The 53598-nt window shown below is 68.8% G+C and carries 53 protein-coding genes (1 of these 53 only partly in view); 13 read left to right on the top strand and 40 right to left on the bottom strand.

Features of this window, described 5'->3' with window-relative positions; genetic code table 11:
- Positions 1 to 45: 45 nt before the first annotated feature.
- On the bottom strand, positions 46 to 1341 hold the full coding sequence (gene tyrS / locus ELQ92_RS15640) for a tyrosine--tRNA ligase (protein ID WP_128500242.1): 1296 nt from the start codon (positions 1339 to 1341) through the stop codon (positions 46 to 48).
- A 97-nt stretch (positions 1342 to 1438) separates the two neighbouring features.
- On the opposite strand from tyrS, the gene ELQ92_RS15635 reads away from it, so the two are divergent.
- Both ELQ92_RS15635 and ELQ92_RS15630 read left to right on the top strand, forming a co-directional pair.
- Positions 1439 to 2080, top strand: a complete 642-nt coding sequence (locus tag ELQ92_RS15635; protein WP_128495804.1) for a DNA-binding protein — start codon at positions 1439 to 1441, stop codon at positions 2078 to 2080.
- Positions 2081 to 2083: 3 nt separating this feature from the next.
- Positions 2084 to 2668 (top strand): hypothetical protein, encoded by a 585-nt coding sequence (locus ELQ92_RS15630; protein WP_128495805.1) that lies wholly within the window; start codon positions 2084 to 2086, stop codon positions 2666 to 2668.
- A gap of 14 nt (positions 2669 to 2682) precedes the next feature.
- Here ELQ92_RS15630 and ELQ92_RS15625 read toward each other — a convergent pair whose 3' ends face one another.
- The 7 genes from ELQ92_RS15625 to argC are packed head-to-tail and all read right to left on the bottom strand — an operon-like array spanning position 2683 to position 10086.
- Complete coding sequence (locus ELQ92_RS15625) at positions 2683 to 3363, bottom strand: DNA-3-methyladenine glycosylase (protein ID WP_128500241.1); 681 nt, start codon at positions 3361 to 3363, stop codon at positions 2683 to 2685.
- Entirely contained in the window at positions 3360 to 4796 is a 1437-nt protein-coding gene (argH, locus tag ELQ92_RS15620) for an argininosuccinate lyase (RefSeq protein ID WP_128500240.1), read from the bottom strand. Before argH ends, ELQ92_RS15625 begins: the two co-directional genes overlap by 4 nt.
- A 59-nt stretch (positions 4797 to 4855) precedes the next feature.
- Complete coding sequence (gene argF / locus ELQ92_RS15615) at positions 4856 to 5779, bottom strand: ornithine carbamoyltransferase (protein WP_128500239.1); 924 nt, start codon at positions 5777 to 5779, stop codon at positions 4856 to 4858.
- Positions 5780 to 5799: 20 nt separating this feature from the next.
- The gene (locus ELQ92_RS15610) at positions 5800 to 6984 is read right to left on the bottom strand and encodes an acetylornithine transaminase (protein WP_128495809.1); all 1185 of its coding nucleotides are present in this window, start codon (positions 6982 to 6984) and stop codon (positions 5800 to 5802) included.
- A complete protein-coding gene (argB, locus tag ELQ92_RS15605; RefSeq protein WP_128495810.1) occupies positions 6981 to 7892 on the bottom strand; it encodes an acetylglutamate kinase in 912 nt (303 codons plus the stop codon). The genes ELQ92_RS15610 and argB overlap by 4 nt, the downstream gene beginning before the upstream one ends.
- Positions 7892 to 9043 (bottom strand): bifunctional glutamate N-acetyltransferase/amino-acid acetyltransferase ArgJ, encoded by a 1152-nt coding sequence (gene argJ, locus ELQ92_RS15600; protein WP_128495811.1) that lies wholly within the window; start codon positions 9041 to 9043, stop codon positions 7892 to 7894. Before argJ ends, argB begins: the two co-directional genes overlap by 1 nt.
- Complete coding sequence (gene argC / locus ELQ92_RS15595) at positions 9040 to 10086, bottom strand: N-acetyl-gamma-glutamyl-phosphate reductase (protein WP_128500238.1); 1047 nt, start codon at positions 10084 to 10086, stop codon at positions 9040 to 9042. The genes argJ and argC overlap by 4 nt, the downstream gene beginning before the upstream one ends.
- A 383-nt stretch (positions 10087 to 10469) precedes the next feature.
- On the opposite strand from argC, the gene ELQ92_RS15590 reads away from it, so the two are divergent.
- The 8 genes from ELQ92_RS15590 (at position 10470) to ELQ92_RS15555 (ending at position 21024) form a co-directional block, all read left to right on the top strand.
- On the top strand, positions 10470 to 11813 hold the full coding sequence (locus ELQ92_RS15590; protein ID WP_128495813.1) for a purine-cytosine permease family protein: 1344 nt from the start codon (positions 10470 to 10472) through the stop codon (positions 11811 to 11813).
- Positions 11814 to 11856: 43 nt separating this feature from the next.
- Positions 11857 to 13410 carry a hydantoinase/oxoprolinase N-terminal domain-containing protein gene (locus ELQ92_RS15585; protein ID WP_128495814.1) on the top strand — a complete coding sequence of 518 codons (1554 nt, stop codon included), beginning with the start codon at positions 11857 to 11859 and terminating at the stop codon, positions 13408 to 13410.
- Complete coding sequence (locus ELQ92_RS15580; protein WP_128500237.1) at positions 13407 to 14486, top strand: DUF917 domain-containing protein; 1080 nt, start codon at positions 13407 to 13409, stop codon at positions 14484 to 14486. Before ELQ92_RS15585 ends, ELQ92_RS15580 begins: the two co-directional genes overlap by 4 nt.
- The gene (locus ELQ92_RS15575; protein ID WP_128495816.1) at positions 14483 to 15586 is read left to right on the top strand and encodes a DUF917 domain-containing protein; all 1104 of its coding nucleotides are present in this window, start codon (positions 14483 to 14485) and stop codon (positions 15584 to 15586) included. The genes ELQ92_RS15580 and ELQ92_RS15575 overlap by 4 nt, the downstream gene beginning before the upstream one ends.
- 3 nt (positions 15587 to 15589) lie before the next feature.
- Entirely contained in the window at positions 15590 to 16666 is a 1077-nt protein-coding gene (locus ELQ92_RS15570) for a DUF917 domain-containing protein (protein ID WP_243695074.1), read from the top strand.
- Positions 16663 to 18216 (top strand): PucR family transcriptional regulator, encoded by a 1554-nt coding sequence (locus ELQ92_RS15565; RefSeq protein WP_128500236.1) that lies wholly within the window; start codon positions 16663 to 16665, stop codon positions 18214 to 18216. Before ELQ92_RS15570 ends, ELQ92_RS15565 begins: the two co-directional genes overlap by 4 nt.
- Positions 18217 to 18277: 61 nt before the next feature.
- Positions 18278 to 19312 carry a zinc-dependent alcohol dehydrogenase family protein gene (locus ELQ92_RS15560; RefSeq protein ID WP_128495818.1) on the top strand — a complete coding sequence of 345 codons (1035 nt, stop codon included), beginning with the start codon at positions 18278 to 18280 and terminating at the stop codon, positions 19310 to 19312.
- A gap of 158 nt (positions 19313 to 19470) precedes the next feature.
- Entirely contained in the window at positions 19471 to 21024 is a 1554-nt protein-coding gene (locus ELQ92_RS15555; RefSeq protein ID WP_128500235.1) for a helix-turn-helix domain-containing protein, read from the top strand.
- Positions 21025 to 21187: 163 nt separating this feature from the next.
- On the opposite strand, the gene pheT is transcribed toward ELQ92_RS15555, so the two are convergent.
- From pheT to infC, 10 genes are all read right to left on the bottom strand, one after another.
- Positions 21188 to 23716, bottom strand: a complete 2529-nt coding sequence (gene pheT / locus ELQ92_RS15550; protein WP_128500234.1) for a phenylalanine--tRNA ligase subunit beta — start codon at positions 23714 to 23716, stop codon at positions 21188 to 21190.
- Positions 23717 to 23718: 2 nt separating this feature from the next.
- Positions 23719 to 24759 carry a phenylalanine--tRNA ligase subunit alpha gene (gene pheS / locus ELQ92_RS15545; protein WP_128495821.1) on the bottom strand — a complete coding sequence of 347 codons (1041 nt, stop codon included), beginning with the start codon at positions 24757 to 24759 and terminating at the stop codon, positions 23719 to 23721.
- A 39-nt stretch (positions 24760 to 24798) separates the two neighbouring features.
- On the bottom strand, positions 24799 to 25719 hold the full coding sequence (locus ELQ92_RS15540; RefSeq protein ID WP_128500233.1) for an amino acid ABC transporter permease: 921 nt from the start codon (positions 25717 to 25719) through the stop codon (positions 24799 to 24801).
- The gene (locus ELQ92_RS15535; protein WP_128495823.1) at positions 25716 to 26363 is read right to left on the bottom strand and encodes an amino acid ABC transporter permease; all 648 of its coding nucleotides are present in this window, start codon (positions 26361 to 26363) and stop codon (positions 25716 to 25718) included. Before ELQ92_RS15535 ends, ELQ92_RS15540 begins: the two co-directional genes overlap by 4 nt.
- Before the next feature lie 81 nt (positions 26364 to 26444).
- Positions 26445 to 27317 (bottom strand): glutamate ABC transporter substrate-binding protein, encoded by an 873-nt coding sequence (locus ELQ92_RS15530; RefSeq protein ID WP_128495824.1) that lies wholly within the window; start codon positions 27315 to 27317, stop codon positions 26445 to 26447.
- Between the two features lie 98 nt (positions 27318 to 27415).
- Complete coding sequence (locus ELQ92_RS15525) at positions 27416 to 28189, bottom strand: amino acid ABC transporter ATP-binding protein (RefSeq protein WP_128495987.1); 774 nt, start codon at positions 28187 to 28189, stop codon at positions 27416 to 27418.
- 106 nt (positions 28190 to 28295) lie between these two features.
- Positions 28296 to 29096: a TrmH family RNA methyltransferase gene (locus ELQ92_RS15520; protein ID WP_128500232.1), complete on the bottom strand. Its 801-nt coding sequence runs from the start codon at positions 29094 to 29096 to the stop codon at positions 28296 to 28298.
- A gap of 98 nt (positions 29097 to 29194) precedes the next feature.
- Positions 29195 to 29587 carry a 50S ribosomal protein L20 gene (rplT, locus tag ELQ92_RS15515; protein ID WP_128500231.1) on the bottom strand — a complete coding sequence of 131 codons (393 nt, stop codon included), beginning with the start codon at positions 29585 to 29587 and terminating at the stop codon, positions 29195 to 29197.
- Positions 29588 to 29621: 34 nt separating this feature from the next.
- Positions 29622 to 29816, bottom strand: coding sequence for a 50S ribosomal protein L35 (gene rpmI, locus ELQ92_RS15510; RefSeq protein ID WP_128495827.1), 195 nt, complete (start codon positions 29814 to 29816; stop codon positions 29622 to 29624).
- Positions 29809 to 30393: a translation initiation factor IF-3 gene (infC, locus tag ELQ92_RS15505; RefSeq protein WP_128495988.1), complete on the bottom strand. Its 585-nt coding sequence runs from the start codon at positions 30391 to 30393 to the stop codon at positions 29809 to 29811. Before infC ends, rpmI begins: the two co-directional genes overlap by 8 nt.
- Positions 30394 to 30735: 342 nt before the next feature.
- On the opposite strand from infC, the gene ELQ92_RS15500 reads away from it, so the two are divergent.
- The gene (locus ELQ92_RS15500) at positions 30736 to 31092 is read left to right on the top strand and encodes a DUF1844 domain-containing protein (protein WP_128500249.1); all 357 of its coding nucleotides are present in this window, start codon (positions 30736 to 30738) and stop codon (positions 31090 to 31092) included.
- Between the two features lie 18 nt (positions 31093 to 31110).
- Here the strand turns inward: ELQ92_RS15500 and ELQ92_RS15495 are convergent, their stop codons facing one another.
- The 6 genes from ELQ92_RS15495 to ELQ92_RS15470 all read right to left on the bottom strand — a co-directional run bounded on the left by ELQ92_RS15495 (position 31111) and on the right by ELQ92_RS15470 (position 35492).
- Entirely contained in the window at positions 31111 to 31884 is a 774-nt protein-coding gene (locus tag ELQ92_RS15495) for an SseB family protein (protein WP_128500230.1), read from the bottom strand.
- A complete protein-coding gene (priA, locus tag ELQ92_RS15490) occupies positions 31868 to 32614 on the bottom strand; it encodes a bifunctional 1-(5-phosphoribosyl)-5-((5-phosphoribosylamino)methylideneamino)imidazole-4-carboxamide isomerase/phosphoribosylanthranilate isomerase PriA (RefSeq protein ID WP_128500229.1) in 747 nt (248 codons plus the stop codon). The genes ELQ92_RS15495 and priA overlap by 17 nt, the downstream gene beginning before the upstream one ends.
- Before the next feature lie 50 nt (positions 32615 to 32664).
- Complete coding sequence (gene hisH / locus ELQ92_RS15485) at positions 32665 to 33312, bottom strand: imidazole glycerol phosphate synthase subunit HisH (RefSeq protein ID WP_128500228.1); 648 nt, start codon at positions 33310 to 33312, stop codon at positions 32665 to 32667.
- Positions 33309 to 33917, bottom strand: coding sequence for an imidazoleglycerol-phosphate dehydratase HisB (gene hisB, locus ELQ92_RS15480; protein ID WP_128500227.1), 609 nt, complete (start codon positions 33915 to 33917; stop codon positions 33309 to 33311). The genes hisH and hisB overlap by 4 nt, the downstream gene beginning before the upstream one ends.
- Positions 33914 to 35014: a histidinol-phosphate transaminase gene (locus tag ELQ92_RS15475; protein WP_128500226.1), complete on the bottom strand. Its 1101-nt coding sequence runs from the start codon at positions 35012 to 35014 to the stop codon at positions 33914 to 33916. The genes hisB and ELQ92_RS15475 overlap by 4 nt, the downstream gene beginning before the upstream one ends.
- Before the next feature lie 70 nt (positions 35015 to 35084).
- Positions 35085 to 35492: a LysM peptidoglycan-binding domain-containing protein gene (locus tag ELQ92_RS15470; protein ID WP_128500225.1), complete on the bottom strand. Its 408-nt coding sequence runs from the start codon at positions 35490 to 35492 to the stop codon at positions 35085 to 35087.
- Positions 35493 to 35812: 320 nt separating this feature from the next.
- Between ELQ92_RS15470 and lexA the strand changes: the two genes are divergently transcribed.
- On the top strand, positions 35813 to 36541 hold the full coding sequence (lexA, locus tag ELQ92_RS15465; RefSeq protein ID WP_128500224.1) for a transcriptional repressor LexA: 729 nt from the start codon (positions 35813 to 35815) through the stop codon (positions 36539 to 36541).
- A gap of 21 nt (positions 36542 to 36562) precedes the next feature.
- On the opposite strand, the gene hflX is transcribed toward lexA, so the two are convergent.
- On the bottom strand, positions 36563 to 38119 hold the full coding sequence (hflX, locus tag ELQ92_RS15460) for a GTPase HflX (protein WP_128500223.1): 1557 nt from the start codon (positions 38117 to 38119) through the stop codon (positions 36563 to 36565).
- A 41-nt stretch (positions 38120 to 38160) separates the two neighbouring features.
- Between hflX and ELQ92_RS15455 the strand changes: the two genes are divergently transcribed.
- Positions 38161 to 38787 carry a class I SAM-dependent methyltransferase gene (locus ELQ92_RS15455; RefSeq protein WP_166426819.1) on the top strand — a complete coding sequence of 209 codons (627 nt, stop codon included), beginning with the start codon at positions 38161 to 38163 and terminating at the stop codon, positions 38785 to 38787.
- 21 nt (positions 38788 to 38808) lie between these two features.
- Here ELQ92_RS15455 and dapF read toward each other — a convergent pair whose 3' ends face one another.
- The 15 genes from dapF to ELQ92_RS15380 form a co-directional block, all read right to left on the bottom strand.
- Positions 38809 to 39690 carry a diaminopimelate epimerase gene (gene dapF, locus ELQ92_RS15450; RefSeq protein WP_128500222.1) on the bottom strand — a complete coding sequence of 294 codons (882 nt, stop codon included), beginning with the start codon at positions 39688 to 39690 and terminating at the stop codon, positions 38809 to 38811.
- Between the two features lie 10 nt (positions 39691 to 39700).
- On the bottom strand, positions 39701 to 40654 hold the full coding sequence (gene miaA / locus ELQ92_RS15445; protein ID WP_128500221.1) for a tRNA (adenosine(37)-N6)-dimethylallyltransferase MiaA: 954 nt from the start codon (positions 40652 to 40654) through the stop codon (positions 39701 to 39703).
- Positions 40651 to 42294: a tRNA (N6-isopentenyl adenosine(37)-C2)-methylthiotransferase MiaB gene (gene miaB, locus ELQ92_RS15440; protein WP_128500220.1), complete on the bottom strand. Its 1644-nt coding sequence runs from the start codon at positions 42292 to 42294 to the stop codon at positions 40651 to 40653. Before miaB ends, miaA begins: the two co-directional genes overlap by 4 nt.
- A 71-nt stretch (positions 42295 to 42365) precedes the next feature.
- Positions 42366 to 43058 carry a regulatory protein RecX gene (locus ELQ92_RS15435; protein ID WP_166426818.1) on the bottom strand — a complete coding sequence of 231 codons (693 nt, stop codon included), beginning with the start codon at positions 43056 to 43058 and terminating at the stop codon, positions 42366 to 42368.
- Entirely contained in the window at positions 43051 to 44100 is a 1050-nt protein-coding gene (gene recA / locus ELQ92_RS15430; protein ID WP_128500218.1) for a recombinase RecA, read from the bottom strand. The genes ELQ92_RS15435 and recA overlap by 8 nt, the downstream gene beginning before the upstream one ends.
- A 265-nt stretch (positions 44101 to 44365) precedes the next feature.
- A complete protein-coding gene (locus ELQ92_RS15425; protein WP_128500217.1) occupies positions 44366 to 44590 on the bottom strand; it encodes a DUF3046 domain-containing protein in 225 nt (74 codons plus the stop codon).
- A gap of 170 nt (positions 44591 to 44760) precedes the next feature.
- On the bottom strand, positions 44761 to 45069 hold the full coding sequence (locus ELQ92_RS15420) for a helix-turn-helix domain-containing protein (protein ID WP_128500216.1): 309 nt from the start codon (positions 45067 to 45069) through the stop codon (positions 44761 to 44763).
- A 136-nt stretch (positions 45070 to 45205) separates the two neighbouring features.
- The gene (locus tag ELQ92_RS15415; protein ID WP_128500215.1) at positions 45206 to 45688 is read right to left on the bottom strand and encodes a CinA family protein; all 483 of its coding nucleotides are present in this window, start codon (positions 45686 to 45688) and stop codon (positions 45206 to 45208) included.
- Entirely contained in the window at positions 45685 to 46275 is a 591-nt protein-coding gene (gene pgsA / locus ELQ92_RS15410) for a CDP-diacylglycerol--glycerol-3-phosphate 3-phosphatidyltransferase (RefSeq protein ID WP_128500247.1), read from the bottom strand. Before pgsA ends, ELQ92_RS15415 begins: the two co-directional genes overlap by 4 nt.
- An 18-nt stretch (positions 46276 to 46293) precedes the next feature.
- The gene (locus ELQ92_RS15405; RefSeq protein WP_128500214.1) at positions 46294 to 49026 is read right to left on the bottom strand and encodes an FtsK/SpoIIIE family DNA translocase; all 2733 of its coding nucleotides are present in this window, start codon (positions 49024 to 49026) and stop codon (positions 46294 to 46296) included.
- 86 nt (positions 49027 to 49112) lie between these two features.
- Positions 49113 to 49604 (bottom strand): GNAT family N-acetyltransferase, encoded by a 492-nt coding sequence (locus ELQ92_RS15400; RefSeq protein WP_128500213.1) that lies wholly within the window; start codon positions 49602 to 49604, stop codon positions 49113 to 49115.
- Between the two features lie 45 nt (positions 49605 to 49649).
- The gene (locus tag ELQ92_RS15395; RefSeq protein WP_128500212.1) at positions 49650 to 50864 is read right to left on the bottom strand and encodes an ABC transporter permease; all 1215 of its coding nucleotides are present in this window, start codon (positions 50862 to 50864) and stop codon (positions 49650 to 49652) included.
- Positions 50861 to 51586: an ABC transporter ATP-binding protein gene (locus tag ELQ92_RS15390; RefSeq protein WP_128500211.1), complete on the bottom strand. Its 726-nt coding sequence runs from the start codon at positions 51584 to 51586 to the stop codon at positions 50861 to 50863. The genes ELQ92_RS15395 and ELQ92_RS15390 overlap by 4 nt, the downstream gene beginning before the upstream one ends.
- Positions 51583 to 52635, bottom strand: coding sequence for an efflux RND transporter periplasmic adaptor subunit (locus ELQ92_RS15385; RefSeq protein ID WP_128500210.1), 1053 nt, complete (start codon positions 52633 to 52635; stop codon positions 51583 to 51585). Before ELQ92_RS15385 ends, ELQ92_RS15390 begins: the two co-directional genes overlap by 4 nt.
- 96 nt (positions 52636 to 52731) lie before the next feature.
- Positions 52732 to 53598, bottom strand: partial view of a ribonuclease J gene (locus ELQ92_RS15380; RefSeq protein ID WP_128500209.1) — the 3' portion only. Its footprint extends 810 nt past the window's final position; the window shows 867 of its 1677 coding nt (coding positions 811-1677); its start codon lies beyond the right edge, outside the window — the gene reads right to left on this strand; the stop codon is at positions 52732 to 52734.

Genomic DNA, 53598 nt, shown 5'->3' with positions numbered 1-53598 from the left:
TTGCGTACGCAAATGGGCGAAGGGGGTGGCGCGGGGTGAGAGCGGTCAGGCGGTGAAGACGCCCGCGAGGGTGCGCTTTCCGCGACGCAAGACCGCGACGCCGCCCGGGAGTGTCGGCTCGAACGTCGCGTTCTCGTCGGCGATCTTCTCGTTGTCGACGTACACGCCGCCCTGCGCGAGGGCACGCCGAGCTTCGCTGAGACTCGAGACGAGTCTCGTCTCGACGAGGAGCGGCAGCAGCGGAGCGCCCGGCGCCGCCGAGACGTGCGGCAGCTCGGTGAGGGCGGCGCGGAGCGTCCCCTCGTCGAGCGCCGAGAGGTCGCCGTTGCCGAAGAGCGCGGCGGACGCGTCGATCGCGGCGCGCGCCGCCTCCTCGCCGTGCACGAGGGTCGTCACCTCGAGCGCGAGTCGCTTCTGCGCCTCACGCCGGAACGGTTCGTCCGACGCGAGCCGCTCGTAGCCCTCGATCTCCTCACGGGTGAGGAAGGTGAAGACCTTGAGGCGCGCGATCACGTCGGCGTCCTCCGTGTTGATCCAGAACTGGTAGAACGCGTACGGCGACGTCATCTCCGGGTTCAGCCAGACGGCGTTGCCCTCGCTCTTGCCGAACTTCGTGCCGTCCGAGTTCGTGATGAGCGGCGTCCCGATCGCGTGGGTGTCGGCGCGCTCCACCCGGTGGATGAGGTCGACGCCGCTCGTGAGGTTGCCCCACTGGTCGCTTCCGCCCGTCTGGAGCACACACCCGTACGAGCGGTAGAGCTCGAGGAAGTCCATCCCCTGGAGGATCTGGTAGCTGAATTCGGTGTAGCTGATACCGGCATCCGAGTTGAGCCGGGCGCTCACGGCGTCCTTCTTGAGCATCGTGCCGACGCGGAAGTGCTTGCCGATCTCGCGGAGGAAGTCGATCGCGGTGAGCGGCGCCGTCCAGTCGAGGTTGTTGACCATCGTCGCGGCGTTGTCGCCCTCGAAGCTCAAGAAGTTCTCGACCTGCGCGCGCAGGTTCGCGACCCACTCGTTCACGGTCTCGGGCGAGTTGAGCGTGCGCTCCGCGGTGGGGCGCGGGTCGCCGATGAGGCCCGTCGATCCCCCGACGAGTCCGAGCGGCCGGTGCCCGGCGAGCTGGAGTCGGCGCATGACGAGCAACTGCACGAGGTTGCCGAGGTGCAGGCTCGGAGCGGTGGGGTCGAACCCGCAGTAATACGTGATCGGATCCCCGCCGAGAAGCGCTTTGAGGGCCGAGGCATCGGTGGACACGTGCACGAGCCCACGCCAGACGAGCTCGTCCCAGACGTCCTCGAAGGAGGCGTCGTTCTGTTGGGTCGGGAGAACGGGATTGATCACCGGTTCACGATATCAGCGACGTTGCGCTGACCTGATAGTGGACACGCATCAGCCTGCAGGCTAATATCGGGCAGATATTAGCCGGGAGTGTGAAGCTATGTTCGTCATCACCGCCGACCAGGTCGACAGCCGCTCGACCGACGACGCCGCCGCCGGCGCGCTGCGCGACATCGGCGCGGAGTTCGGCGACCGGCTCCGCCTCCCCCCGGACCGCACGGCCGGCGACGAGATCCAAGCGCTCACGGGCAGCGCCGACACCGCGTACCGGCTGGTGCTCCGACTGACGCGCGACGGCCGTTGGAGCGTCGGACTCGGCGTCGGCACCATCCGCGAGCCCCTCGGCGACTCCACCCGCGCGTCGACCGGGAACGCCTTCTTCGCCGCTCGTACCGCCATCGACGCCGCGAAGAGAACACCCGCCCGGTTCGCATTGCGCGCGGAGCCGCCCACGGACGAGTCCCGCGACCGCTCGACGAACACGGCTCTCGGCGCCGACGGCATCGAGGCCCTCATCGCGCTCGTGCTCGCGCTCCGCGAGAAGCGGACCGACAAGGGCTGGGAGGTCCACGACCTCCTCGACGCCGGCTCGACGCAATCGGAGGCCGCCCGCACCCTCGGCATCACGCAGGGTGCCGTCAGCATGCGCGCGCGCACCGGCTCGAGCCGCGAGGAGTTCGCCGCGTCGGAGGCGATCGTTAGGCTGCTCGAGAACCTGCACACGACCACGACGGACGGATGAGCGATGGACCTCTTCGACAGTTCTCTCGGCACCGTCCTCTACTGGATCGCGACCGTCGGGTTCGCGGCCGCCGCCCTCGGAGCCACCGTTCTCACGACCGTGCTCCGCCGCCCGCCCCTCATCACGGTTGCGGCCGTGATGCTCGGCGTCGGGATCCTCACCGTCGCACTCCCCACGCCGGAGCCGCCCCTCATCGTCGCGCTCCTGATCGGCGTCACGGCGTTCGCCCTCGCCGTGCTCGGCGGTTCCCCGGCGGCATCCTTCGCGCTCGATCTCGCGACCCACGGCAGCGTCAGTCCCGGGGCGCACGGGGGCATCATCGTCGACCGGGGCGGCCCCAATGCGACGGCCCCGCGTGAGGTGCTCCGCGGCGGTCTCGCGATCGGTTACCTCGAGCGCGCGGCCATCGCCGGCGCCCTCATCGCGGGCTACCCCGAGGCCATCGCGATCGTGGTGGCCGTCAAGGGCGTGGGCCGGTTCACCGAGCTCGCCGAAGCCGAGACCCGGGAGCGTTTCATGATCGGCACCCTGGCGAGCATGGTGTGGGCCGCGGCCTCGGCAGCCCTCTTCGTCTTCGCCATCACCTGAAAGCCCCGAAAGCGCTACACCCGTCCGAGGGCGCCAGTTCCATCTACCGCCCTCGGCACCGAACTACCGCCGTCGTCGGCACCCATCGTCGGGTGGCGCCGGTACGGGGACACGCTCGGGTCACCCAGGACCCAGAAGCGCCAGGGGAACGCGTCTCCCCCACCCGGTCCGCTCACGCCGGTCCTCGGTCCGCTGCCGATCAGGGCACGGTCGAGCGGAGTCCCGATCCGCATCTCGAGTTCGTAGGGGTCGGCGTCGAGAGCGGCACCGTCGTCGGCGAGCGGGATTCCGAGCGCCGACGCGAGTCGAGCGGGTCCGCGCGCGAGATCCCGGTCGGCCCGCGCAGCGGGGCGTCGAGTGCGCGCGATGTCGACACCCTCGACGACCTCACCGGCCCGGAGCAGCACCGCCGACGCGGTCCCCTCCGGTGAGCACACGACGTTCGTGCACACGTGCATTCCGTAGGTGAAGTACGCGTAGAGCCGCCCGGGTGGACCGAACATCGTCGCGTTCCGCGGCGATCGCCGCCGGAACGCATGCGACCCCGGGTCCTCCCCGACACCGAGGTACGCCTCGACCTCGGTGATTCGCACCCCGACGGTGCCGTGCTCGTCGGTGCGTCGCAGCACGGCACCGAGCAGGAGCGGGGCGACCTCCACTGCGGATGCGGCGAACACCCGCTCCAGCTCCGTCATGGCGTGGGCGTGGCGCCCAACGCTGCAGCGAGAGCGGCGACGCGCTCGGTGAGCTCCGACCGCTGCTCGGCGACCCGGGTGGGCGCGGTTCCGCCGGTGCCGTTGCGCGACGCGATCGACCCGGCGACCGTGAGCACGTCGCGCACGTCGGCCGTCAGTTGCGGCGAGATCGCGGCGTACTGCTCGTCGCTCGGTTCGTCGAGGTCGAGCCCGTGCTCCTCGCAGAAGCGGACGAGCGCACCGGAGATCTCATGCGCGTCCCGGAAGGCCACTCCCTTCCGCACGAGCCACTCGGCCACGTCCGTCGCGAGCGAGAAGCCCTGCGGCGCGAGCTCGGCCATGCGCTCGGTGTCGAAGCGCAGAGTCGCGACCATTCCCGTGAACGCCGGGAGCAGCACCTCGAGCGTCTCGACGGAGTCGAAGACGGGCTCCTTGTCCTCCTGCAGATCCCGGTTGTACGCGAGCGGCAGGCCCTTGAGGGTCGCGAGCAGTCCCGTGAGGTTGCCGATGAGTCGGCCCGACTTGCCGCGAGCGAGTTCCGCGATGTCCGGGTTCTTCTTCTGCGGCATGATGCTGGACCCCGTCGAGTAGCCGTCGTCGAGGGTGACGAATCCGAACTCGCGCGTGTTCCACACGATGATCTCCTCGGCGAACCGCGAGAGGTCGACACCGATCATCGCCGTGATGAAGGCGAACTCTGCGACGATGTCGCGCGACGCCGTGGCGTCGATCGAGTTCTCCGTCGGACGCTCGAAACCGAGCTCGGTCGCGATGAGCTGGGGATCGAGGCCGAGGGAGCTTCCGGCGAGCGCCCCCGCCCCGTAGGGCGACGCGGACGCGCGGACGCGCCAGTCGCGGAGCCGCTCGAGGTCGCGGACGAGGGGCCACGCGTGTGCGAGCAGGTGGTGGGCGAGCAGCACGGGCTGGGCGTGCTGGAGGTGGGTACGGCCGGGCATGACGGCCGTCGCATGGTCTTCGGCCTGCACGGCGATCGCGTCGAGGAGGCGGACGAGATCGTGACCGATCACGCGGGCGTGGTCGAGGAGGTACAGCCGCACGAGCGTCGCGATCTGATCGTTGCGGCTGCGTCCGGCGCGGAGCTTCCCGCCGAGCGCCGTCCCCGCGATCGTCATGAGTCCGCGCTCGAGGGCCGAGTGCACGTCCTCGTCGTCCTCATCCGCCGTGAACTCCCCGGACTCGACCGCGGCCTCGAGCCTGTCCAGCGCCTCGGTCATCCGCTCGAGCTCGTCGGCCGTGAGGTAGCCGGCCGCCGCGAGCCCCTTCGCGTGCGCCCGCGAACCGGCGATGTCGTATGGCGCGAGAGCGAAATCGAACTGGGTCGACTTGCTCAGACGCGCGAGTTCCGGCGACGGCCCGCTCGCGAATCGCCCGCCCCAGAGGGCCCCCGCCTCGCTCGCCCGGTTGTCCGCCATGTGTTCTCCCTGCTTCGTCGTCGCGTGTTCGATGCGTGTTCGGTGAGCGCTCGCGCGCGTCAGGCCTGCTCGAGAAGCCAGACGAGCAGCGCCTTCTGCGCGTGCAGCCGGTTCTCCGCCTCGTCCCAGATGATGCTCTGCGGCCCGTCGATGACGTCCTCGGTGACCTCGAAACCGCGATCGGCCGGCAAGCAGTGCATGAACACCGCGTCGGGTTTGGCGAGGGCCATGAGGTCGGCGTCGACGCGATAGGCGGCGAGTGAGGTGAGGCGCCTCGCCTTCTCCTCCTCTTTGCCCATCGAGACCCACGTGTCGGTGACGACGACGTCGGACCCGGTGACGGCCTCGTTCGGGTCGGTGTAGAGGGTGACCGTTCCGGCGGTCTCCCGCGCGCGACGCACGGCGTCCTCCACGACCTGCTGGTTGGGTGCGTAGCCCTCCGGTGAAGCCACCCGGACGTGCATCCCGGCAGTGGCACCGGCGAGCAGGTAGGACTGCGCCATGTTGCTTGCACCGTCGCCGATGAAGGTGAGCGTCTGCCCGGGGAGCGAACCTCGGTGCTCGCGGATCGTCAGCAGGTCGGCGAGCAGCTGGCACGGGTGGAAATCGTCGGAGAGCGCGTTGACGACCGGCACGGTCGTCCTCGCGGCCATCTCCTCGAGACCGGCCTGCGCGTAGGTGCGCCAGACGATGGCGGCGACCTGCCGCTCGAGCACGCGAGCGGTGTCGGCGGCCGTCTCCTTGCCGCCGAGCTGGCTGCTCGCGGTCGAGATGATGAGAGGCACGCCGCCGAGGTCGGCGATGCCGACCGCGAACGACACGCGCGTGCGCGTCGACGACTTGTCGAAGATGACGGCGACGGTCTGCGGGCCCTCGAGCGGCTTGACCGAGAAGCGGTCCTTTTTCAGCTCGATCGCGAGATCGATGATGGCGCTCTGTTCGGCCTGGGAGAGGTCGTCGTCGCGGAGGAAGTGACGGGTCACGGGGCTGCTTTCGGTGGGAGTCAGGCGGCGGCGGCGAGCGCGGCGCGGAAGCGGGAGTCGAACTCGGCGAGTTCGGCCTCGCCGATGATGAGCGGAGGTGCGAGCCGGATGCTTCGGTCGTTCGGCGCGTTGATGACGAGCCCGAGCTCGAGAGCGGCTCGCACGACGGCGGGGGCGACGGGCTTCGCGAGTCCGATGCCGACGAGGAGACCGGCCCCCCGCGTTTCGAGGATCAGGGGCGAATCGATCGCGGCGATGAGCGCGCGTAGCTGCTCGCCGCGCACGCGCGCGTTCTCGACGAGTCCCGCGTCCTCGATCTCACCGAGCACGGCGTTGGCTGTAGCGGTCGCGAGCGGGTTGCCCCCGAACGTGCTGCCGTGCTGGCCGGGAGAGAACAGCTCGGAGGCGTGACCGAACGTCACGAGGGCGCCGATGGGCACGCCCCCTCCGATGCCCTTCGCGAGCGTGATCGCGTCCGGCACGATCCCCGCCCGCTGGAACCCGAACCAGGAGCCGGTGCGCCCGGCCCCCGTCTGGATCTCGTCGACGATGAGCAGGGCGCCGTGCTCGGCGGTCAGACGGCGTGCCGCCTCGAGGAATCCGTCCGGCAGGTCGACGACGCCGGCCTCCCCCTTGATGGGCTCGACGAAGAGTGCGGCGACGGAGTCGTCGATCGCGTTCTCGAGCGCCTCGATCGTCGACTCGATGTATTCGACGTTGCCCGGCAGCGGTTCGAAACCCGCGTGGAGCGCGGGCTTGCCCGTGAGCGCAAGCGAGCCCATCGTCCGGCCGTGGAAGGAGTTCTCGAGCGAGAGGATCTTGTACTTCGTGCCGTGCGGGCCCTTGTTCAGGCGCGCGAGCTTGAAAGCCGCCTCGTTCGCCTCGGTCCCGGAATTGCAGAAGTAGGCACGACCGGACTCTCCGGCACCCGTGAGGCGCTTGAGGCGTTCGGCCAGCTCGAGCTGCGGGGGCGTGGAGAAGTAGTTCGAGACATGGATGAGGGTGGCCGCTTGCCGCGAGATCGCCTCCACCATCACCGGGTGAGCGTGACCGAGCGCGTTGACCGCGATACCGCCGAGGAAGTCGAGGTAACGCTTCCCCGCGCCGTCCTCGACCCAACAGCCCTCACCGCGGACGAAGAGCGCTTGCGTCATGGCGAAGGTCCGCATCATGTCCGTCTCGACGCGTTGCTTCCACTCGTTCATGACAGGCCTTTCACGACTTCGGTTCCGATTCCCTTGTTGGTGAACACCTCGAGCAGAGTCGAGTGCGGGAGGCGCCCGTCGATGATCGCGGCGTTCTCCACTCCCCCGTCGACGGCCTCGAGGCACGCCGTCATCTTCGGGATCATGCCCGATTCGAGGCGCGGCAGCAGGGCACGGAGTTCCTCTGCGTCGATCGTCGACACGAGGGACTCGCGGTTCGGCCAATCGCTGTAGAGACCGGCGACATCGGTGAGCACGATGAGCTTGCGTGCGCCGAGGGCGACCGCGAGCGCCGAGGCCGCCGCGTCGGCGTTCACGTTGAGGAAGGCACCCGGGCGATCTTCGTCGGGGGCGATGGAGGAGATGACGGGCATCCTCCCCGAATCGAGCACGTCGACGACGCCGCGCGTGTTGACGGCGACGACGTCGCCGACGTGGCCGAGGTCGACCATCGCGCCGTCGACCATCGCGCCGCGTCGCCGTCCGCCGAAGAGCTCGCCGTCCTGCCCGTCGAGACCGACGGCGAGGTCGCCGTGCGCGTTGATGAGGTCGACGAGGTCGCGGTTGACCTCGTCGCGGAGCACGTCGCGGACGACCGTGATGGCCTCCGTGGTCGTGACCCGGTACCCGCCCTTGAACTCGCTCTCGATGCCGAGTTCCTTGAGGCGCGCCGAGATCTGGGGCCCGCCGCCATGCACGACGACGGGACGCAGCCCCGCGAGCCGCAGAAACACCATGTCCTCAGCGAAGGTGGCCTTGAGCTGGTCGGAGACCATGGCGTTCCCGCCGAACTTCACGACGACGGTCGCGCCCGAGTAGTGGGCGAGCCACGGGAGCGCGTCGATGAGGACCTCGGCCTTCGCGATCGCCTCGGCCTGGGAGATGGGGGTGTGATCGATCGTCGACATCAGCTGGAGTACGCGCTGTTCTCGTGCACGTAGTCGTGCGTGAGGTCATTGGTAAGAATGGTCGCGGACGCGTCGCCCTCCTTCAGATCGATGAGCACGTCGACCGCCCGGTCCGTGAGATCCACGAGGTCGCGCGGCTGGTCGGGGCCGCCGTTCGAGCACACCATGACGCCGTTCATCGACACGTCCACGACGTAGGGGTCGAACGCGGCCGCCGTCGTCCCGATCGCGGCGAGCACGCGACCCCAGTTGGGGTCGTTGCCGAAGACCGCGGCCTTGAAGAGGTTGTTGCGTGCGACCGAGCGGCCCACCTCGACGGCGTCGTCCTCCGTCGCCGCCCCGACGACGCGGATCGCGATGTCGTGGCTCGCTCCCTCGGCGTCGCCCTGAAGCTGCTCGGCGAGGTCGAGGCACAGCTCGGTGAGCGCGGCGACGAACGCCGACGGCGTCGGCGAGACGCCGGACGCGCCCGAGGCGAACAGCGTGACCTGATCATTGGTCGACATGCAGCCGTCGGAGTCGAGGCGGTCGAACGAGACCCGCGTCGCGCTCCTCAGGTGCGCGTCGAGTTCGTTGGAGGAGACCACCGCGTCGGTCGTGATGACGACGAGCATCGTCGCGAGGCCCGGGGCCAGCATGCCGGCACCCTTCGCCATGCCCCCGATCGTCCAGCCCTCGAGCGAGCGCACGGCGGTCTTCGGCTTCGAGTCGGTCGTCATGATCGCGCGGGCCGCGGCGTCGCCACCATCGGTGCCGAGCGCCTCGGCCGCCGCCGAGACTCCGGCGAGGAGCTTGTCACGGTCGAGCTGGTCGCCGATGAGGCCGGTCGAGCAGACGAGGACATCGCCCGCCGAGAGGGAGAGCGACTCGGCGACGGCCTCCGCCGTCGCGTGCGTCGTCTGGAAGCCCTGCGCGCCCGTGAAGCAGTTCGCGCCACCCGAGTTGAGCACGATCGCGTTCGCGACACCGTCCGCGATGACCTGCTGCGACCAGATGATGGGGTTCGCCTTGGCGCGGTTGCTCGTGAACACGGCCGCCGCGTTCTGCAACGGTCCGCGGTTCACGACGAGCGCGAGGTCCTCGGCCCCGGAGCTCTTGAGTCCGGCCGCGACTCCCGCCGCCTCGAATCCTGCTGCTGCGGTCACGCTCACGGTGCCACTCCGTTCACACTGAGTCCGGTCGACTCGTCGATGCCGAGGGCGATGTTCGCGGACTGGATCGCCGCTCCCGCCGTGCCCTTGGTCAGGTTGTCCACGGCGGCCACGACGACGACGCGCCCCGCTGCCTCGTCGACCGCGAGGCCGAGGAGGGCGACGTTCCCCCCGAGGACGTCCGCCGTGCGCGGGAATTCTCCTTCGGGGAGCAGTTCGACGAAGCGCTCTCCGGCGTAGGTGTTCTCCCACGCCGCTCGCACCTCTGCGGCGCTCGTCCCGGGCACGATCCGCGCGGTCGACGTCGCGAGGATGCCGCGCGACATCGGCACGAGGACCGGCGTGAACGAGATGCTCACGTCGGCGGCGCCCGCCGCGCGCAGACTCTGTGCGATCTCCGGGATGTGGCGGTGCGTGCCGCCGACCGCGTAGGGGTTCGCACTTCCGAGGATCTCGCTCGCGAGCAGGTTGAGCTTGAGATTCTTTCCCGCCCCGGAGGGACCGACCGCGAGGACGGACACGATGTCGGTCGACTCGATGACTCCCGCGGCGATGCCGGGTGCGAGCGACAGGGCGACCGTGGAGGCGTTGCAGCCGGGGGCGGCGATCCGCGTGGCACCGACGAGTCGATCCCGCTGCTTCCGCCCCGCTTCGATGGGGAGTTCCGGCACGCCGTAGTCCCACGCTCCGAAGTACTCGCCGCCGTAGAACGCAGCCCAGTCGTTGTCGTTCACGAGTCGGTGGTCTGCTCCGCAGTCGACGACGAGGGTCGACTCGTCGAGATCGGCCGTGACCGCTCCCGACGCTCCGTGCGGGAGCGCGAGGAACACGACGTCGTGCCCCGCGAGGGTGTCGGGCGTGGTCTCGACGAGCACGCGGTCCGCGAGGGAACGCAAGTGGGGCTGGACGGACCCGAGGCGCTGACCCGCGTTGCTGTGCGCGGTCACGGTGCGGATCTCGAATTCGGGATGGGCGTCGAGCAGTCGGAGCAGCTCGCCCCCCGCATAGCCGGAAGCACCGGCGACGGCCACGGAGTAGGACATGGTTCTACCTTATTGAGTGAGACGAACGGTCGGAGTTCCGGCGACGCGTCTCGGACCCGTTGCGGGTCTCCCGGCGTCGCCTATCGTCGCTCGGCAACAAGGCGTCGACGCAGCGCACGGGCGGAGCCCAGTGCGGGAGTGCTGCGAACGAGGAGAGCCATGAGGGACAGCGTACTACCCGCGCGGCGGCCGTCGCGAATCGTCCGGGGCCGACGGTGAGGCCCATGCAGTCGGTGGCTTTGACGCGGCCCCATCCGGCCACTGTGCGAATCGCACAGCATCACGGCGGATCAGTGCTGTTCGCACATGGCTGGTGGCGAGGTGGCACTCTAGCCTGGGTCCGCGCCACTACGTCCCCTCCCCCCGACCTCGAAGGACCTCTCATGGCCAGCATCGCCCCCGCCGACGATTTCGCGCTCTCCCGCGTCGCGCCCTCAGCCCGCAAGCCCTGGTTCGGCATCGCCGTGCAGCGCTTCGGGCAGGTCTCCGCTCTGTCCCAGTTCCTCCTCGGTGCCACCCTCGGCTACAGCATGACGTTCGGCGAGGCCTTCCTCGCCCTGCTGCTCGGCTCCGTCATCCTCGAGGTCATCATGTGCATCGTCGGAATCATCGGGCAGAAGGAAGGGCTCAACACCGCCCTCCTCGCCCGATGGACCGGATTCGGCGAGGTCGGCGCGAGCCTCGTCGGCCTCGCAATCGGCATCAGCCTCATCGGCTGGTTCGGAATCCAGTCGGCGATCTCCGCCCAGTCCCTCGACGTCCTCATGCCGGGTGTCATGCCGATGTGGGCCTGGAGCCTGCTCTTCGGCCTCGCGGTCACGGCCATCGTGAGCTTCGGCTTCATCGGCATGCAGTGGCTCGCGAACGTCACGGTGCCACTCTTCCTCGTCCTCGTCGGTTGGTCCGTCATCAGCGAGCTGACCCGTCACGACATCGGCGAGCTGCTCACCGGCCCGGCTCCCGGCCCGACGATGAGCGTCTGGGCGGGAACGGGGATCGTGGCCGGCGGCCTCATCGTCGGAGCGATCATCACCGCCGACATGACGCGGTTCAACCGCTCGAAGGCCGACGTCGTGAAGCAGACGGTCGTGGGCGTGACCCTCGGGGAGTTCGTCATCGGCCTCGCCGGTGTCCTGCTCGCGCACGCTGCGGCGACCGGCGACATCGTCGCCATCGTGACGTCGTCCATCGGGTTCATCGGGCTCATCATCGTGATCACCGGCACGCTGAAGATCAACGACTGGAACCTCTACTCGTCGACCCTCGGCCTCGTGAACTTCATCTCGACCGCGTTCGCGAAGAAGCTGAACCGCGTGACGACGACCGTCGTCCTCGGCGTCGTCGGATCGATCCTCGCGGCCGCCGGCATCCTTTCGCAGTTCACCGGCTTCCTCACCATCCTCGGCGTCGCCTTCCCACCGATCGCCGGCATCATGGTCGCCGAATACTTCATCGTGAAGCGCTGGCGGGGTGAGCTGGACGCCTCTCGCGCCGTCGGGCGCCTGCCGGAGACCGCTCCGCGGATCGTGCCCGCGACGATCATCATCTGGCTCGTGTCGGCCGTGGCCGGCTATGTCATCACGTGGGGAATCCCGCCGGTGCTGTCGCTCGTGCTCTCCATGGTCCTCTACGTCGCCGCCGGCAAGCTCGGGCTGGTTCGCGGCGTCGGTCGTGCGGTGACGGCCCAATCCGCCGACGTCGATGCCCCGGCGACCACGACGGTCTGACCCTCACTCGTCCCACCCTCGCACCACTCGGAAAGAGAAAAACATGCACATCGGCATCGACGTCGGCGGAACCAACACCGACGCAGTGCTCATGGACGGCCGGCAGACGCTCGCGGGGGTGAAGAACGCGACGACCCCCGACGTCACCTCCGGCATTGTCCAGGCGATCGAGGGTCTGCGTACCGGCCACTCGTTCGACGGCTCCGACATCAGCGCTGTCATGATCGGCACGACGCACTTCATCAACGCGCTCGTCCAGGCGAAGAGGCTCGCACCGACGGCGGCGCTGCGGCTCGGACTGCCCGCGACCAAGGCGCTCCCTCCCCTCGTGGACTGGCCCGAGACCCTGACGACCGCGATCAGTGCCCGCAGCTACCTCGCGCACGGCGGCTACGAGTTCGACGGCCGGCCGATCTCGCCGCTCGACGCGGACGAGCTGCGCGGGATCGCGGCCGACATGGCCGCGAACGGCGTCCGTTCCGTCGCCATCTCCTCCGTGTTCAGTCCGGTCAACCATGACCTCGAGACGACCGCGGCCGGCATCGTCGCGGAGATCCTCGGGCCGGACGTTGCGATCTCGCTCTCCCACGAGATCGGCCGTATCGGGCTGCTCGAACGGGAGAACGCCACGATCATCAACGCGGCCCTCCGCGAACTCGCGTCCGAGATCGTCGACGGTCTCACCTCCGCCGTGCGTGCTCAGGGCATCACGGCACCCATCTTCCTGAGCCAGAACGACGGGACGCTCATGGATGAGGACTATGTGCGCCTCTACCCGGTCGCGACCTTCGCCTCCGGCCCGACGAACTCGATGCGCGGAGCGGCGCTCACAAGCGGCCTCGAGACGTGCGCTGTCGTCGACATCGGAGGCACGACCGCCGACATCGGTCTGCTTGTGAACGGATTCCCGCGGGAGACGGCGAACGAGGTGAAGGTGGCGGGCGTCCGCACGAACTTCCGAATGCCCGACGTCCTCTCCATCGGCATCGGGGGTGGCAGCGTCGTCGACCTCGACACCGGCGAGGTCGGACCCGAATCCGTGGGCTACCGGCTCACGACCGAGGCGCTCGTGTTCGGCGGCTCGACCCTCACCGCGACGGACATCGCCGTGGCCGCCGGCCGTGCCGATGTCGGAGACCCCACGCGCGTCGCCCACCTCGATCCGGTCTTCGTCACCCGGGTGCTCGACCGGATCGCCGAACGCGTCGCCGAGGCCGTCGACCGCATGCGCACGTCGCCCGAGCCGATCCCCGTCGTCGCGGTCGGCGGCGGCTCGATCCTGCTACCCGACGAGTTGCCCCTGTTCGGAGCGGTGCACCGGCCCGAGAACTACGCGGTGGCGAACGCCATCGGTGCGTCGATCGCCCAGGTCGGCGGTGAGATCGACAAGGTGTACGCCGTGAGGCCCGGAGGCCGCGACGAAACCGTCGCCGGGGTCCGCGCTGAAGCTGTGGACAAGGCCATCGCCGCCGGAGCGACGCCCGGCTCCGTCTCCATCGTCGATTTCGACGAGGTCCCCATCCCCTACCTGCCGGGCAACGCGACGCGCATCCGGGTCAAGGCCGTCGGCGATCTCGACATGGCGGTGTCGTCATGAGCTGGATCCTCACGGCAGATGCCATCGACGGCCTCGCCCGGGGGGCCGCCGTCCTCGGGACGGGCGGCGGCGGCGATCCGTACATCGGGGCGCTGCTCGCACGCCGCGCTGTGGACACCCACGGACCCGTCACGGTCATCGGGCTCGACGAGCTGCCCGACGACGCACTCGTCCTGACCGTCGCGATGATGGGGGCTCCGACCGTCATGGTCGAGAAGCTCCCGAGCCTCGACGAGGTCGTCGCGCCCGTCCGCGCTCTCGGTGCGTCGCTCGGGCGCGCCGTGACCCACGTCGCGTGCGCGGAGATCGGCGGCGTCAACTCGACGATCCCCGTCGCGGCCGCTGCTGCCCTCGGGCTCCCGCTCCTCGACGCCGATGGAATGGGGCGGGCCTTCCCTGAGCTCCAGATGGTGCTCCCCACGCTCTACGACGTGACGGCCTCGCCTCTTGCCTTCGGCGACGAGAAGGGCAACGTCGGAGTGCTCAACACGGTCGACAATCACTGGACGGAGCGCATCGCGCGGGTCGCGTGCGTCGAGATGGGCTGCTCCATCATGATCTCGGGGTTCCCGATGGACGGCAACATCGCGCGCGTCGCCCTCGTGGATGGTTCCCTGAGCCACTGCGTCGCGATCGGCGCCGGCCTCGTCGAGGCGCGCGCCGAGAAGACCGACCCGGTCGCGCGCGTCGTCGAGATCCTCCGGGGGCGCGAGTTCTTCGCCGGCAAGGTCGTCGACGTCGAGCGTGCGACGACGACGGGGTTCGCTCGCGGCCGGGCGACGATCGACGGGACGGACGGATCCCTTACCCTGTCCTTCCAGAACGAGCATCTGATGGCCGAAAGCGACGGGGAGGTGCTCGTGACGACGCCGGACCTCATCATTGTGCTGGATCACGAGTCGGGAGAGCCGATCACGACGGAGGGACTGCGCTACGGCCAGCGCGTCCGCGTCGTGGCCGCTCCGAGCGACCCACGCTGGCACGCCCCGGAGGCACTCGCGATGGTCGGTCCCGGCTACTTCGGTTACGAGACGGCGTCCCGCCGGTTCGACGGGACTCGGGAGCCGGTGCTGTGAGCTGGACACTGACCGCCGCGGACCTCCCCGACCTCGCTCGCGGCGCCACGCTGCTCGGCACGGGCGGGGGCGGCGACCCCTACATCGGGACGAAGCTCGTCGAGCGTGTGCTCGGCGACGGCGCCATCACGATTCTCGATCCCGACGAACTTCCCGACGATCTGTTCGTGATCCCCACCGCGCAGATGGGCGCTCCGACCGTCATGATCGAGAAGATCCCGGCGGGGACGGAGCCAACGCTGGCGCTTCGCACCCTTGAGAAGCACATCGGGCGCCGTGCCGACGCCACCATGCCCATCGAGTGCGGCGGCATCAACTCGATGATCCCGCTCATCGTCGCCGCGGAGACGGGCCTGCCCGTCGTCGACGCCGACGGGATGGGGCGGGCTTTCCCCGAGCTGTCGATGGAGACCTTCGCCGTCTACGGCGTGCACGGCTCGCCGCTCGCGTTGAGCGGCGAGCGCGGCGAGACGGTCGTCATCGACACCGGCGACGACGACCGGCAGATGGAATGGCTCGCGCGCGGCGTCACCATTCGGCTCGGCGGGGTCTCGCACATCGCGGAATACGCCATGACGGGAGCCGACGTGAAGCGCACGGCGGTGCCGAGGACCCTGTCGATGGCCCTCGCGCTCGGCCGCGCGATCCGCCGGGCGAGAGACGCCCATACGTCGCCCGTGCAAGCCATCGTCGACACCCTCGCACCGACGCTCTACTCCGAGGTGCGCGAGCTCTTCGTGGGCAAGGTGAGCGACGTCGAGCGGCGTACGACCGAGGGATTCGCGAAGGGGTCGGCCGTGATTGCGTCCCTCGATCCGGGCGATGACGACCATCTCGACATCGCCTTCCAGAACGAGAACCTCGTCGCCCGGCGCGGGGGCGAGGTGGTAGCGATCGTCCCCGACCTCATCTGCGTCGTCGACATGGAGACGTGCGAGCCCGTCACGACGGAGGGCCTGCGCTACGGCCAGCGCGTCCGGGTCCTCGGCATCTCCACCCCGGAGATGATGCGGACGCCGGCGGCGCTTGCGGCCTTCGGCCCGCGGGCCTTCGGCCTCGACGAGCCGTTCATCCCCGTCGAGGCCCGCCAGTACGCTTGACTCATGGTGAGGACGCTCGAACGCCACGAGCTCACGACGCTCGGTCGAGGGTATGGCGTGCTGGGGTCCGGTGGCGGCGGGACGACCACGATGTGGCAACTCATCCTCGCCGAATCGCCGCTCTGGCCGCTCACGGTCTTCGGAGTCGAGGACCTGCCGGACGAGACGCCGTGCGTCGCCGTCGCGTTCGGTGGCTCAACCCTGCTCCTCGGCGAGCGCATCCCCGGTGACGCCCCGTTCGCGCCCCTCGTGGATGCCGCCGAGCGCTGGACAGGCGTGCGGGCGCGCGCCGTGTGCGCCCTCGAGGGCGCCGGCCTGAACGGCCTCAGCCCGTTCTCGCTCGCCGACGAACTCGCCGTCGTCGATGCCGACCTCATGGGAAGGGCCCTCCCCCGTCTCGACCAGCTCACCCTCTTCGTCGACCGCGTGCCGGGGACCGTGACGATCTGTAGCACCGGTGCGGACGGCGTCGTCGTGATCGACACGGCACGCGCCGCGGACGTCGAGAAGCTCGCACGAAGCGCGATCGTGCAGGCCGGCGGGATGTCTGCAGTGCTCGTCGCGGGTTTCACCGTCGGCGATCTGCGTGAGCACGCGGTCACCGGCGGACTCGACCGCGCGATGAGGCTCGGTCGCGCATTCGAGCACGACGGTGCCGCCCCCTCCCTCCCCGAGCTCGCGGACGCACTCGCCGCTCGGCTCCTCGGAGTCGGCCGTGTGATGACCGTCGAGACGACACCGGACGACCCGTTCGCGTCGACGATCGAGATCCGCGCGGATGACGGCGCCCTCCTGCGCGTCATCGCCCGATCCGAGACGCTCGCGTTCATGAGGGACGGCCAGGTCGAGTCGGTCACCCCCGAGATCATCGTGACCGTCGATTCGCTCTCCCGTAGCGTCCTCCAGGTCGACGGCTTCACGATCGGGAGACACGTCGCGATCCTCGCGCTCCCCGCACCCGAGTGGTGGACGCAGACACCGGAACGGCTCGCGACGGTGTCGCCGGCGGCGTACGGCCTGTCCGGGTTGGACGGGCCGTGCGGATCGGACGGGCTGCCCGGGATGGGCGGGACGCCGTGACGTCGGAACTCGATCTCGACGCTCTGCTCGCGCACCCCGGCAGTGGCGGCGTCCGCGTCGTCGCCGGGTCGTCGGCCGCGCCCTGGACGCGCGTCGACGTCGAGGAGTCGGTGGCGGATCTCTCCCGCTCGGTGGCCAGCGCGCTCGCGATCCTCACGACGTCGTGGCCGCCGGCGAGCTGGCAGCAGGACGCGCTCATCCGGCGAGCGCGGGACCTCGGCTACCGCGCGATCGCGCTCCCCGGCGCCGACGCACTCAGGGCAGGAGGCCGGTACCTCGCCGAGCGGCTGGGCGTCGTCCTCCTCGAGACCGACGACCCCATTCGGCTCGCGAAGGCCTGCTGGGAACTGCTCGAGGGCCGTGACGCCCTGACCCTCGGCTACGTCAGGCACGTCGCGCAGTCGATCGAGTATCACGCGACGGGCCTCGCCGATCTCCTCCGCCATCTCTCGGCGAGCGTCGGGCACGGCATCGCGCTGGTCGATGCGGAGCGCGTGATCCTCCAGGCCGGCGGGACGCTCCCCAGGGCAGTGCACGACGCGATCGACTTCGGGCCGTGGCTCGACACCGTATCGGTCGAGGAGGGCGCCGCCTCGTCCGTGCTCGTCGACAGCCCGAGCAGGGCCGGACTCCGGCTCGCGTTCTTCGGCGACGGGCTCAACGCGGCGCAGCTCGGCGCCCTCGCCGTCGCCGCCGAGGTGGCCATGCCGGCCGTCGCCGCCCGCATCCTCATCGACGAAGTCGCTGATGTGAACGACGCCGCAGTGGCCTCCGGGCTCTTGCGCGACTTCGTCGAGCAACGCGACGGTCGCGACGCCGAGCTCGAGCAGCGCATGTTCGATCGGGGCTGGCGTACGACGGGCTTCCATGTCGCCTTCCGCATCATCGGTCGGACCCGCGTCGACACCTTCCAGCTGCTGCGGTTCGTCACCCGCGAGCTCGCCGCCCTCCCCGGGCGTTTCCACGTTGCCACGAGCGGTCGAGGCATCACCGGCTGGGCGAGCTTCACGTCGCCGCCTCCGCCCGGCGTCGTCGAGGACCTCGTAGCGTCGCTCCGAGTGGTGCACGCGTCCACGCGACGGGCCTTCAACGTCGCGACCGGTGTCGGGGCACTCCACAGCGGTTCGCCGGGACTCGTCGCCTCGATCGACGGCGCGACGGACGCCGCGCGCATCGCGGCGACGCGGTCGTCTGCCGGGTGGTTCGTGCGCATCGACACGCTCGGCCTCGAACAGCTCCTGCTGTCCTGGACCGAGAACGACACCTTCATCCCCGCCGCGGCCTCCCTCCTCGGCCCCCTCCTCGACGGTCCGCCAGACCTGCTCGACACCCTGACGGCCTACCTCGACCACGAGTCGGGCATCGCGGCGACGGCCGAGGCGATGGGTCTCCACCGCAACACCGTCTCCACGCGCATCGCGCGATCTCAGGAGATCTTGGGACTCGACCTGTCGGACGCCGAGGTCAGGCTCGCCGTCCACCTCGCGTGCCGAGCCGTTCGGCGCGCCCCCGACCGCACCACCACCCGCCGACATCGGAGCACCTCATGACGCACGGATCCGTCCCCCTCATCGCCGCCACAGGCAGCACCACGACCGCGGGAGCCCTGTCATGAGGGCCATCGTCTACGACGCATTCGGCGGCCCTGTCGAGGTGCGCGACGTCCCCGAGCCGACCGTGCCGGACGGCGGTGTCGTCCTCCGGGTGGGCGCGTCGGGCGTGTGCCGCAGTGACTGGCACTCCTGGGCCCACGGCGACGACATGGTGACCCTCCCGAACGTGCCGGGTCACGAGTTCGTGGGGACGATCACGGCCGTGGGCGCCGGGGTGTCGCGCTGGGCGATCGGCGATCGCGTGACCGCTCCCTTCGTGTGCGGCTGCGGGGTGTGCGAGTGGTGCGAACAGGGCGACGCTCAGATCTGCCCGGACCAGACGCAGCCCGGCTTCACAGGGTGGGGCTCGCACGCGGAGTTCGTCGCGGTGCACGCCGCCGACGCGAACCTCGTCGCGGTACCCGACGCCCTGTCGGACGACGCGGCGGCGAGCCTCGGCTGCCGCTTCGCGACGGCCTTCCGCGCCGTCCGCTCCCGAGCGGACGTGCGGCCCGGCGAGTGGGTCGCGGTGTTCGGAGCCGGCGGCGTCGGTCTCAGCGCCGTCATGATCGCCCGCTCGCTCGGGGCTCGGGTCGTCGTCGTGGACCGCAGCCCCGCGGCACTCCGGCTCGCGACGGGGCTCGGCGCCGACGCCGTGCTCGAGGCCGCTCCCGATGTCGCAGAGACGATCGTCGACCTCACCTCAGGAGGAGCACACGTGTCCATCGACGCCGTCGGTTCGGCGGAGACGAGCACGAGCGGCATCCTGTCGCTCCGGCGCCACGGCCGGCACGTCCAGATCGGCCTCCTCGCGGCGGAGGAGCTGCCACGGCTCCCCCTCGACCGGGTGATCACGTTCGAGCTCTCGGTCCTGGGGAGCCACGGCATGGCCGCACGCGACTACGCCGACATGCTCGCGCTCGTCGCCGACGGCACGCTTCGCCCCCAGGACCTCGTGACGGGCAGCGTCGGCCTCGAGGAGGGGGCGACGCTCCTCCCGCGTACGGACACGATGCCGTCGACGGGCATCACGGTCATCCACCCTGCGGAGTGAACCCGTTCTCACCCGCGGCCGACGAGAGAGAGGACGCCGGCCGCGTGAGGCCCCCAGACGTCACAGCGCGTCGCTTTCGACCCCTCAGCGACACGCCGACGGACCTTTGGCGTCGAATCGTGCGGCAATAATCTCACATGTGAGATACGCTGAAGCACGTGACAGACGTAGACACCCTCCCCACCACCGCAGCCCCTCTCCGTGAAGTCGGAGCCCTCATCCGCGGCGCCCGCCAGGGCAAGGGACTCACACAGTCCCAGCTCGCGGAGCGCGTCGGCACGAGCCAGAGCGCGATCAACCGCATCGAGCAGGGCGGCCAGAACATGAGCCTCGACCTGCTCAGCCGTATCAGCGCAGCCCTCGACAGTGAGATCGTCACCTTCGGTGACTCGCGCAAGAACTCGCACCTGCGGGTGCAGGGCGGAGCGAAGCTCCACGGCAGCATCGAGGTCAAGTCGAGCAAGAACGGCGCCGTCGCCCTCTTGTGCGCCGCGCTCATGAACCGCGGAACGACGCGACTCCACCGTGTCGCGCGCATCGTCGAGGTCGACCGCATCATCGACGTGCTGCGGAGCCTCGGCGTCCAGGTCACGTGGTCGGCCGACGGCAACGACGTCGAGATCAAGGTCCCCGAGACGCTCAAGCTCGACGCGATCGACGAGGAGGCCGGCCGCCGCACGCGCAGCGTGCTGATGTTCCTCGGCCCGCTCCTCGGTCGCTTCACCCAGTTCGAGCTCCCGTACGCGGGCGGATGTGACCTCGGCACCCGCACGGTCGAGCCTCACCTCATCGCCCTGCGACCGTTCGGTCTCGAGGTCGAGGCCGGTGCCGGCTGGTATCACGCGACCGTCTCCCCGAAGTCCGGCGAGCAGATCACCGTGATCCTCACGGAGCGCGGCGACACCGTCACGGAGAACGCGATCATGGCGGCCGCCGTGCGCGACGGCGTCACGGTCATCCGCAACGCGAGCCCCAACTACATGGTCCAGGACCTCTGCTTCTACCTGCAGCTCCTCGGCATCGAGGTCGAGGGCATCGGCTCGACGACCCTCCGCATCACGGGCAAGTCGCGCGTCGAGGCCGACGTCGATTACTGGCCGGGCGAGGACCCGGTGGAGGCGATGAGCCTGCTCACCGCCGGCATCGTCACGAACTCCGAGATCACGGTCACGCGTGTCCCGATCGAGTTCATGGAGATCGAGCTCGCGACCCTCAGCGAGATGGGCCTGAAGTACACCATCACGCCGGAGTATCTCGCGAAGAACGAGCGCACCCGCCTCGTCGACGTGACGGTCCACCCGTCGGAGCTGCGCGCGCCGATCGACAAGATCCACCCGATGCCGTTCCCGGGTCTCAACATCGACAACCTGCCCTTCTTCGCCGTGATCGCGGCGTGCGCGACGGGTGAGACGCTCATCCACGACTGGGTGTACGAGGGCCGGGCGATCCACCTCACCGACCTCACGCGACTCGGGGCCAACGTCAAGCTGCGCGACCCGCACCGTCTCGACATCACGGGCCCGACGCACTGGTCGGGTGCCGAGGTCAGCTGCCCCCCGGCGCTGCGCCCCGCGGTCGTCATCCTGCTCGCGATGCTCGCGGCGAAGGGCACGAGCGTGCTCCGCAACGTCGACATCATCGCGCGCGGTTACGAGCAGCTCCAGGAGCGCCTCATCTCCCTGGGCGCCTCGATCGAGTCCTTCCGCGACTAACCCACAGAGCTACACCCGCACGAGGGCGCCAGGTACACCTGGCGCCCTCGACGCGTATCTGGCGCCCTCGGTGTTCGCGGTGCCGGACCCGCTCATCCGCTGAGAGGACGAGTGAGGGCGTGACCGCAGCTGCGCTCACGCCCTCACTCGTCGTTCCGACGACTTACTCGCGGATCGTCGCGCCGAACCGACTCCCCGCGAGCGCCGCTCCGGCGAGCTTCGCCTCGCTCGCCTCGGCCGCTGTCAGGGTGTGATCGTTCGACCGGAACCGCAGAGCGAACGTGAGGCTCTTCGTCCCCTCCTCGAGTCCCGCACCCCGGTAGTCGTCGACGAGGCGGATGTCCTCGAGCAGGTCCCCGGCGCCTTCCCTCACGGCGGCGAGCACGGCAGCCGCCGCGACGCGCTGCTCGACCACGAGCGACAGATCCTGGGTCGCCGCCGGCATGACGGCGATCGGAGACGCATCGATCGTCGTCGGCGCCGCTGCGATGACGGCGTCGAGGTCGAGCTCGAGCGCGGCGACCGTGCGCGGCAGGTCGGCGTCGAGCGCAACAGCCGGCAAAAGCTCTCCTGCGTAGCCGATCAACGCACCACCGACGCTGAGGACCGCTGTGCGTCCGGGGTGGAACGCGTGGTGGCGGCCCTGCGCGACATCGATCCGCACCCCGGTCGCGAGTGCGATCACCCGGACGGCGGCCAGGACGTCAGCCAGACCGGCCGGAACCGCTGGCTCCCCCGCGCGCTTCGGGAGGCGGTTCCCGAGCGAGACGACACCGACGTGTCGCGGCTGCGGCGGAATTCCGTCCTGCAGTTTCGCGAGCTCCTCGGCGCTCGGACGCCCCACGGCCGACGGCAGGACACGCTGACCGTACGACCGACCGCGTGCGGGACGGAAGACGGTCCCCGCTTCGAAGACGGTGAGGTCGGTGAGCCCACGCGAAGTGTTGCGGCTCGCGACGGCGAGAAGGCCGGGCAGCAGAGAGGTCCGCAGGAACGGCACGGTTGCGTCGAGGGGATTGGCGACGCGCACGGACTCGGGCGTGTCACCGTCCGGCGCGCCGAAGAGCGCATTCTGCTCCGCAGCGACGAACGGGTAGGCGAGGACTTCCGTGGCCCCCCAGGCGGCCAGCGCGTCGGCGACCCGTCGCCGGATCACTTGGGCCGGCGTGAGGCCGCGTCCGGGCGGAGCGACGGGAAGGACCGCGGGGATACGGTCGTAGCCGAGGATCCGGGCGACCTCCTCGGCGAGGTCGGCACGCTCGGTGATATCGGGACGCCACGAGGGCGCCACGACGGAGAGGTCCGGCTCGGAGTCATCGACCGTGCACCCGATCTCGCGCAGAGCGGCGATCGTCTCATCGCGTTCGGCCTCGAAGCCGACGATGCGGGAGACGTAGCCATCGGGCAGCGAGATGCTCGAGGGCTGCTCGGCGTCGTCGATGGCCGTGGTCTCCTCGTCGACACGGCCGCCGGCGAGCTCGACGAGGAGCTCGGCGACGCGATCGGCCGCGTTCGAGGCGACGTTGGGATCCACGCCCCGCTCGAAACGCTTGGACGCCTCGCTCGGCAGCTTGTGCCGACGAGCCGTGCGAGCGATCGAGACCGGATCGAAGCGCGCCGCCTCGATGAGCACGTCCGTCGTCGTCGAGCCGATCTCCGTGCTCGCCCCGCCCATGACACCCGCGAGCCCGATGGGGCCGCTGTCGTCGGTGATGAGCAGATCCTCGGGATCGAGGGCACGGTTCTGCCCGTCGAGCGTCGTGAGGTGTTCCCCCGGTGCAGCCCGACGGACGACGATGCCGCCGCGGAGCGCGCCGAGATCGTAGCCGTGGATCGGCTGACCGAGCTCGAGCATCACATAGTTCGTGATGTCGACGGGCAGGGAGATCGACCGGATGCCCGCGAGGCGCAACCGCGACGACATCCACATCGGGGTCGGCTTCGACACGTCGACCCCGCGCACGGTGCGCGCGACGAAGACGCTCGCACCGGCGCGACCACGGATGGGCGCGGAGTCCTGGATCGAGACCGGGTAGCCGCCCTCCCGTGCCGGCGGGCGCGAGAACGCCTCAGCGGGATCGGTGAAGGCTGCACCCGTCGCGTGGGCGTACTCGCGCGCGACGCCACGGATGGAGAAGGCGTAGCCGCGATCGGGCGTCACGTTGATCTCGACGGCCGAGTCGTCGAGCCCGAGGAGCGCGATCGCGTCGCTCCCGACCTCGGCATCGCCGAGTCCGAGCTCGACGAGTCGGAGGATGCCGTCGTGCTCGTCGCCGAGACCCAGCTCGCGGGACGACGCGATCATGCCGTCGGAGACGTGACCGTAGGTCTTACGAGCCGCGATGGGGAACGGACCGGGGAGCACGGCGCCCGGGAGCGTCACGACGACTTTGTCGCCGACGAGGAAGTTGCCGGCGCCGCACACGATGCCGTGCACGCTCTCGCCGCCGTCGGCCGCCGTCTCGCCCTCGGGCGCGACGCGGACCTGGCACCAGCGAATGGTCTTGCCGTTCTTCTGCGGCTCCTCGACGAAGTCGAGGACCTCGCCGACCACGATCGGTCCGGAGAGCTCGACGCGGTGGATGTCCTCCTCCTCGAGACCGACGCGGACGAGCGCGGCGTGCACGTCCTCCGGCGTCGTGCCGGGCGCGAACTCGACGAACTCCGCGAGCCAACTGAGCGGAATCCTCATCGTCACACCACCATCCCGAACTGCTGCGAGAAGCGGATGTCGCCCTCGACCATGTCGCGCATGTCCTGCACGTCCGAACGGAACATGAGCGTGCGCTCGAGGCCCATTCCGAACGCGAAGCCGGAGTAGACCTCCGGGTCGATGCCCGCCGCGCGCAGCAGGTTCGGGTGCACCATGCCGCACCCGCCCCACTCGATCCAGCGCGCACCGCCCGAGAACGTCGGGTGCCAGAGGTCGAGTTCAGCACTCGGCTCGGTGAAGGGGAAGTAGCTCGGCCGCAGACGGATCTTCGCCTCGTCACCGAAGAGCGTGCGCGCGGCGTGCTCGAGCGTTCCGCGCAAGTGCGCCATCGTCAGGCCCTTGTCGACCGCGAGACCCTCGAATTGACTGAAAACGGGGGTGTGCGTCGCGTCGAGCTCGTCGGTGCGGTAGGTCCGTCCGGGCGCGAGCACGTAGACGGGCAGCTCGCGCTCGAGGAGCGCCCGGATCTGCACGGGCGACGTGTGCGTGCGCAGGACGAGGTGCGAGTCGACGGGGTCGATGAAGAACGTGTCCTGCATCGCCCGTGCGGGGTGGTCCGCGTCGAAGTTGAGGGCGTCGAAGTTGAACCACTCGCTCTCGACCTCGGGACCCTCCGCGATCTCCCACCCCATGCCGACGAAGACGTCGGAGACACGCTCCTGCAGGAGCGTGAGCGGGTGGCGCGCGCCGGGGCGGTAGGCGGTGGCGACGGCGGTCACGTCGACGGTCTCTGCGGCGAGGCGGGCGTTCTCCTCCTCGAGGACGAGCTCCTGCTCCCGCGCCGAGAACGCCTGGTTCACGCGACCCCGCGCCTGGCCGACGAGCTTGCCGAGCGGCGCCTTCAGCTCGGGGGCGACATTGCGCAGTTCACCGTTCAAGCGGGCGAGCGTCGAGCGCTCCCCCGTGTGCTCGGCGCGGACCTGCTTGAGCGTTGCGGAATCGGTCGCGCTCGCGACGGCGGCGAGGGCCGCGTCGACCGCGGCGGAGACCGCTTCTTCCGTGATGGGAGTGGGTTCGGACACGATCACCCAGTCTAGTGAGTCATCGTCGGGCCGTCGGCGTCAGAGGTTCGACGACGCAGCAGCGGAGGCCGTGTCCTCGCCCGCGCCGAGGGGAGCTCCTCCCGCGCCGGCAGGACCAGCCGCACCGAGCCGCCGCGAACCCGAACCTGTCCGACGCGAAAGCCACCGGGCGAACCACGACAGGAGGAGGTTGATGGTGAGGTAGATCGCGAGGGCCACGAAGAACAGCGAGAACATGTAGCGATTGCCGTAGAAGTTCGCGAGGTAGTTCGTCGTCGTGCGGAGCAGCTCGGGATAACCGACGATGTAGCCGAGGGAGCTGTCCTTCAGGAGAACGACGAGCTGGGCCACGATGATGGGGAGCATCTGCCGGAACGCCTGCGGGAACTCGATGAGCAGCCGTGTGCGCAGCGGCGTGAGCCCCAGACTCAGGCCGGCCTCCCGCTGCCCCTTGGGGAGCGACTCGATGCCGGCGCGGAGCGCCTCGGCGATGAGCGTCCCGTTGTACACGACGAGCGCGGCGACCACCGCCCAGAGGGCCCCCGTCGAGAAGACGAGGAGGATGAAGAGCATCATGAGCAGCACGGGCATGCCGCGGAAGAACTCGATGAGGACGGTCGCCGGAATTCGGACCCACGGGTTGGCCGCCGTGCGCAGGATCGAGAGGACCACTCCGAGGATGAGCGCTCCGACGGCTCCGAACGCGAACGCCTGCAGCGTGCGGACGGTCGCTTCACCGATCGATCGCCAGACGATGGGTTCGGCGAAGATGTCCCAGCGGGACTCGTCGAACATCCCGGGGAGTTCGAGGCCGCCTGACGTCTGGCGAGGGGCTGCGAGCGTCATGACGACCCAGGCGAGCCCGGCGGCGATGAGGACGATCCCGACGACCGAGAGGATTCGGGAGAGGCGCCGGGCCTTGGGACCCGGGGCGTCGAAGAGGATTGCTGAGCCGCTCATCGCGTCACCGCGACCTTTCGCTCGAGGTGCGCGGCGATCTGGCCGAGCGGCACCGTGATGACGAGGTAGAAGAAAGCGACGCCGAGGAGGAGCGCGATGACCGCGTTCCCGTTCTGGTTGACGAGGGCGCGGCCCGCAGCGAAGAGCTCGGGAACGAAGAACGCGCCCGCGATCGAGGTGTTCTTCGTCAGTGCGATGAACACGTTGATGAGCGGCGGGATCGTCATGCGGATGGCTTGCGGGAAGACGACGAGTCCGACGGTCTGACCGAATCCGAGCCCGAGGCTCCGTGCGGCCTCGGCCTGTCCGATCGCGACCCCGTTGATGCCGGAGCGGAGCGCCTCGGCGACGAAGGGCGACGTGTAGACGGACAGGGCGATGAACGCGAACGTCAGGTAGGGGAAGTCGACCCCGAGGATCGGAAGCACCACGGCGCAGAAGAAGAACACGAGAGTGAGCGGCGTGCATCGCACGATCTCGGTGTACACGGTGGCGAAACCGCGGAGCGACGCGACCGGGGAGATCCGGAACACGGCGATGATCGAGCCGATCACGGTCGCGAAGAACCCACCGACGACGGTGAGTTGAAGGGTCATGAGGAACCCGCCCCAGAAGGTGGGGAGGTTGTCGAAGATCACCTGCACGGGCGAGGCCTCTCTGGTGGAGCGGGAGCGGGCGAGCGGTCCCTCGCACATGTCGTGCGCGAGGGACCGCTCGTCACGGGGTCAGTCCTCGTAGCGGTTGACTGTCGGCGGCTCGACGTACGGGAGCACGGCGCCGGCCGTGTCTTCCCATGCCTGCTCGTACGAGCCGTCCTCGTAGGACTCCTCGAGGACGTCGTTGATCCAGTTGCGGAACTCGGTGTCGTCCTTCGCGAGGCCGATGCCGTAGGGCTCCTGCGTGAACGGTTCGCCGACGACCTTGAACTCGCCCTCGTTCTGGGCAGCGAGGCCCGCGAGGATGACGTTGTCGGTGCTGACCGCGACGACCTGGCCCGTGCGCAGCGGCTCGAGGCAGTTTGCGTACGTGTCGGTCAGGACGACCTCTGCTCCGAGTTCGGCGAGATTGTCGGCAGGGGTCGACCCGGAGACGGAGCAGACGGGCTGACCGACGAGGTCGTCCTCGCTCTCGATGTCCTCGTTGTCCTCGAGAGTGAGGATGGACTGACCGGCCTCGTAGTAGGGGCCTGCGAAGGAGATGACTTCCTTGCGCTCGTCGTTGATCGTGTACGTCGCGATGACGATGTCGACCTGACCGTTCTCGATGAACGGCTCACGGTTGGCCGAGACCGTCTCGGTCCACTCGATGTCCTCTGCCGCGATACCGAGCTTCGCGGCGATGATCTTGCCGATCTCGACGTCGAAGCCGACGGGCGTGCCGTCGGGGCCGACGAGACCGAACAGGGGCTGGTCGAACTTCGTGCCGATCGTGATGGAGCCGGCCTCGGCGAGCTCGGCCATGGTGCTTCCTTCAGCGAACTCGGGCGATTCCTCCACCTCGGTTCCCGGGTTGGCCGAATCACTCGAACCGCCGCACGCGGCGAGCGCGAACGCGCTGGCGGCCGCGAGGGCCACCAGGGAGAGCTTCTTGCGCATCATGAGATATCCCTCTTCTTGGTTGTACTGCTGCTGTGTTTCCCTGTCGCCGAAGCGATGAGGCTGTGGGGATCACCCGAGCGAGGCGGATGCCTCGCCCGTCAGTGATTGAGGATCTTCGAAAGGAAGTCCTGGGCGCGCTCGGACGTGGGATTCGAGAAGAACTCCTCGGGCTTCGCCTGCTCGACGAGTTGGCCATCGGCCATGAAGAGCACCCGGTCGGCCGCCTTCCGCGCGAATCCCATCTCGTGGGTCACGACGATCATCGTCATCCCCTCTTTCGCAAGACCGACCATGACATCGAGGACCTCGTTGATCATCTCCGGGTCGAGCGCACTCGTGGGCTCGTCCATGAGGATGAGCTTGGGGCTCATCGCGAGCGACCGGGCGATCGCGACACGCTGCTGCTGACCGCCCGAGAGCTGGGCCGGCATCTTGTTCGCCTGGTTCGCGACACCGACGCGCTCGAGGAGAGCCATCGCGCGGTCCGTCGCATCCTTCTTCGACATCTTCTTGACCTTGATGGGCGCGAGGGTGACGTTCTCGAGAACCGTCTTGTGGGCGAAGAGGTTGAACGACTGGAACACCATTCCGACGTCGGCCCGCAGGGTCGCGAGAGCGGCCCCCTCCTCCGGGAGCTTCTTGCCGTCGATCGTGATCGACCCGGAGTCGATCGTCTCGAGACGGTTGATCGCGCGGCACAACGTTGACTTGCCCGACCCGCTCGGCCCGATCACGACGACGACCTCGCCGCGGGTGACGGTCGTCGTGATGTCCTTCAGGACGTGGAGCTCGCCGTAGTGCTTGTTGACGCCCTCGATGACGACGAGGGGTTCACCGAGTTTCGCCGTCGGAATGGACGTCGTCTCCGGCATGTATCGCTGCTCCATGCCTCCACGGTATGTGAGCGTGTGTTACCTCCGCATTGCGGGGAGTCACCGTTACCCATTCGTGACGTCATGATGGGCCTGTGGGCGACGGTCAGGAGCGCTGGGCGAACGCGCTCTCGTAGAGGCAGACGGACGCTGCGGTCGCGAGGTTCATCGACTCGGCGTGACCGAAGATCGGCACCGTCACGGCACGATCGGCGAGACCGAGCATCTCGTCCTCGAGGCCACGCGCCTCGTTGCCGAACACCCACGCGGTCGGCTCCCCGAGCACGCCGTCGCGCCGCACATCGAGGAGGCTCTCCCCCTTCACATCGGCGGCGAGAACTCGCATCCCGGCTGCACGCGAACGGCCGACGACGTCGGCGAGGTCGGCGTCCACCGCGACGGGGAGGTGGAAGAGCGAACCCGTGGTCGACCGGACGACCTTCGGGTTGTAGAGGTCGACAGAGCGACCGGTCAGGATGACGGCGTCGGCACCGGCGGAGTCGGCTGCTCGAATGATGGTGCCGAGATTGCCCGGGTCGCGCACCTCTTCGAGCACGGCGATCAGGCGTGGAGGTTCCGCGAACACGTCCTTCAGGGCGGTGGGGAACTGCCTGCAGACCGCGACGACGCCTTGCGGTGTCACCGTATCGGCGAGAGCCGCGAGCACGTCCTCGGTGACGAACTCCACCTCGAGGCCCTCCTCGGCCGCGGCCGTCGCGACCGTCGGGTAGCGTTCGAGGGCAGTCGGCGTGGCGAAGAACTCGAGGACGAGGTCCGGCTTCCACGTCAGCGCTTCACCGAGGGCCTGCGGCCCCTCGAGCAGGAAGAGACCGCTCTCCTGGCGAGCGGAGCGCTTCGCCAGTTTCGCGACGGCTCGAACACGGGGCGAACGCGGGTTGTCGATCACCTCGCCAGTCTAGGGCGGCGACTCGTCGCGTCCCCGACGAAACGACGGACCGGCCGGGGAATCCCCCGACCGGTCCGGTCATGATGCAGTCGACGCGATTATGCGGCGTTCTCGCCCTTCGGGGCCGACGTGTCGGCGGGCAGGGCAGCCTTCGCGCTCTTCACGAGAGCGGCGAACGTGGCGGGCTCGTTCACGGCGAGTTCGGCGAGGATGCGACGGTCGACCTCGATGCCGGCGAGGCCGAGACCCTGGATGAGGCGGTTGTACGTGAGACCGTTGGCGCGGGACGCAGCATTGATGCGCTGGATCCACAGGCGGCGGAAGTCACCCTTACGGGCACGGCGGTCGCGGTACGAGTAGGTCAGGGACTTGGTGACCTGCTCCTTGGCCTTGCGGTACAGGCGCGAACGCTGGCCGCGGTAGCCCTCAGCGCGCTCGAGGATGACGCGACGCTTCTTGTGGGCGTTGACGGCCCTCTTTACTCTTGCCATTTCTTAAGTCTTCCTTGCGTTCGTGGTCGGCGGATCAGATGCCGAGGAGCTTCTTGATGACCTTGCGGTCCTGAGGGGCGACGACCTCGTCACGGTTCAGGCTGCGCTTGCGCTTGCCCGACTTGACCTCGAGGTTGTGGCGCATGCCCGCCTGCTGCTTCATGATCTTGCCGCTGCCGGTGACCTTGAATCGCTTCTTGGCACCGGAGTGCGTCTTCTGCTTAGGCATTCTTTTCCTCCTGCTTAGCCGCCTTGTTCGCGGCGCGTTGTGCGTTGGCCTCTGCTTTGGCCTCGGACTTGTTCTTGAGCGGACCGATGATCATGACCATGTTTCGTCCGTCGATCGTCGGGGTGGACTCGACGGTGCCGTATTCGGCAACGTCCTCCGCAAACTTCTGAAGCAGACGCACACCGAGCTCCGGGCGCGACTGCTCGCGTCCACGGAACAGGATCATCGCTTTGACCTTGTCGCCGGCCTGGAGGAATCCCTCGGCGCGCTTGCGCTTGGTCTCGTAGTCGTGTCCGTCGATCTTGAGGCGGAAACGAACCTCCTTGAGGATCGTGTTCGCCTGGTTGCGCCGGGCCTCCTTGGCCTTCTGCGCAGCCTCGTACTTGAACTTGCCGTAATCCATGATCTTGGCCACAGGCGGCTTCGAGTTGGGTGCGACCTCGACGAGATCCAGGTCGGCTTCCTGCGCGAGACGCAGGGCCACCTCGATCTTCACGACGCCCACCTGCTCTCCACTCGGACCGACGAGGCGGACTTCGGGGACGCGGATACGGTCATTGGTACGGGGATCGCTGATGCGTGGCTCCTCTTCTAGAGACTTCCGGCCACTCGCGGAACGGTCGTCCGGCGAGGCGAAAGGAGAAAAGCACACACCCGAGCACGACACGTCGTACTCGGCACCGCACCCGGAACCAGAATCACCGTGTCGCATCGTGCAGAGCACGACGGTCCACAGGCTGGTTGTCGACCGGTCATCCGATTCCCGAAGGAGCCGGCGCCCGGCGGAGTGCAACGACCCGGTAACCTGTAATCGGTCAAGCGCGGGTGGGAGTTCATCCACTTTCGTACCGGGACAGATGTCCCGGAGCCCGAAGCAGTCTAACAGAGGAATGCAGTGAGCAACAGTGAGTCCGGATCCATCCGTTTCGAGGACGGCGCATCGGAGGCGACTGTCGCCGACGTGACGCGGGACATCGCCGATGTCGCTGCCGTCGAGGTCATCACGACGACGGCCGTGCACCTCATGAGTGCAGCGGCCGTGAAGTGCGGCCTCGCCGACGATCCCGAGTCGCAGCAGGACCTCGACGAGGCGCGGAAACTCATCAACGCCCTCGCGGGCCTCATCACGGCCGCGGCTCCCGAGGTCAGCGACATGCACGCGCGCAGCCTGCGTGACGGGTTGCGGTCCCTGCAGCTCGCCTTCCGGGAGGCATCGACCGTCCCCGACGCCATCGGTCAGGGACCGGGCGAGAAGTGGACGGGACCCGTCAGCTGACCGCACGCCGTCACGCCGTCACTCCGATGTCGTGAGTTTCACGGCGAGCGAGTCGACACGCGTCGCGATGACCTCGTCCGCAGCCCAGCGTCGCGCGAGCCGCTCGAGGATCTGATCGAGTTCCGCACGCGTCAGTCCAGCGACGAGTTCGAGGACGACCTGCACCTCGGGAGCCCGGAGCCGAGCGTCCGGGTCACCATGGTTCACCCGCACGGCGATCACGCCGAGTTCCGTCGAGATCGACGCGTCGAACGCGGCGAAGACCTCGGGATCGTCCGGGGCGGAGGTCCACGGCTCGTTGCGGGCGACCGACCAGAGCGCCGGTCGGCGCACCACGAACTCGGTCTCGCTTCCCGGGTCCACCACGACGAGTTCGGTGTCCTCGGACGCCGCCGCGAGGGCGACGCGCGTGCCGTCGGCGGGAACGGGCCTGGCGTCCGAGTTCCAGGCGGACATCGCCGTGACGGACGAGAACACCGGGAGCACGGCCCGTCCGTCCGGGCCGGCCACCGAGACGATGGACAACTCTTGCGTCTTCTCGACGCGCAGCCCCTCGGCGTTCTCCTCGACTCCCCCGGCTTCGGCGACGAGGGGGATGAGGAAGCGGGCGGAACGGATCACGTCGACGACGTCGCTCTGGGAGGCCGCACCGGTGCGGAACCGCTCCAGGACGTCGAGGAGCTCGGGCGGCGCGGAACCGTCGTCGCCCGCGTGCGCCGTGTCGTGGTGCCCGAAGGAACGGTTCGCCCACGGACGTCCTGCGGAGTCCGCAGGCTCAGTCCCCGGCGACATCCAGCGCCTCGGCGAGCGTGAACGCACCCGCGTAGAGCGCCTTCCCGACGATCGCCCCTTCGAGACCCTGCGGGACGAGCGCGCGCAAGGCGGCGATGTCGTCGAGGCTCGAGACCCCGCCCGACGCGATCACGGGACGATCGGTCCGGCTCAGGACCTGCTCGAGCAGGTCGATGTTGGGTCCGCGGAGCGTACCGTCCTTCGTGACGTCCGTGACGACGTAGCGCGCGCACCCGGCCTGCTCGAGACGCTCGAGGACCGTCCAGAGGTCGCCGCCCTCCTGCGTCCACCCGCGAGCCGCGAGCGTCGTGCCGCGGACGTCGAGCCCGACGGCGACGGCCTCGCCGTACTGACCGATGACGTTCGCCGCCCACTCCGGGTTCTCGAGGGCGGCAGTGCCGAGATTGATGCGCTTGGCCCCGCTCGCGAGAGCGGCTTCGAGCGACTCGTCGTCGCGGATCCCGCCCGACAACTCGACGTTGACGCCACGGACCTGCTTGATGACGCGACGGATGACCGCTGCGTTGTTCCCGCGCCCGAAAGCCGCATCGAGGTCGACGAGGTGGATCCAGTCGGCGCCCTGCTTCGCCCAGTCGGTCGCCGCGTCCACCGGGTCGCCGTAGTTGGTCTCGGTGCCGGCCTCGCCTTGCGTCAGTCGGACGGCCTTGCCGCCCGCGATGTCCACGGCCGGAAGCAGCACGAGGTCAGGGGACTGGTTGAACTCGCTCATGGTGTGTCCTCGATCGGGTTGGAGTCGACCGCTCGCGGCCGCACACGATCCTAGTCAGAAGCGAGGGAGGTGAGCCAATTGGACAGCAGGCGGATGCCCGCCTCCCCGGACTTCTCCGGGTGGAACTGGGTCGCCGAGAGCGGACCGTTCTCGACGGCCGCGAGGAATCGCTGCCCGTGCGTCGCCCATGTGAGCCGGGGCTGCGGAAACGGGGGCTCGACCTGGAGCGACCAATCGGACGCAGCATAGGAATGGACGAAGTAGAACCTCTCGTCCTCGAGACCCTCGAAGAGCACGCTCCCGGCGTCCGGCTCGACGGTGTTCCACCCCATGTGCGGGAGAACGGGGGCCGTGAGCTCCTCGACCGTGCCGGGCCACTCGCCGAGCCCCTCGGCCTCGACGCCGCGCTCGACGCCCCGGTCGAAGAGGACCTGCATACCGACGCAGATGCCCAGCACCGGACGGCCTCCCGCCAGACGCTTGTCGACGATCTCGCCACCGCGCGCCGCGTTGAGCGACTCCATCACGGCTGCGAATGCACCGACGCCCGGAACCACGAGACCGTCGGCTTCGAGCGCCGCCCGCCTGTCGGATGTCAGTTCGACGTCGCCACCGGCTCGCTCGAGAGCCTTGACGGCGGAGTGGACGTTTCCGGATCCGTAATCGAAGACGACGACGCGGGCACGACGCGCACTCACAGCGCACCCTTCGTCGAGGGCACGCCGACCACGAGCGGATCAAGCGCCTTCGCCTGGCGGAATGCACGGGCGAAGGCCTTGAACTCCGCTTCGGCGATGTGGTGAGGGTCACGCCCGCTGAGGACGGTCACATGCACGGTCATCGCGGCGTGCACCGTGATGGCCTCGAAGATGTGGCGCACCATCGATCCCGTGAAGTGTCCGCCGATGAGGTGGAACTCGAAGCCCGCCGGCTCGCCGTCGTGGACGAGGTAGGGCCGACCGGAGATGTCGACGACGGCCCGGGCGAGCGCTTCGTCGAGAGGGACGTGCGCGTCACCGTATCGCGAGATACTCGCCTTCGATCCGAGCGCCTCCCGGATCGCCTGACCGAGCACGATCCCCGTGTCCTCCACGGTGTGGTGCACGTCGATCTCGACATCGCCGGACGCCCGGATCGTGAGGTCGGTCAGCGAGTGCTTGGCGAACGCCGTCAGCATGTGATCGAGGAACGGGACACTCGTCTGGATGTCGCTCGTCCCGGTGCCATCGAGGTCGAGACGCAGATCGATCGAGGACTCGGAGGTCTCCCGCTGGATGCGCGCGACCCGGTTTCCACTGCTCATGCCGTCGAGTCTAGTTCCGCCAGCGCGTCGAGGAACGCGGTGGTCTCCGCCTCGGTGCCGGCCGAAACGCGCAGGCACCCGTCGATCGCGAGGTCACGGACCAGGATGCCGCGCTCGAGCAGCGCCGTGAAGACGGCGTGGGGGTCGCGGACTCCCCCGAAGAGCACGAAGTTGCTCTCGGTGCGGTACGGGCGGTAGCCGAGTTCGGTGAGGCGCATGACGATGCGGTCGCGCTGGACCCGGATGTCGTCCACCATCGCGAGCATCTCGTCGCTGTGGCGGAGCGCCGCCGTCGCAGCGGCCTGTGTCAGTGCGGACAGGTGATACGGCAGGCGCACGAGTCGCAGCGCGTCGGTGACCGCGGGCGCCGCGGCAAGATATCCGAGCCGGACTCCGGCGAAGGCGAAAGCCTTGCTCATCGTCCGGGACACCAGCAACCGACCGCGGCCGGGGAGGAGGGTGAGAGCGCTCCGCGTTCCGTCCGGGGCGAACTCGGCGTACGCCTCGTCGACGACGACCATGCCACGGGTCGCGTCGTAGACCGCCTCGATCGTCTCCAGTGAGAGCGGTGTGCCCGTGGGATTGTTGGGAGAACACAGGAAGACCAGGTCGGGATCGTGCCGGCGCACGGCGCTCGCGGCCGTATCCGGTGACAGTTCGAAGTCTTCGTCGCGCCCCTCGGCGATCCAGCCGGTCCCGGTGCCGTCGGCCAGGAGGGGATACATCGAGTACGTCGGTTCGAAACTCAACAGCGACCGGCCGGGGCCGCCGAACGCCTGCAGGACCTGCTGGAGGACCTCGTTCGATCCGTTGGCGGCCCAGACGTTCGCGGCGGTGAGTCGTTGGTCGCCGACGAGATCGCGATTCAGGTAATCGGCGAGAGCCTCGCGCAGGACTGCGAACTCACGATCCGGGTAACGGTTGACGCCGAGGACGGCCACGACCAGCGACTGCACGATGTCGTGCGCGACCGCCTCAGGGATCTGATGGGTGTTCTCGTTGACGTTGAGCGCGACGGGCACCGTCTTCTGCGGGGCACCGTACGGAGTCTTGCCGCGCAGGTCGGCGCGGACGGGCAGATCGTCGAGGGAAGTCACCCGTCGAGCCTACCCATCGACGACCCGGGATCGAGAGCGGCGGACGAGGGCGTGCCCGGCCCCGTCGCCCTCACCGCGCCGAGTAGGCGGACGGGATCGCGAGACGCTGCCCGGCCTCGACCGAGGACGACCCCAACTGGTTGAGAGAGACGATGTCGGCGACGACGTCTCGGGGATCGGAGGCGGGTGCGATGCGCTCAGCGACCTGCCAGAGCGACTCCCCCGCGTTGATCGTCACGTACTCGAAGTCGACGACCGCCGCGCTCGATCCGGCGCCGTCCGAGGTCGCGATCGCCGAGGTCGCGTTGATGCCGGCGACGGCGCCGAGAGCAAGTACGGGCGAGATGACGAGGGTCGCGAGGACGAGCCGACCCCGGCGCGTGATGCGCAGGCGGGCCGACGCGGGCTTCTCGCCGAGCGATCCGGTGCCGAATGGAACGGTACTGAACGATGCGGTACTGAACGATGCTGCGGTCATGTTGCTCTCCTCGTGATGTGAAGCACCTCACCGGTCTGGCCACTCGTCGGCTGACGTGTGTGGTGAGGTACTGCTCCGGAAGGAAGCGAGTTCGCTTCGAGCCCTCGGCCGGGAGGTCTCGAAGCGAATCTCTGTTCCGAATATATCTTCGAACGTTCGAACACGCAAGGCGCGTGTTCGGATGATTCCGGCACCGATTCCGCGACACACTCGAACAGATGTTTGTCTGCCGGGCGAACCGTGGATACAGTTTCGATGTCGGAAGACAGCAGATCACGAGCCACCGACATCGAGTCGTCGGGGCGGAAACGGCGGGCAGGATGAGCGACGAGACGAGCGGCACGAGGGGTGGCCGCAAGACAGAGGCCTCGGTCGCGGACGGCGCAACCGGCAAGGGCACACGACGCCGCAAGAGCCTCAGCGACAAGCAACTCTCGATCCTCGACGTGATCCAGCGCTCGGTCAGCCAGCGAGGCTACCCGCCGAGCATGAGGGAGATCGGCGACGCCGTCGGGCTCGCGTCCCTCTCGAGCGTCACCCACCAACTCAACCAGCTCGAGCTCTCCGGCTACCTGCGCCGCGATCCGAACCGGCCCCGCGCGCTCGAGATCCTCATCGAGCTGCCGTCAGCGGCCTCCGAGTCGCTCGACTACGAGAACTCGACGCCCGTCGGCGACGCGGCGATGGTGCCCCTCGTCGGTCGGATCGCCGCCGGCGTCCCGATCACGGCGGAGCAGCACGTCGAGGAGGTCTTCCCTCTCCCCCGGCAGCTCGTGGGCAAGGGCGAGCTCTTCATGCTCAATGTCTCCGGCGACTCGATGATCGACGCCGCGATCTGCGACGGCGACTGGGTCGTCATCCGCGCGCAGCGCACCGCCGACAACGGCGACATCGTCGCGGCGATGCTCGACGGAGAGGCGACGGTCAAGGTGTTCCGCCAGCGCGACGGCCACACCTGGCTCCTCCCCCGCAACTCGAATTTCGAGCCGATCCTCGGCGATCAGGCCGAAGTGCTGGGAAAGGTCGTCGCGGTTCTCCGCTCCGTCTGACCCTCGCGGTCGAGCGGAGGCTCAGACCTCCGCGACCTCGTCCGTCGTGTTCGGGCGACGCGCGGTCACGAACTCTCCCAATTGGGCCGCGATCTCCTCGCTCACGAGGGCCTCGACTCGCGTGCCCTCCTCGACGTAGTCGATCGAGGTCACCTGAGCGCGCCGATGGAGCATGGAGATGAGCTCACCCCGGTCGTACGGCACGAGGGCCTCGATGACCACACTCGGCCGCGGGAGTGCCTCGGCGATGCGGTCGAGGATCTCGGGGATGCCCTCACCCGTACGCGCCGACGCGAAGATCGCTGTCGGCTCGAGTCCGCGGAGGATGAGCCTGTCGTCCTCCGAGACGATGTCGCTCTTGTTGAAGACGACGATCTCGGTGATGTCCCGTCCCCCGACGTCCCCGATGACATCACGCACCGTCGCGATCTGGGATGCGGGATCCGGGTGGGACGCGTCGACGACGTGCACGATGACGTCGGAGTCGGCGACTTCCTCGAGGGTGGACCGGAAGGCCTCGACGAGTTGGTGCGGCAGGTTGCGCACGAACCCGACGGTGTCGGCGAGTGTGTAGGTGCGGCCGTCCTCCGTCTGCGTGCGGCGGACCGTGGCGTCGAGCGTCGCGAAGAGGGCGTTCTCCACCAGGACGCCGGCCCGCGTGATGCGATTGAGCAGGCTCGACTTCCCGGCGTTGGTGTAGCCGGCGATCGCCACGCTCGGCACCTCGTTGCGCTTGCGGTTCGCCCGCTTCGCCTCACGAGCGGGCGCGAAGCCCTTGAGCTGAGCGCGAAGCTTGGCCATCCGGGTGTTGATCCGGCGTCGGTCGAGCTCGATCTTCGTCTCACCGGGACCGCGCGAGCCCATTCCGGCGCCCGCCCCACCGACCTGGCCACCGGCCTGTCGGGACATCGACTCGCCCCAGCCGCGCAACCGCGGGAGCAGGTACTCGAGCTGGGCGAGTTCGACCTGCGCCTTGCCCTCGCGGCTCTTGGCGTGCTGGCTGAAGATGTCGAGGATGACGGCGGTGCGGTCGATGACCTTCACCTTGACGACGTCCTCCAGCGCACGCCGCTGGCTCGGGGCGAGCTCCGTGTCGGCGATGACGGTGTCGGCGCCGAGGGACGACACGATGGCACGCAGTTCCTCGGCTTTGCCCTTGCCGAAGTACGTACTCGGGTCCGGGTGCGGGCGCCGTTGGAGCACACCGTCGAGTACGACGGCTCCCGCGGTCTCGGCCAGCGCGGCGAGCTCCCGCAGCGAATTCTCGGCGTCCTGCAGCGAACCTTGCGAGTACACGCCGATGAGTACGACGTTCTCGAGCCGCAACTGGCGGTATTCGACCTCGGTGACGTCCTCAAGCTCCGTCGACAGGCCACCGACCCGGCGGAGCGCCTGGCGGTCCTCCCGGTCGAACTGGTCGCCGTCAGCGCTGTCGAAGTCGGCGCTCGCATCCGTTTGAAGGGCCTGCGCACGGCCGGAACCGAATAGGGAGTATCCGGCCGACGGACGCCCCGCGTTCGCCAGCACTCGCTCGACCGCGTCGTCGTTCTCCTGGCCGTCCACGGGGGTCTCATTCATCCGGTTAACCCTACTCTCTGGCTCTCCTGTACCGTACGTCTATGCCTGGCGACCACTATTTCACCCCCTCGCCGGATAGTGAGATGGGCTTGCGCCCGCTCACCGTGACCCTCGCCGGATCGACGCGCCGCCTCCACACAGGCAATGGGATCTTCAGCCCTGATCGCATCGACGTCGGTACGACCGTTCTCCTCTCCTCCGTCCCACCGCCTCCTCCCGGTGGGGACTTCCTCGACCTGGGATGCGGGTGGGGTCCGATCGCGCTCACCCTCGCACTCGAGGCTCCGCGTGCGACGGTGTGGGCCGTCGACGTCAACGAGCGGGCCCTCGAGCTCGTCCGGCGCAACGCGGAGAGCCTCGGCCTCGACAACGTGCGTGCCGTCCTGCCGGACGACGTTCCCGAGGACGTGGCGTTCCGCACAATCTGGTCGAATCCACCGATCCGCGTCGGGAAGCGCGAATTGCACTCGATCCTCGAACGCTGGGTGCCTCGCTTGCGGCCCGGCTCGGACGGCTATCTCGTCGTGCAGCGCAACCTCGGGTCGGACAGCCTGCATCGGTGGCTCGACACGACTCTCCCCGAGGAGTTCAACGTGACGCGCGCCTCCACGGGCAAGGGGTACCGCGTCCTGAAGGTTCGCCGTCGAGCGGAGCCGGCCGCAGACTGATCATCGGCTCGTCCCTCAACGTCACGCGAGGTCGAGCGTCCCCGTGTAGACGAGCTCTGCCGGACCCGACAGAGCCACGTGCTCGCCGTCCTCGGCCGCGAACATCCGGACGCCGAGGCGCCCGCCCGGTACGTCGACGCGCCACTGATCCGGCGCTCCCCGGCCCGCCCAGTGCCGGATTGCGAGAGCGGCAGCAGCGACGCCCGTGCCACAGGAGAGCGTCTCTCCCGATCCTCGTTCGTGCACGCGCATCCGGATGCGTCCGACGCCCTCACGGACGAGCGGGTCGTGGGCGACGACGAGTTCGACGTTGGCGCCCTCAACGGGAACCGGGTCGAGTTGGGGCGCGTAGCCGAGGTCCGCTCCGATGAGTTCGTCCTCGTCGGCGAGGGCGACGACGACGTGGGGATTGCCCACGTCGATACCGAGGCCCGGTCGCGGAACGTCCACGTCCTTCACGCGGACCAGCGGGTCGGTCCGGTCGAGTCGCCACCGCCCGAGGTCGACCTGGAAGCCGTCCACGCCGCGCTGCACGTCTTTCACGCCCGCGCGCGTACCGATTGCGAGTGTGTCGCCCGTCTCGAGCGTGGCGAAGCCGTTGTCGACGAGGAAGCGCGTGAAGACCCGAATTCCGTTTCCACACATCTCCGCGACGGACCCGTCCGCATTGCTGTAGTCCATGAACCACTCCGCCTCGGGAGCCTCGGCGAGCAAGGCACGCCCCTCGGGAAGGTTCTGGGAACGGATGGCGCGGATCACGCCATCGGCCCCGACCCCGAAGTGGCGGTCGCAGATGGCTGCGATCTGAGCGGGAGTCAGAGTCGCGTCACCGTTCGGATCGGCGTACAGGACGAAGTCGTTACCGGTTCCATGACCCTTTGTGAACTCGATCGTCGTCGGCATGGCCCCAATCCTACGGGCGGGCGGAGAGGCCGACGACCGGACGGATCGCCGCGAACGCCTCGTCGACGACGCGGACGTCGTCCGCCTCAAGGACGTGGGCTCCCTCGTAGCGCCGGAACCACGAGACCTGACGACGAGCGTATCGGCGCGTCAACCGTTGCGTCTCCGCGATCGCCCCCTCCTGGGTCGCTGTCCCGTCGAGCTGTTGGAGCGCCTGGGCGTATCCGATCGCCCGAGAGGCGGTCACCCCACGACGAAGCCCGACCGCGTCGAGCCGAGCCACCTCGGCGAGCAACCCGCCGCGCCACATCCGTTCGACCCGCTCATCGAGCCGCTTCACAAGGTCCTCGCGAGGCGACGACAGGACGAGAATGCTCGATTCGGGTCGCGCTGATTGGTCTGGAAGCAGTCCGGTCGCCGGGTCCCCCGTGAGTTCCGCGATCTCGAGGGCACGCACGAGGCGACGGCCGTTGCTCGACCCGATCCGCCGGGCGGCTTCGGGGTCGACGCCGGCGAGGCGGGCATACAGTGAGCCCGGACCGGTCTCCTCCAGTTCGCGCTCGAGACGATCGCGCACCTCCGGGTCGGTCCCGGGGAAGGAGAAGTCGAAGAGGACGCTCGAGAGATACAGCCCGGATCCGCCCACCAGGATCGGAACCGCGCCGCGGCCCGCGATCTCCTGGACGATGCGTCGAGCCTCGATCTGATAGCGCGCCACGGACGCTTCCTCGGTGACATCGAGAACGTCGAAGAGGTGGTGCGGTACGCCGAGCCGATCGTGCTGGGGGACCTTCGCGGTGCCGATGTCCATCCCACGATAGAGCTGCATCGCGTCCGCGTTGATGATCTCCGCGGGCACTCCCTCAGCGATCAGCCGTGCCGCGAGCGCCAGGGAGAGGTCGCTCTTGCCGGTCCCGGTCGAGCCTCCGATCGCGACGACCCGAGCCGGACGGAGCCCGTTCACCGCTGGTCGTCGTCGGGGTGGTAGATCGGGAGTGTCCCGATGGTCGACGACGTGGTCGGCTCCGGTCTGCCGACCCGCAGGGAGGGAAGACCGAGTGAAACGGGTCGAGGACCGCTCCCCCCGCCGCTCGGCGCAGTCGGGATGCCGCACGACTCGGCCTGCGCACGATCCCACGCGTCCCCGGACCGGGTTCGACGGACGGACACGCCGCCGTGGGCTTCTGCCAGGAGATGCCAGGGGGCGGCGTACGTCACGCGCGCCCGGATCACGTCACCGGGCCGTGGGCGCTCCATCCCGTCATGCAGAGCGACGTGGACGAGTCGCGAGTCCTCGGCCCGACCCGATACGCGAGCCGTCTCGGCGTCCTTCTTCCCGTCGCTCTCGGAGACGAGCACCTCGACGTCACGGCCTATCTGCCCCTGGTTCTCCTCGAGGCTGATGCGATCCTGCAGCGCCGTCAGACGCTCGTAGCGCTCCTGGACGACGGCCTTCGGGATCTGGTCGTCCATCGTGGCGGCCGGCGTCCCGGGGCGGATCGAGTACTGGAAGGTGAAGGCTGAGGCGAAGCGCGCCTCAGCGACGACACGGAGAGTCTCGGCGAAGTCCGCTTCGGTCTCGCCGGGGAAGCCCACGATGATGTCGGTGGAGATTGCGGCGTGCGGGATGCGTTCCCGTACGCGCTCGAGGATGCCGAGGAAGCGCTCGCTCCGGTACGACCGGCGCATCGCGCGGAGGATACGGTCCGACCCGGACTGGAGCGGCATGTGCAGCTGCGGCATGACGGCGGGTGTCTCGGCCATCGCGTCGATGACGTCGTCGGTGAAGGCCGCGGGGTGGGGACTCGTGAACCGGATGCGCTCGAGTCCGTCGATGGTCCCCACGGCCCGCAGGAGCTTTCCGAAGGCGAGCCGGTCGCCGAAGTCCACACCGTACGAGTTGACGTTCTGCCCGAGCAGGGTGACCTCGACGGCGCCGTCGTCCACAAGCGCCTGAACCTCGGCGAGGATGTCGCCCGGGCGACGGTCCTTCTCCTTGCCGCGCAGAGCCGGGACGATGCAGAACGTGCAGGTGTTGTTGCACCCCACCGAAATCGACACCCATCCGCTCGACACCGACTCGCGCCGGGTGGGGAGGGTGGACGGGAAGGTCTCGAGCGACTCGAGGATCTCGAGTTGGGCCTCACCGTTGTGGCGCGCCCGCTCGAGGAGCGTCGGAAGAGAGCCCATGTTGTGGGTGCCGAAGACGACATCGACCCAGGGAGCCTTCTCCAGGATGACGTTCTTGTCCTTCTGCGCGAGGCACCCGCCGACGGCGATCTGCATCCCGTCGTGACGGCGCTTGATGCTCGCGAGTTGTCCCAGGTTCCCGTAGAGCTTGTTGTCGGCGTTCTCGCGGACCGCGCACGTGTTGATGACCACGACGTCCGGCTCCACACCGTCCGCCCGCGTGTACCCCGCGGCTTCGAGCGAGCCGCTCAACCGCTCCGAGTCGTGCACGTTCATCTGACACCCGTACGTCCGGACCTCGTAGGTGCGGACGGCGGACGGAGCAGAGCTATCTTCCGCTCCAGTGCTGAGGGCCGGAACGGCGCCGAGAAGCGCAGCGTCTGCGGTGTGGAGGTTCGAGTCGATCGTGCTCATGATGCGGTCAGTCTACGACGCGACACGGGTCGGCCTCCGCGTCACCGCCACGCGCGCGAGGACTCCCCCGTTCACCGGAAGCGCGGACCACCCGAGGGCGCCGAGCGCTTCCGCACGACTTCGGACACGACCTCACGGACGAGACCACCCGGGTAGCCACGACGTGCGAGGAAGCCGGACAAGCGACGCTCGACGGTCTGAGCATCGAGTGAACCGAGTTGACGCGCGCGCTTCTCCGCGAGATTTCTTGCGGCCGCACGCTCGTCGTCGGCGTCGATCTCTGCGACGGTCTCGGCGACGATGTCCGACTCGAGGCCACGAGCGGAGAGCGCCCTAGCTACTGCAGCCTTGCTCTGCCCCTTGACCTCGGAGAGCCGTCGCCGGAGCTCCTCGGCGAGGACGCGGTCGTCCACGTACCGCAGATCGATGAGGCGCGCGACGAGGGTCTCCGCCTCCTCCCCCTCGAGCCCGTTCTCCGTGATGAGTGCCCGCACTTCCGATTCGCTCAACGCTTTTCGCGACAGCGCGCGCAGGACCCGCTGCTCGACGACGGCCTGCTCGACCACCTCCGGGGCGTTGCCGTCGTCCGACTCGGCTCCGGATCCGGAGAACGCGAGGGACAAGACCACAGCACCCGAGTCGTCGCTCGGCGAACGCGATCCCGACCCGGCGCTGCGGTTCCGCTCGGACGAGACCGACCCCGCCCCCGCCCCCGGCAGGTAACTGACGGGGGCGAGGCGGGCCTCGGAGGACGAATCACGCACCGCGTCGGGCCGCCAACTCGTCGGGAGCCGCCTCGTCACTCTTCGGAACGCCGATGCCGAGCTTGACCTTGATCTTGCTCTCGATGTCTGCGGCGATGTCCGGGTTCTTGAGCAGGAAGTTGCGGGCGTTCTCCTTGCCCTGGCCGAGCTGCTCGCCGTCGTAGGTGTACCACGCGCCGGACTTCTTGACGATGGTGTGCTCGACGCCGAAGTCGATGAGGCTGCCTTCGCGCGAGATGCCGACACCGTAGAGGATGTCGAACTCCGCTTGCTTGAAGGGCGGCGCCATCTTGTTCTTGACGACCTTGACACGCGTGCGGTTTCCGACGGCCTCGGTGCCGTCCTTGAGCGTCTCGATGCGACGGATGTCGAGGCGGACCGACGCGTAGAACTTGAGGGCTTTTCCACCGGCGGTCGTCTCGGGACTGCCGAAGAAGACACCGATCTTCTCACGGAGCTGGTTGATGAAGATCATCGTGGTGTTGGTCTGGTTGAGACCACCGGTGAGCTTGCGCAGCGCCTGGGACATGAGCCGCGCCTGGAGACCCACGTGCGAGTCGCCCATCTCGCCCTCGATCTCGGCCCGCGGCACGAGCGCCGCCACCGAGTCGATCACGATCAGGTCGATCGAGCCGGAGCGCACGAGCATGTCGGCGATCTCGAGAGCCTGCTCACCCGTGTCGGGCTGGGAGACGAGCAGCGCGTCGATGTCGACGCCGAGCTTCTTCGCGTACTCGGGGTCGAGAGCGTGCTCCGCGTCGATGAAGGCCGCGATGCCACCGGCGCGCTGGGCATTGGCGATGGCGTGCAGGGTCAGAGTGGTCTTACCCGACGACTCCGGACCGTAGATCTCGACGATGCGGCCCCGCGGGAGCCCGCCGATACCGAGCGCGACATCGAGGGCGATGGACCCGGTCGACACGACCTCGACGGGAGCACGCTCGTCGCTTCCGAGGCGCATGACGGAGCCCTTACCGAACTGGCGGTCGATCTGGGCGAGAGCCGTTTCGAGTGACTTCTCGCGGTCTGCGGGTGATGGCATGGGATCCTTCTCTCTGCGAATGAAGCGCTTCTCGTCGAGACGTTCTCGCCGATGGCACTCACGTGGTGCGCCTATAGGCTGCCGGTACGGCAAGGCTGGAGCGTGAGGCGTTGATGTCTCCGACGATAGAACGCACCCCCGACATCGGCCGGCGGTGCAGCAGCATCGGTGGAGATCCGGCGCTTCTCACCCGTGTGTACGACGGTAGCAGGACCCGAACACATGTTCGATCCTCGACACACCCGTGTCGAAGATGGATCCGTGATCAGGTGCGCGGCTCCGGTCGGCCGACGCCGGCTCGCCTGCTCACGGGGACGTCCGTCTCGTCGCAGAGAGCGAGCCACACCCTCCGGACCTCCATCCCGGCGTCGAGGGCCTCTCTCGCCGAACGCCCACCCAACGCCGAGAGGGAGAGGTCGTTCACGAGGACCCGCCCGTACCCGTCGCCGAACTCGTCGACCACCGCGATCTCGAACTCGCTGCGCTTCATGCGTTCCCTTCCGGTGGTTCGGTAACTGCTGGTCATCAGCGGCCGGGGCCACCGACGACGAGACCCCGTCGAGCGATGCTCGACGGGGTCGTGACGTCTGTGATGTCCGTGGGGTCGCGGTGGACCGGAGTCCCCGCGGCCTGCGCTCCGGCCGGATGCTCTCTCGGCGTTCAGCCTGCCACGAGGTCGGCGTCGAGCTCGACGACGAAGTCGTCCGGAACGGTGTCGGGGATCGGGTCGATCCCCTCGAGCACGGCCAAGCGGTCGCCCACTTCGCGCATGATGACCGAGATCGGAGTGTCGAGGGCCTCGGCGACCGACGCGAGGATCTCGCTCGACGCTTCCTTCTGCCCGCGCTCGACCTCGCTCAGGTATCCGAGAGCGACGCTCGCCTTGCTGGCGACCTGGCGTAGCGTCCGGCCCTTCTGCAGACGGAAGTCCCGCAAGACGTCCCCGATTTCCTGACGAACCAGAACCATTGGACCCTCCCCTTCTGCGAATAAGCCTGACGGCCCCGCCGGTGCGGATGTGTAACGTTACTACATCCGTCGATTGCGAAAACCCTAACCCTGGTGACTGGAGTTTTCGTGTGTGTACACGGGATGTAACGGCGAATTAACGCACGCTATTCCCGAGCATCTCGAGCGCGAGTTCCACGGCCGCCGAGCGGATTGCAGCGCGGTCTCCCGCGAACTCGGCCTCGCGCGAGAGCAGCCCGGCATCGGTGCTCACGGCGACGAAGACCGTGCCGGGTGGCCGACCCCCCTGGCTCGAGGGACCGGCGACACCGGTGGTCGACACGCCGATCGACGCCGGGCCAGCCGCCGTCGCGAGGACGCATCGCACGCCGGCGGCCATCTGGCGGGCGACCTCGGCGTGAACGGGTCCCTCCCGCTCGAGGAGACCACGATCGACCCCGAGCACCGAGGACTTGAGTTCGGTGTCGTAGGCGACGACGGCTCCGCGGACCACGGCCGATGCTCCGGGCGTCGCGATGAGGGCTGACGCGAGGGCTCCGCCGGTGAGCGACTCCGCGATGGCGACCGTGTGGCCCGCCTCCCCGAGCGCACGGATGAGATCCGCTGTGTCGACCGTCATGGGCGCGAGCGGCGGGCTGCGCGAGCCCCGCGCGCCTCCGCGGCCATGTAGTCGACCCCGCTCGCCACGGTGAGGACGAGCGCGGCCGACATGAGGACGACGTTCACCACCATGATCCAGTCGCCGACGACGGGGGCGAGCGGCGCGAGGGCGACGGAGATCGCGACGGCCTGGACCACGGTCTTGAGCTTGCCCATCCACGCCGCCGCGACGACGTGATCGGAGAGGACGACCATGCGGTGCACCGTGATTCCGACCTCGCGGACGAGGATCACGATCGTGATCCACCAGGGAAGCTCCGAGAGGATCGACAGCGCGACGAGGGCCGCTCCGGTCAGGACCTTGTCGGCGATGGGATCGAGGAGCTTGCCGAGGTCGGTGACGATGTCACGGCTGCGCGCGATATAGCCGTCGATCCCGTCGGTCGCGATCGCGACGACGAACACGGCGGTCGCCGCCCAGCGCAATCCTCCTCCTTCCCCCGCGTCAGCGAAGAGCAGCCAGAGGAAGACCGGCGCGAGCAGCATCCTGACGACCGTGATCACGTTCGGGAGGTTCAGGTTCCGCGGGGCGGAACCGTGCCCCATCGCGCCGTCGACCACCGTTCACTCCCTGCCCGTCAGGCCCCAGGCGTCCTCGTCCGAATCGCCGTCGACGACAGGATAACCCGCGAATTGATCCTCGACCGGGTCACCGGTCGCCGGGAGCACGGCCGCTGGAGCGGCAACCGCTGCTGCGGGAGCCACCGGTGCGGCCCCTACGGGGTCCTCGCCGCGCATACGGGCCATGACCGCCGGAAGCTGTTCAGCGGTCACGAGCACATCGCGCGCCTTCGACCCCTCGGACGGACCGACCACCTCTCGCGACTCGAGCAGGTCCATGAGCCGGCCCGCCTTGGCGAACCCCACGCGCAGCTTGCGCTGCAGCATCGAGGTCGAGCCGAACTGGGTCGACACGACGAGTTCCGTGGCCGCGAGGAGGAGCTCGAGGTCGTCGCCGATGTCGGCATCGACCTCCTTCTTCTCGGCGACCTGGGCGACGTCGGGCCGGTATTCGGGTCGAGCCTGCGCCGTCACGTGCTTGACGACCTTCTCGATCTCGGACTCGGCGACCCACGCACCCTGGACTCTGACGGCCTTCGACGCGCCCATCGGCAGGAAGAGCGCATCACCCTGGCCGATGAGCTTGTCCGCCCCCGGCTGATCGAGGATGACGCGGGAGTCGGTGACACTCGCGACGGCGAATGCGAGGCGCGAGGGCACGTTCGCCTTGATGAGACCCGTCACGACGTCGACCGACGGACGCTGCGTCGCGAGCACGAGGTGGATGCCCGAGGCCCGTGCCAGCTGCGTGATGCGCACGATCGAGTCCTCGACGTCGCGCGGAGCGACCATCATGAGGTCGGCGAGCTCGTCGACGACGACGAGGAGGTACGGGTACGGCTTGAGGACCCGCTCGCTGCCTGCCGGCAGGACGATCTCGTCCGCGATGACGGCCTTGTTGAAGTCGTCGATGTGGCGAAAACCGAACGACGCGAGGTCGTCGTACCGCATGTCCATCTCCTTGACGACCCACTGCAGCGCTTCCGCGGCCTTCTTCGGGTTCGTGATGATGGGCGTGATGAGGTGGGGCACGCCGGCATACGGAGCGAGCTCGACGCGCTTCGGGTCGATCAAGACCATGCGGACTTCGGTGGGCTTCGCCCGCATGAGCAGGCTCGTGATCATGGAGTTGACGAACACCGACTTTCCCGAGCCCGTGGATCCCGCGACGAGGAGGTGGGGCATCTTCGCCAGGTTCGCGACGACGAAGCCGCCTCCGACATCCTTGCCGACGCCGATCGTCATGGGATGCGTGCTCGCCGTCGCCGCGTTCGACCTCAAGACGTCGCCGAGGGTGACGATCTCGCGGTCCGTGTTCGGGATCTCGATGCCGATCGCACTCTTGCCCGGGATCGGCGACAGGATACGGACTTCGTTCGAGGCCACCGCGTACGCGAGGTTCTTGGACAGTGCTGTGACGCGCTCGACCTTGACCCCGGGACCCAGCTCGATCTCGTACTGCGTCACGGTTGGCCCACGGGAGAAGCCGGTGACCTTCGCGTCGACGCCGAACTGGTCGAGCACGCTCGTGATCGACCGCACGGCCTCGTCGTTCGCCGCGGACCGCTGCTTCGCCGGGGAACCGGCGCCGAGGGTCGCCGTGGAGGGCAGGCTGTAGGGCTGCGTCGGAGTGGTCGGCTTGGCGAGGGTCGCCTCATCCTCCCCGCGCAGCGCAACGCTCCCGAGCCCGGGCAGAGCCTCGGTGTCGCCGGACACCGAGTCGTCGTGGAGCCCGACCGCCGCGGCCGGCGATCCGGAGTAGTCCGCGACGGCGCGTTCGGCCGCAGAGAGATCGCCGAGGACCTCCGTGTGAGACGTGACCGCCCGTGGGGCCTCGGGCTCGACGGGAGAGTCGAAACCGCCCACCGTCCCGCCACTCAGCAGCTCGGTCATGTCGTCGGCGCCGGTCGACTCGAAGGAGGGCGCGTCCTCCCGGCCGCTCTTGTTTCGACGCCACCACGGCAACGATTCCTCGGCGGGCTCGGCCTCGTCGAGCACACTCGTCTTCGCCTCGCCTGTCGCGCGGTCGTTGTGCTCGGCGCCGAACATCCACGCCCAGAGCTGACGCAGACGGGCGGGTACTTTCGCGGGCGGGGTCTTCGTGATGATGAAGAGGCTGAGCAGCGTGAGGAGGGACAAGACGACGATCGCGCCGATGGGGGTGATCACCGCGGCGAGCGGGGCACCGATCACCCAGCCCACGAGACCACCGGCCGTTGCGAGAGCCGGCATGCCGCCCGCGCCCGGACTCGGCTGCGTGCTCGCGACGTGGCAGATACCCGTGACGCCGAAGAGGAAGAGGCCGAGTCCGATGCCGACACGCCCGTTGTCGTGGACCGACGAGGGGTGCCGGAAGAGCCAGTACGCGAGCATCAGCATGACGACTGGGAGCGCGAAGGCCACCCGCCCGAAGAGGCCGCCGAACGAGTAGTCGTGGAACGAACGGGCGACGTCGTTCGTCGTGCCGAACCACTCGACCGCCATGCCGACGATCGCGAGGAGGACGATGAGGAAGGGAACACCGTCCCGGCGCTGATCCTTCGTGAGCGTGTCCGACCCCAGGGCGCGCGCCGCACCCCCGGCGAGGTGCGCGAGCCCCATCCAGCCGCGCACGAGGAGGTTCGGACCCGACTCGGGCTCCGGCTCCGGGAGCGGCACCGTCTTCGTTCGCGTGCGCGACGGCGTCGACCGCGTCGATGCGCGGCCTTTTCCAGACGACTTGGTGCTCGTAGCCATGTCCCCAACGGTACGACGAACCCCCGTCATCCCGCCGGAGTGACTCGGGTTTAGCGCGGACCCGCGTCGTCGCCTCCGGCGCGTAGTCAGCGGAGGATCTTCACCATGGTGTCGGAGCGCTCGGTCGAAGCCACGACGACGAACCCCTCACCGACATAAAGCCGATGAGCGAAGTTCCCGTGGTCGACGCTCAGGGAGAGCCGGGCATGACCGGCGGCGCGCGCCATCCCGCACAGCCCACGCAACAGTTCACGGCCGACTCCCTGGGCGCGCCACTGTCGGGCGACACCGAGGGTGAGTTCGGGAACCCCTCCCCCGACGAAACCGGCACCGGGCTTCGAGCTGTCGAACAGTCGGTACCAGCACGCCCCGATGCGGTCCCCGGAACTCGATTCCGCCACCACGCCGCCATCTCCCGGCCTCATCCAGCCCGAGACGTACAGCGCGAGCGACGGATCGGCGAGGACCTGCAGCCGGGGCCGCTGATTGCGGGGCGACCAGTTCGCCGCCTCCACGAGCATGTCGGCGAGGAAGCGCGCATCATCGCCCAACGCTGGCCGCAGCAGGAACGCCGTCATGCGCGAACGATAGTCCGCGAACGTTTCGGCGGCGTTTCCGGAGTGTCAGATCCGAATCGCGTCGATGGGTTTGACACGAACCGCGACGATCGCAGGGATGAGCCCCGCGAGGGCGCCGACGAACGTCGCCGCCACGAGCCCGAAGACGGCGGCGCTCATGGGGAACGCCGGAGGGTCCGCCACCATGCCCTGGGTCAAGAACTCCTCGACGATCGGCAGCTTGACGATGAGCACGGCGAGCATCACGCCGACGACTCCGGCGACGGCGGTCGCGACGACGGACTCCATCATGACCGAGAAGAACACTCGGCTCGAGGTCGCTCCCATCGAACGGCGGATCCCGATCTCGCGGATGCGCTGGCGCACCGTGACGAGGGCGATGTTGAGTAGCCCGAGGGCTCCGAGCAGCAGGATCACGGATCCGATCCCGATCGTGAGCATGCGCAGTACAGCCGTCGGGTCATCCATATACGCGCCGTAGTCGGTGCGGTAGATCTCGACGGAGGCCCCCTCCCCCAACCGGGACTCGAGATCGAGCTCGACGAGGTTCATGAGCTCCTCGCCCGCCTCCGGCGGCACCCACATCTCGTACATCGGTGAGAGATGGTCGAGGTCGCCGGGAGGGAGGATCGCAGACGCGGACTCGGCGAGCATCATGAGACCAGGCTCCGTATCCCACGACGGACTCGCGTACACACCGATCACGACGAGAGTCGCGTCGCCGAAACGGCTCGACGTCACAGTAGGGTGGGTGCCCAGATCCGGTGAGCCGATCCGCTGCCAGAAGGCCTCGTTCACGACAATGGCCGGCGCGAGGCGATCGGCGTCGCCGACCGCGAACCAGGACCCCTCGTCGATCCGCGTGCGGTGCAGAGTGGCGTACGGGCCGTCGACGAAGACCATGGACGTTTCCGCGGTTCCGTCAGAGAACTGCACGGGTGAGTAGTCGCTCACGACCCGAGTCGCATAGGAGATGTCGAAGCGCTCGAGCGTCTCGAACCACGCTCGGTCGGTCTTCTCCCGCGAGAGGCTCCCGGCGGGCGTGAGGTTCGCGCTCATGGTGAACGGCCGACCGGACGAGCTCTCGGCCTGCTCGAGGACGGCGCGTTGGGCGATCTCCGTGACTGCGACGCTCGCCGAGAGGGCGGAGACGGCGACCGTGACGCCGACGAGCGAGAGGAGGACGCGGCCACGGTGGACGCGCACTTCCTGCCAGGCCTCCACGATCGCTCCCACGACGGAGGTGACGATCCGCGTCACAGTCCGACCGCTCGCTGCTCCACCGCGGCCGCCGCGGTGGCCTCATCGACCGTGAGGACACCGGAATCGAGCCGGAGGTGCCGATCACCACGCGCGGCGATCGCGGGGTCGTGAGTGATCGTGACGAGGGCTGCGCCCTGCTCCGCGACGATCTCATCGAGCAGGTCCATGACCGATTGCCCCGTCTCGAGGTCCAGTGCACCCGTCGGCTCGTCCGCGAGGATGACGCGCGGCGTCCGCACCAGGGCCCGAGCGATCGCGACGCGCTGCTGCTCACCGCCCGAGAGGCTGCTCGGCAGGGAGTCGAGCCGGTGGCCGAGTCCCACGCGCTCGAGCATTTCGCGGGCGATCCGTTCGCGACGCCAGAAGGACGTGCCGTCGGCGTAAAGGAGCGGAACGACGGCGTTCTCCATCGCCGTTCTGCCCTCGAGCAGGTTGAACTGTTGGAAGATGAACCCGATCTCGCGCCCACGGATCCGGTCCCGATGCCCCGAGCGCATCGACCGGACGTCGACGCAGTCCCACCGCAACTCCCCCGTGGTCGGCAGGTCGAGCAGCCCCAGCAGATTGAGCAGGGTCGACTTGCCGGACCCGGAGCGGCCCACGATCGAGACACGGTCGCCCGCGTCCACCTCGAGGTCGACCCCGGTCAGGATGGTCAGCGCGTCCGAGTCCGCGATCTGGACGGTGCGCGTGACGTCATCGAGCTCGAGGAGGCTCATCCCTCTATGGTCCCGTCGTCGCAGAAGACGGTGCCGTCCGGCTCCTCGATGCAACCGTCACCCGCGCCGACATCGGTGGGGTCGTCGACGGGGATGAACTCGAGCACGCTCGCCCCCTCGTCGATCCCGCTCACCTCGACGATCGAGCCGTCGTTCAGTCCGAGCCCCACAGGGGTCTCGACGGGCTCGCCGTCGTCGCCCATGAGCCACACCGATCCCTCCTGCGAGTTGCCCTTGACCGCCGTGACGGGCAGGACGAGCACGTCCTCCGCAGATCCTCCCGGCATCGAGATCGTCCCGGTCAGCCCGGAGAAGACGGTGACGTCGCCCGGGACCGCGCAACGGACCGTCGCACCCGCTGCCGTCTCCCCGCCGCCGAGGTCGTCGCCTCCCTCGGGCGCACTGCCGGCCAGGGGAACGCTGATCGTGAGATTCGTGCACGTGAACGACCCCGGCCCGCCGACGACCTCGACCGCCGCCTCCGTCGGCTTCTCCTGCAGCCGGTACTGCTCCTCGGGCGCGATCGTGCCCGTGACGCTGAAGGTGGGGGGCGCGATGCTCGCGACCGTGTCGCCGATCTCGACGACCTGCCCCTTCACGACCGGGAGAGCACTCACGACACCGGCGACCGGAGCCGTGACCTCCTCGGTACGGTACAGCGGGGCCCGGTCGGTGACGGTCTCCTCACCGGTCTCCTCGTTGACGTCGATGACCGGGTCCTGGACGATCTCCTTCCGCACGACGGCGATCACATCACCCTTGCCGACCGTCGCCCCGGACCCGACCCGGAGCTCGAGGATGTCGCCGGCGAGCGGCGCCTTCGCCTCGGCGGCCGGATCCGCAACGATCGATCCGTCGACGAGCACGTCGTTGATGACCGATCCACGCTCCACCGTCACGATGGACTCGGAGACGGTACCGGTCGGCTCGGCCGGCGCCGCTTCCTCGGAAGCGTCGGGGAAAAACGCGAGCTTGACGAGGGCGACCGCGATGATCGAGAACACGAGGAGCCGGATGATCGGGAAGATCCACTTCCGCCAGACGCCCATGACCCACCCTCCGTCGAGCCCTCCCCGGGCGCGCGATCGAGGTCAGCCTATGGGGACGCCACGCAGGGCGTCATCAGCCTGTGGATGGATTTGCGGTCAGGCCTCGATGACGAGCGGAACGATCATCGGGCGGCGACGGTATGAGGTGTTGACCCAGCGGCCCACGGTCCGCCGAACGGTCTGCGAGAGCGCGTGCGAGTCCCGCACACCGTTGGATGCGGCCTCGGCGAGAGCGGCCGCGATCTTGGGCTTGACGGCGTCGAACACCGCGTCGTCCTCCGCGAAGCCGCGCGCGTGGATCTCCGGGCCGACGACGAGTCGCCCCGTCTGGGCCTCGACGACGCAGATGATCGAGATGAAGCCCTCCTCACCGAGGATGCGACGGTCCTTCAGATCCGCGTCGGTGATCTCGCCGACCGTCGACCCGTCGACGTACACGTACCCCAGTTCGAGCTGCCCGACCACACGCGCGACGCCGTCCCGGAGGTCGACGACGGTACCGTCCTCCGCGAGGATCGTGTTCTCCCGCGGGACCCCCGTGTCGACGGCGAGCTTCGCGTTGGCCGACAGATGCCGGAACTCGCCGTGCACCGGCAGCACGTTCTTCGGCTTCAGGATGTTGTAGCAGTAGAGCAACTCGCCGGCAGCCGCGTGTCCCGACACGTGCACCTTCGCATTCGCCTTGTGGACGACGTTCGCCCCGAGCTTCGTGAGCCCGTCGATCACGCGATAGACGGCGTTCTCGTTCCCCGGGATGAGGCTCGACGCGAGGATGACGGTGTCTCCCGGGCCCGGCTCGATCGCGTGGTCGAGGTTCGCCATGCGACTCAGGACGGCCATCGGCTCTCCCTGAGAGCCGGTCGACATGAACACGATCTTGTCGTCGGGGATGTCGTGGGCCTTGCGGTAGTCGATGAGGACGTCGTCCGGCACGGTGAGGTAACCGAGGTCGGCCGCGATCGT

Source organism: Labedella populi, from assembly GCF_004078655.1.
GTDB lineage: Bacteria > Actinomycetota > Actinomycetes > Actinomycetales > Microbacteriaceae > Labedella > Labedella populi.
This window is presented reverse-complemented; position numbering and strand designations above follow the sequence as displayed.

What these genes read in the sequence shown, in the direction of transcription:
- ELQ92_RS15635 (WP_128495804.1), top strand. Translation starts at nt 1,439, where the DNA reads ATGTTCGTCATCACCGCCGACCAGGTCGACAGCCGCTCGACCGACGAC.
- ELQ92_RS15630 (WP_128495805.1), top strand. Translation starts at nt 2,084, where the DNA reads ATGGACCTCTTCGACAGTTCTCTCGGCACCGTCCTCTACTGGATCGCG.
- ELQ92_RS15625 (WP_128500241.1), bottom strand. Translation starts at nt 3,363, where the DNA reads ATGACGGAGCTGGAGCGGGTGTTCGCCGCATCCGCAGTGGAGGTCGCC.
- argH (WP_128500240.1), bottom strand. Translation starts at nt 4,796, where the DNA reads ATGGCGGACAACCGGGCGAGCGAGGCGGGGGCCCTCTGGGGCGGGCGA.
- ELQ92_RS15610 (WP_128495809.1), bottom strand. Translation starts at nt 6,984, where the DNA reads ATGAACGAGTGGAAGCAACGCGTCGAGACGGACATGATGCGGACCTTC.
- argB (WP_128495810.1), bottom strand. Translation starts at nt 7,892, where the DNA reads ATGTCGACGATCGATCACACCCCCATCTCCCAGGCCGAGGCGATCGCG.
- argC (WP_128500238.1), bottom strand. Translation starts at nt 10,086, where the DNA reads ATGTCCTACTCCGTGGCCGTCGCCGGTGCTTCCGGCTATGCGGGGGGC.
- ELQ92_RS15590 (WP_128495813.1), top strand. Translation starts at nt 10,470, where the DNA reads ATGGCCAGCATCGCCCCCGCCGACGATTTCGCGCTCTCCCGCGTCGCG.
- ELQ92_RS15585 (WP_128495814.1), top strand. Translation starts at nt 11,857, where the DNA reads ATGCACATCGGCATCGACGTCGGCGGAACCAACACCGACGCAGTGCTC.
- ELQ92_RS15580 (WP_128500237.1), top strand. Translation starts at nt 13,407, where the DNA reads ATGAGCTGGATCCTCACGGCAGATGCCATCGACGGCCTCGCCCGGGGG.
- ELQ92_RS15570 (WP_243695074.1), top strand. Translation starts at nt 15,590, where the DNA reads ATGGTGAGGACGCTCGAACGCCACGAGCTCACGACGCTCGGTCGAGGG.
- ELQ92_RS15560 (WP_128495818.1), top strand. Translation starts at nt 18,278, where the DNA reads ATGAGGGCCATCGTCTACGACGCATTCGGCGGCCCTGTCGAGGTGCGC.
- pheT (WP_128500234.1), bottom strand. Translation starts at nt 23,716, where the DNA reads ATGAGGATTCCGCTCAGTTGGCTCGCGGAGTTCGTCGAGTTCGCGCCC.
- ELQ92_RS15540 (WP_128500233.1), bottom strand. Translation starts at nt 25,719, where the DNA reads ATGAGCGGCTCAGCAATCCTCTTCGACGCCCCGGGTCCCAAGGCCCGG.
- ELQ92_RS15530 (WP_128495824.1), bottom strand. Translation starts at nt 27,317, where the DNA reads ATGATGCGCAAGAAGCTCTCCCTGGTGGCCCTCGCGGCCGCCAGCGCG.
- ELQ92_RS15525 (WP_128495987.1), bottom strand. Translation starts at nt 28,189, where the DNA reads ATGCCGGAGACGACGTCCATTCCGACGGCGAAACTCGGTGAACCCCTC.
- rplT (WP_128500231.1), bottom strand. Translation starts at nt 29,587, where the DNA reads ATGGCAAGAGTAAAGAGGGCCGTCAACGCCCACAAGAAGCGTCGCGTC.
- rpmI (WP_128495827.1), bottom strand. Translation starts at nt 29,816, where the DNA reads ATGCCTAAGCAGAAGACGCACTCCGGTGCCAAGAAGCGATTCAAGGTC.
- ELQ92_RS15495 (WP_128500230.1), bottom strand. Translation starts at nt 31,884, where the DNA reads ATGTCGCCGGGGACTGAGCCTGCGGACTCCGCAGGACGTCCGTGGGCG.
- priA (WP_128500229.1), bottom strand. Translation starts at nt 32,614, where the DNA reads ATGAGCGAGTTCAACCAGTCCCCTGACCTCGTGCTGCTTCCGGCCGTG.
- hisB (WP_128500227.1), bottom strand. Translation starts at nt 33,917, where the DNA reads ATGAGCAGTGGAAACCGGGTCGCGCGCATCCAGCGGGAGACCTCCGAG.
- ELQ92_RS15470 (WP_128500225.1), bottom strand. Translation starts at nt 35,492, where the DNA reads ATGACCGCAGCATCGTTCAGTACCGCATCGTTCAGTACCGTTCCATTC.
- lexA (WP_128500224.1), top strand. Translation starts at nt 35,813, where the DNA reads ATGAGCGACGAGACGAGCGGCACGAGGGGTGGCCGCAAGACAGAGGCC.
- hflX (WP_128500223.1), bottom strand. Translation starts at nt 38,119, where the DNA reads ATGAATGAGACCCCCGTGGACGGCCAGGAGAACGACGACGCGGTCGAG.
- ELQ92_RS15455 (WP_166426819.1), top strand. Translation starts at nt 38,161, where the DNA reads ATGCCTGGCGACCACTATTTCACCCCCTCGCCGGATAGTGAGATGGGC.
- dapF (WP_128500222.1), bottom strand. Translation starts at nt 39,690, where the DNA reads ATGCCGACGACGATCGAGTTCACAAAGGGTCATGGAACCGGTAACGAC.
- miaB (WP_128500220.1), bottom strand. Translation starts at nt 42,294, where the DNA reads ATGAGCACGATCGACTCGAACCTCCACACCGCAGACGCTGCGCTTCTC.
- recA (WP_128500218.1), bottom strand. Translation starts at nt 44,100, where the DNA reads ATGCCATCACCCGCAGACCGCGAGAAGTCACTCGAAACGGCTCTCGCC.
- ELQ92_RS15425 (WP_128500217.1), bottom strand. Translation starts at nt 44,590, where the DNA reads ATGAAGCGCAGCGAGTTCGAGATCGCGGTGGTCGACGAGTTCGGCGAC.
- ELQ92_RS15420 (WP_128500216.1), bottom strand. Translation starts at nt 45,069, where the DNA reads ATGGTTCTGGTTCGTCAGGAAATCGGGGACGTCTTGCGGGACTTCCGT.
- ELQ92_RS15415 (WP_128500215.1), bottom strand. Translation starts at nt 45,688, where the DNA reads ATGACGGTCGACACAGCGGATCTCATCCGTGCGCTCGGGGAGGCGGGC.
- pgsA (WP_128500247.1), bottom strand. Translation starts at nt 46,275, where the DNA reads ATGGGGCACGGTTCCGCCCCGCGGAACCTGAACCTCCCGAACGTGATC.
- ELQ92_RS15405 (WP_128500214.1), bottom strand. Translation starts at nt 49,026, where the DNA reads ATGGCTACGAGCACCAAGTCGTCTGGAAAAGGCCGCGCATCGACGCGG.
- ELQ92_RS15400 (WP_128500213.1), bottom strand. Translation starts at nt 49,604, where the DNA reads ATGACGGCGTTCCTGCTGCGGCCAGCGTTGGGCGATGATGCGCGCTTC.
- ELQ92_RS15390 (WP_128500211.1), bottom strand. Translation starts at nt 51,586, where the DNA reads ATGAGCCTCCTCGAGCTCGATGACGTCACGCGCACCGTCCAGATCGCG.
- ELQ92_RS15385 (WP_128500210.1), bottom strand. Translation starts at nt 52,635, where the DNA reads ATGGGCGTCTGGCGGAAGTGGATCTTCCCGATCATCCGGCTCCTCGTG.